The sequence below is a fragment of the Cytobacillus sp. MT66 genome (assembly GCF_058792595.1).
Map to the genome: position 1 here is coordinate 1 of NZ_JBXAFB010000001.1, position 49,439 is coordinate 49,439.

A 49,439-nucleotide genomic window follows, 5' to 3' on the forward strand; every position below is an offset into this window, starting at 1 on the left:
CTGTTTGTGTTATCTACATTATGGGGGGAGAGGTCTATTTTCATTCCTGGGTTGTGAGCGAAAGATCATGAATGTTTTTTATTGAAACATATCAAAGTCAAATTATAAATATCTCCCCGCACTAAGGTAAATAATAACTTCGAATCAACAAGAAAAACCATGAAGGGATGTACGGTTCGAATGACGAAAATTGGAATATTAGTGGGCAGTTTGCGTAAAGAGTCTTTGTCAAGAAAGCTGGCAGCAAGTGTCAAGCAGTTTTTTCCAGAAGGCTATCAGGCAGAATTCATAGAAATTGGGAAGCTGCCTTTATATAATCAAGATTTAGATGATGAAAATAATGTTCCGGAAGAATATACAGTCTTCCGAAATAAAATTAAGGAAATGGACGGGATTTTTTTTGTCACGCCAGAATATAATCGTTCCATTCCAGCCGTTTTAAAAAATGCCTTAGACGTTGCTTCCCGGCCATATGGAGATAGCGCATGGAATGGGAAACCGGCAGCTATTATCAGCCAATCTCCAGGCGGTTTGGGTGGATTCGGCGCAAACCACCACTTACGACAAGTGCTCACATGCTTAAATATGCCAATTGTTCAGCAGCCTGAAGTTTACCTCGGAAACATTCAAAATGTTATGGATGATCATGGGAATCTAAAAAATGAAGGAACAGCGAAATTTTTACAATCCCTTATCGATACGTTTGTCGATTTAATTCGGAGATATCAAGCTTAAGTAAAATATGACGAGATGCCTGCAGAGGATTGCAAGCATCTTTTTTTATGGAGATAGGCAAATAGGTGGAGAAATTATGATTTCTGATTTCTGTATAGCCTTCATCATGGATATATTTACTTATTTTTCCATAAAAGGAAGGTTTTATTGCGTTAATTGAAGAAATAGCTATCCACAAAAGTGTGAAGTGAGGTTGATTGAATGAAGAGGATGATCGTATTTACTCTATGTTTATTAATAATTTCAGGATGCAGTAATAGCACTCAATCCACGATACATGCTGAAAAGGAGATTCACAGCCATGATGAGGAAACGGTAGATCCAAGTACCACTAAGGACTACAGCGATTTTGATGCAGTCAAAGATGCCGCAATAAAGGAAGCTGAATTCGCAGAGGATCTTACTGAAGAGGAATTAGCTTTTGCCCAAAAAATTCGGCCGCTCCATTTTGATTTAAAAACCATGATTCTTCGTATGTCTGGTACAGGGGTTTTATTTTTAACCGGGGAAACTGATGAAGCAGCTGTAAAAAATATAATTTCTGAAGCCGATGAAAAACTTTCTTTCGTGGAATCTGAGCTGAGTAAAATCGAGCCTCCTAAATCGATGGAGTATGTGATGTTAGCGTACAACGAGGCTTTACCTAAATATCAGCAGTCCATACAGCTGTTCAGCCAGTATTTCGAAACCAATAAAAAAGAGTACTTAACCCAATATAGCGAGCTAACCAACAAAGCAAACGCAGATATAAAAAAAGTGATTTTTGACATGTGGAGTGATGAGTTAAGTCCTCCAAATTAATCTGAAGGTTAGGGGAAAAAATAGATAAAAAACGAAAAAGGAGGTAAAAGGATTGGACCTAACCGAAACTTTAAACAATCAAGGAGGAGAATGATGAAGAGAATTACCATGGTTATTACACTTGCATTAACCTTACTGCTGGGAAGTGCAGTATCAGCGTCTGCCGCAAAAAAAGAGAATTATAGTATTAAATTGTTAGAATATGGCGGGATTGAAGGTTATCCAAAGTCTGGACTGGTCTATGGAGCACACAACCAGGGTACTACCTATCTGCCTTTCTTCTATAATTTAATTCAAAGCAAAGATCAGAATATTCTTTTTGATATTGGTTTCCGAGATGATCAAGAAGATAAACAAAAAGATTGGGTGAAACTATTTAACGTTTCCAAATCTACAATGGAAGGGCCAGAAGAAATCCTAAATAAAGTGAATTTAACACCAAATGATATTGATAAAATTATTTTAAGCCACCTGCATTATGACCACGCGGGAAATATTGATAAATTTCCAAACGCACAATTTTACGTTCAAAAAGAGGAGTTAGACGGCTGGGTTACTTCTTTATCCCTGCCTGATAAGGTTCGAGAATGGGTATGGCTTGCAACAGATATCGATCATATTAACGATTTATTACTAGCTTCTTCAGAAAAAAGGGTGACACTTGTTAAAGATGATAACTTTGAGGTGGCAAAAGGGATAAAGGTTCATGCAGCTAAAGGCCATACGTTTGGTACGCAAGCATTAACGGTTGAAACAAAAAAGGGTATGTATGCACTGGCCCAAGATGTTGTGTATACCTATGAAAATGCAACAGATTATAAACCGCTTGGCCTTGGTTTGGATAACCTTGAACAGCTTAATTCCATTCATAAAGTAAACAATCTTGTTAATGGAGATATTAACCGAATCATTCCTGGACACGATATCGCTGTATTTGATAAATACCCGACTAAAAAGGTTGGCAAAAACAGAATTGTAACTATTGTAGATTAAGCTGAAGAGCTGGAGACTTTTGTTTCCAGTTCTTTTTATTTCTCTGCGAAAATGGTGTCATTTTTAGCAGAAAAAAAATGATTGTTTAATATTATCAAAAATGATAATATTACATTAAATGATAACGGAAGGGGTAAATTTCCTAATTGATTAAAATAGAAACGGTTCTCCATCCTGTTCGTTTTCGTATCATTCAAAAGTTTATTGATGGGCAGAGTAAAACAGCGAAAATGCTGGGTAAAGAACTAAAAGATATTCCGCAGGCTACTTTATACAGACAGCTAGATACTCTTGTAAAAGCAGATGTTTTAGTGGTTACCGAAGAAAACCAAATTCGCGGAACGGTGGAAAAGGTTTATACCTTAAATATTTCAGCTGCCAGCATGTCTAACAAAGATATAAAGGGACTTTCTAAGGAAGAACATCTCCAATATTTCTTAGTTTTTACTGCACAGCTTATGCAGAACTTTGAAGCCTATCTTCAAAGCGGAGAGGTTGATTTTCAGAGAGATGGGGTCGGTTACAGACAAACAGCCCTTCATCTTACTGATGAAGAATTTATGGGTTTTATAAAAGATATGGCGAAGGTGTATGAAAAATATGCCAAAAATTCCCCTTCACCAGATCGGAACAAAAGAATGATTTCCAATATTATCATTCCTGAGAGGGAAAGGGGAACAGAACATGAATAATAGCCAAGAAATAACAGTTCAATCGGCTTTTCCATTGAGCGGCACATTAACAATTCCTAGTGAGGCAAGGACCGCTCACCCTGCAGTGTTAATCATTTCAGGGTCTGGTAAAGGGGACCGAGATGGGAATTTAAAGAATTTGCAGATGAATATGTACAAAGATTTAGCAGAATTTTTAACGGCCAAGGGGTTTGTTACTTTTCGCTATGATAAGCGAGGAACCTACCAAAGCGGCGGTAACTTTTTAGAGGCAGGTTTAAATGATTTAATTGAAGATGCAGCAGCATGTGTGAAGTTCTTACAATCTCATCCATCGGTTAACAGTGACCAAGTACTTATTTTAGGGCATAGTGAAGGTGCACTTATTGCACCAGCTGTATGCAAAAAAGTACCAGTTTCCGGCTTGATTTTACTGGCTGGAGGTGCCAAATCATCAAAAGAGCTGTCAGATTGGCAAAAAGCGATGGCCTATGTTGAAATGGATCACGCAAAAGGGTTCAAAGGCTGGTTATTTAGAGTGCTAAATGCTACTGAAAAAGCAAAGAAGCAAGACAAAAAAATCTTTGAAAAAATTGTTGCCACTGAACAATCTGTCATGAGAGTGCAGGGGATAAAAATCAATGCCAAATATTTAAGAGAGACGATGGCTTACAATACAGCTGATTATTTACAAGAGGTGGAATGTCCTGTCTTAGCGATTACTGGGGATAAAGATGTCCAGGTCCCGCCAGAGGATGTTAAGCTGATCGCCGAATTGGTCCGTGGAGAGGCAGAGTGGCATATTATCCCTCAGATGAATCATCTTATGCGGAAATATGAAGGCAATCATACCATGCTTGGTCTTATGAAGGAATATAAAACCCTGGCAGATCAGCCGCTTGATCAGGATATGCTTGATAAAATAGAGGAATGGCTGGAGAAATATTATAAATAGATACTGCTGTAACTCTTAAATAAAAAAATATAAGGAAGCTGCTTAAAATGCAGGTTCCTTATATTTTTTTGCTTGGTTTTAATATTAGGTGCTTGCCTAAGAAAAGATGCAATTAGCCAGGAGACGATAGCTGTACTGGGTATGAGCTCGAAAGGCAGGATCATTGGCAAAAAGGGTGAATACCGTATCGTTTACTTGATGGGTAAAGGCAAGAATTTGGCTCTTTGCTTTTTCATGACCAGGCCACCATCCTGATACGAAGAAATCATTATCCGAGCTAAAGGTGGCTAATACATCAGCACCCGCAGGTACAGAAGTAATCCAGGATCCTGATGTTACATAAAAAAGCTCGTTCGACGAATAGCCAGAGGTCAGAAGATGGCTATTGAGTTTTGCTTTTACTAATCCTTCGTGGTCATTCTTTGTGTAATCATAATGATATCCTGGTAATAGCCCGCTTTTTTTAACTGCACTTAGTGCAGATAATCCAATCCCCACATATCTTTTTCCAGATAAATTGGTTTCATTTAAGCTGCTGCTGTCACTGATGATCACATCTGCTTCCTTTTGCTTGACCATGTCAAAGCCAAGCTCTTTTATGACATATTTCAAAAAATCAGATCCTGAAACCGCTACTTTTGGCCGCTTAAGCTTGGCTGTTTTTACAAGAATAGCATCGTCTAAAGGCTTTGCCTGGATAAAGTAGTTTTTGCTAAATGTCTGCAAATCCTCCGTTCGGACAATAAAGTCGCCTCTGTTTACTCCACCTTTAGTTTCAGTGGCCTTCTCTACAGTTACCCCCTTTTTCAGAAGTTCATTAACGATTTTGATGGTGTCATTATTGGTATTGGACAATACTTGAAGCCGGGTATTTGCGGTAATCTTTCCTGCTGGTGTCGCTGCTGTCTTGACTTTGATGACATTTTTACCAATGGCACGATCTTCACGAATTTCAAGTACGGTAAAACCTCTTAGATCCGGGAAATTAACAACAATGGAATCGTACATCTTTTTCCAGTCTGAAATATTATCACCTTTATATAGCATTGCGTTTGCCACACCACGTTTTGCCTGTTTCATTGGAATCAAAAATGTTCCTTTAGAATAAATAGTTCCGTTTACTTTTATTTTTTTCGTAGTTTTTAAAACCTTAACACCATTTCGAAGCAGATATTGCACCATTTTATAGGCTTCCAGTTTATTTTTTTGTGCAGTGCCGATCGGGATCAAATAGTAATCGGGAAAGAAATTCTTATAGCCTTTTCGTATGCGCCCAATGGATTTTCCTGAAGAATTGACAAGATATTTGTCTACTGCATCGTTGTCCTCGCCGGTTACGCCACGCTGAAAAATTTCAAGCTGTTTTTTATATAATTGATCTTTATTTTTTTTAATAAAATGGACAGCCCCTAGTCCAACGCCCACCATCGCGTTAAAGCCATCCTGACTTAGTGCAGGAATTTCAATAGTATGGCCGAGCGAACCGTGCAGCATGGCATACATAGGGGTATAGCCGACTGACATATCGTCCCAGCCGCCTTCGTAATCGAGAGCTGGAATAGTGTATGATTTAAAGCCGGAGTTGCCTAAGCCTGCTTGGCCCATTGCATGGGCCTGTCTAATCATATTTTCGTATAGTAAATCGTATTCATAATTTGGATTGTGAGGGGGAGTTGCTGGTTCGATTAAAAAGCCGTTAATGTAACCATGCATATCCAAGAAGGAAAGGGGCGTCCACTTGGCAATTTCCTCAGTGACAAGGATGGATTCGGGCTGAGTTTGAAAATGGTTGTCACGGTTTAGGTCAATGCCATTTGCGTTTCTTCTAGTGTTTTTTACTCTTCCGTCAGGATTATTTGTAAACATGAAGAGGAGAATGATATCATCAAGGATTTCGTTCACATTAAGGTCTATAATTTCTTTTTGTCCATTTTGCCGAATGTTTTGAAAGGTAATCTTATCCATGAGGGCAAATTTTTTCAATAACTCAACTTGTGCGTCAGGACCTTCCACTTCATCGGGATGAATATTATTAAACCAAATAGGGACTTTATATTTGCCCATATGTCCATTTTTTAACTTCTCTAAAAGACTTCCAGGCTGCTCTAACGCAATTGGAAGTGTTTCATTTAAATATTTTTCTACAGCGGTTTCATCTTTTGCCAAAATAACAAAATGAAGGTCTCTTCCCTGAACAGATTTTCCAAGACTTTTGTATTTAAGATAACGGTTATTTCTTCGCTTTGCTTGCTTAAAGATTTCATCTATTTCGGGTTTTAGCTGATGATAGAAAAGGAACTCATCATAGACATTTAGTTTGACTGTTGCAGAGGCCTTTGTTTTTGATTCTGGGTCAACCAATGCTAGTTCATAATTTCCGATAAACTTTTGATATTGCGAGCGAATCGTTCTGTTGGCAAGGCTTTCTCTGTTAAACAAAAGATCAAATTTTAAGACTGCCTTGATGGTTGTAGTTCCTTTAATTAAATGGGGTTTCTCGATAATTGTAATAAAAGGGTCACCATCAAAATTGGATTGGCCTGTCCACTTTTTCCATGCAGAAAGGCGCTTCCCGCCAAACTGAAACTCCAGCTTGTTTATGTCCACATTCTTCCCAAGATCCGCTTCAACCTCAACTATTCTTGCTTCAGTCAAAGACAATAAATTCTTGCTAACCTTTAGACTCACCATATTACATTCATCCCTGCATAATATCCTTTCATAAAATATCTCCTAACCATAAAATCATATTATTCAAACATTATATTCAACAATAAACAAGGAAGTGACTTTACCAATTTAAAGCAGCGGGGGTCAGTCCCCCGCTGCTTTAACGCATTAACCCATTGGGGGTCAGGCCCCCATTGCTGTGAAGCGCTAAATTGAATAAACCTAAATAATTTTATGTCTGTTAGGGGATATTACCGTGGACCGACTTTTTTATTATGGAGGGCTGTACAGATGGAGGATAAGACAAAATTACGTTTGACAGCCGCAGAGATGTCGAGTCTTTGGACACAGTACATAAATGATACATTGGCGGTTTGTGTGTGCAGCTATTTTTTAGAAACGGCAACTGATGAAGAAGTGCGCCCTATTATTAAAGGTACGCTTGAAGTGGCTAAGAAGAATGTTTCCTTTTTACAGGAGCTATTTAAAAATGAAGAATTTCCGGTCCCGCATGGGTTTACGGAGCAAGATGTAAACCAAAGAGGAGCCAAGCTTTTTTCAGATCCGTTTATGTTAATGTATTTAAGGCGGATGGCTATCATTGTCATGTTTGGCAGCAGTCAGGCTATAGGGCTAGCGACACGTCCTGATGTAGCTGAGTTTCATAGGAATGTATTAGACAAGGCGGTTGAGCTGCAAGGCAAAACACGCGATTTATTGTTAAAACAAGGGTTGTATGTAAAACCGCCTAGTATCACTGCTCCTGATCAGGTGGATTTTGTTGAGAAACAGAATTTTTTAGCCGGATTTTTTGGGAAAAAGCGCTCAGTGACATCGGTTGAAATTACCCATTTATTTTTAAACACTCAAACAAATGTAATTGGAAAAGCATTAATAATGGGGTTTGCTCAAACTGCACAACATGAGGACGTAAAACAATTTCCTAGCAAAGGAATTGATCTTTCCCAAAAATATATAGAAACCTTTAGTCAATATTTACTAAAAGAAAATCTGCCTGTCCCGATGACATGGGATGGTTTAGTCTTGGATACAGCAGACCATATTTTTTCAGATAAGCTTATGATGTATCATGTCTCAGCGATGAATGCCGCTGGGATTGGAAATTTTGCGATGGCATTAGCGGCAAGTACGCGCAGAGATTTAGGTGCTAAATATGCCTCATTTATCCCAGAAATCACCATGTATCCCTGAAGAGGGAGCTAAAATAATGATCAAACATGGCTGGATGGAGGAGCCTCCACAGGCTGATGACCGTGAACAATTGAAAAAAAATTAGACCATTATATCCATAGACTATAAAGAAAAGACCCGGTGAGAACCAGGGTCTTATTTTTTATGATGTACTTCTTAAAAAATCTGCTGTATATCTTAGCTCGATCGGCCATTTTAGCTAAACACAAAACTGCCAATAACAAACAAAGCTGCTGCAATGACGCCACCAATAGCAGATACTTTTAATTTATATTGGGCATAGTCTATCAAGTCCAGGTCAAGAATTGAGGCAGTTGTGATCGTGGTGTCTCCTAGCGGTGAGGTTAACGCTCCAAAAGCACCGCTTGCAAAAACAGCACCTACAGTTAACGGAATGGAAGCTCCAGTTGAAACAGCTAAGGAAATGCCTAATGGCATGAATAACCCCCAAGTTCCCCATGATGAACCAATGAAATAACCGACAACCGATCCAATGACAAAAATGGCTGCAGGGGTAAGAAAAGCCGGTAAAAAGCTGCCAAGGGTTGAACTGACAAAAGCTGAGAAGCCAAGATCTTCGGCAGCTAATGTTAATGACCAAATAAGAATTAACAGGCTGATTGCTTCCATCATTTGATTTCCGCCATCATAAAAATGGAACAGCACCTCGTTTAATTTTTCATTTCTAATCAAATAGAAAATAAACGTAATAATAAGGGTCACAAACACAGCGAGAAGCATCACAAAAGTAGCATCTGCCATAGAAAAAGCTTCAAATAGCGTTGTAGCCCCTTTTGCTATGCCATCCTGCCATAAAAGAAATAATGATGAGCCCAGCAGCAAGAAAACGGGTACAATTAAATGCCATGGCTGTGCTTTAACTAAGGATAATTCGATTTGAATGCCAATCCTGTGCAATTCAAAGTGTTCGGGATTTTGTTCTTCACCAGTGCTTTGACGAACTTTGTCTCTAGGAGACCAAAAGGTTTGAATTAGTCCAATTAAAAGCATAATAATGGCATAAAAATTAAATAAAATACTTAATAGAAAGACTTCATACGCTGATATGCCTAGGTTCAGTCCGCTGATTCCTCCCTCGACTAATGACACCATGAACCCAACAAAGGCTGTTGCCACAGGGAGCAGAACAATGACTGATTCTGTTGAGATATCAAGTGTCATGCCGACCTTTTCTCTGGACAAATTCATTTTTTTGATGAGAGACTTGATGATAGGGCCGATCATCATAATCCGGAACATCGGCATCATGAAAGTAAAGGGGAGTGTGAGCCAAATGAGGCCCAGCAGGCCCCGTTCTGTGGTAATCCTTTCTCCTGCCCATTCAGAAAACCCCTTAATTCCGCCGGAAACATTCATCATTCCGACAAGCCCGCCAAATACATAAAGAAACGCGATAATTTTCATATTAGTTGGATTCGCTAAAGTAGTGACAATATATGTGACTGCCTGCTGTGTACCCTCAAGTAAGCTTGCAGTGACCAGAATAGACCCCACAAGAATCCCAACAACCAGCCCAGGCAAGATATTCTTCAGCCAAATCGACATTCCAATTACAATTAAAAACGGAATTAGTGAAAGCCAAACATACTCCAAAATACAATCCTCCTGCAACGCGTTAAACCACCGGGGGCCTGACCCCCGTTGCGTTAACGCTTTAAACCACCGGGGGACAGGCCCCCGGTGCGTTAATGCTTTAAATTGTTGGGGGACAGGCCCCCATTGCGTTAATGCTTTAAACTGCCGGGGTAAAGCCCCCATGTGTGAAAGTGTTAGTGATTTAATTTAGTTTTCCCTGGGAGGGAGGGCATTATTACTTCTTATCTAAAAACGGACCTATTGACATAATTGGTTTTGGGTTATACAATTATCTTGAATTCGAGATAATTTACTTCAAAGTAATGTTTAGCAAACTTCAAAAGAAAACATTAAGCATCAGTAAAATAAACAACAAATGTTAAAGGAGTGAACGGGATGGAACTTTTGGGATTGCATCATGTGTCTATATTGACAGGCAAAGCTGAAAAAAATTATGAATTCTATACAAAAATTTTAGGGATGAGATTGGTAAAGAAAACAGTGAATCAGGATAATACCGAATCCTATCATCTTTTTTATGCTGATGCAAAAGGAACTCCTGGGACAGACGTGACATTCTTTGATATTCCTCATCTTGCACGGACACACAGGGGAACTTCAGATATTTCCGCTGTTTCATTAAGGGTTAAGACTTCAGACTCCTTGTTGTTTTGGAAAGAACGTTTTGAACAATATAGAGTTGAACACGATGAAATTATAAAAAGAGCACACCGTGATACACTTGCTTTCAGAGACTTTGAGGGGACTCGCATCATTCTAGCAGCTGACAACAATGAAAAGGGAGTTCGAGCAGGTGTACCTTGGCAAAGGGAAGACATTCCGCTTGAACATGCCATTATTGGCTTAGGCCCAGTGACGCTCACAGTCGGAATCGCTGAACCAACGATTGGCGTTTTAACAGAGGTGATGGGATTTCGCCATGTTGGTTCCTATCCATCCCTTGAAGGAAATGCTCCAGACATATTGGTTTATGCCACAGGAGAAGGCGGCAGCGGAGCGGAGGTTCATATTGAAACAAGACCTGATTTGCCAAAGGTTCGCTTAGGACGCGGCGGAGTTCATCATGTTGCCTTCCGCGTCCCGACCGAAGAAGAATATATTCAATGGGCAGAGCGGCTCAAGGAATATCGCTTGCCGAATTCAGGGAAAGTAGAAAGATATTATTTTAAGGCGTTATATTTCAGAGAACCCAATGGAATATTATTTGAACTATCAACCGATGAACCTGGGTTCTCCGCAGATGAACCACTCGAAAAAATGGGTGAGAGACTGGCACTCCCACCATTTTTAGAACCAAAGCGAAAAGAGATCGAGGCAAAATTAAGACCATTAGAATTACAATAAGCAGGAGGGCATAAAATGAACCATTTAAAAGGATTACACCATGTAACAGCTATAACAAGCAGCGCGGAAAAAAACTATGAATTTTTCACTTATGTGTTAGGCATGCGTTTAGTGAAAAAAACGGTCAACCAGGATGATATCCAAACCTACCATTTATTCTTTGCTGATGATAAAGGCAGTGCCGGTACAGACATGACCTTTTTCGACTTTCCCGGCATTCCAAAAGGGCTGCATGGGACAAACGAGATTTCCAAGACATCCTTCCGTGTACCGAGTGATGCCGCTCTAGATTATTGGGTAAAACGTTTTGATCGCCTTGAAGTCAAACACACCGGTATTAAAGAGCAATTTGGCAAGAAAACCCTTTCCTTCGTTGATTTTGATGATCAGCAATACCAGTTGATTTCAGATGAAATCAATAAAGGGGTAGAATCTGGTACACCTTGGCAAAAGGGGCCAATTCCATTGGAATATGCGATTACGGGTCTTGGACCAATTTTTGTCCGGATTGCGAATTTCGATTATTTTAAAGAAATGATGGAAAAAGTCCTATTATTTAAAGAAACAGCACATGAAGGATCATTTCATTTATTTGAAGTGGGAGAGGGAGGAAACGGGGCCTCAGTTATCGTCGAATATAATGCTATTCTTCCTGAAGCCCGCCAAGGTTTTGGCACCGTTCACCATGCAGCGTTCCGTGTAGAGAATCGGACCGTATTAGAAGAGTGGATTAGTCGCATGGCTAGCTTTGGTTTCCAAACATCCGGCTACGTAAACCGCCACTTTTTCGAGTCATTATACGCAAGAGTTGCACCGCAGATTTTATTCGAATTTGCTACTGACGGTCCTGGCTTTATGGGGGATGAACCATATGAAACACTGGGAGAAAAATTATCTCTTCCGCCATTTTTAGAGCCAAAACGAGCTGAAATTGAAAAATTAGTCCGTCCAATCGATACAGTAAGAAGTACCAAGACATTTATTAAAGAGTAATATTTAAAAAAAAACGGTGGTTCCTATAGCAGGAATCATCGTTTTTTTACGCCCAAATAGATATAAAAAGCTTTCGCATAATGAAAATATTTCCAGACTCACCCATTCCTTTTTTCGCTTTCTTTAGGAATCTTCATATAAGCATTCAAAGTAGGAAAAAGTAAATAGAGCATAGGAATTTTATCATATGAGGTGATTGGATGGATCCGTATGTAGAAGTCAGAAATGTCTCGAAAATTTTTGGGAAATCGCCAAAAGCAGCCATTGAATTACTAAAGAAAGGTAAATCAAAGAAAGAAATCCTTAAAGAAACCGGGCAAACGGTTGGTGTGAATAATGTGAACTTCAAAATTTATCCCGGTGAAATTTTCGTCATTATGGGTTTATCCGGAAGCGGGAAATCCACCTTAATCCGAATGTTCAATAGACTAATTGATCCTACGCTAGGAGAAATTTTGATAAAAGATGAAGACATTGTCAAAATGAATGCTGCCAGGCTGAGAGAAATTAGGCAAAAAAGAATCAGTATGGTTTTTCAGAATTTCGCTTTGTTTCCACATCGAACCATAGTAGAAAACACGGAATATGGTCTTGAAATCAAAAAGGTTCCTCCAGATGAACGAAGGGAAAAAGCTATGAGGGCGCTTGAGGTTGTCGGTTTAAAAGGGTACGAGCATCAGCTTCCATCCCAATTAAGCGGCGGAATGCAGCAAAGGGTTGGCCTTGCCCGAGCTCTTGCAAGCGATACCGATATTATCCTGATGGATGAAGCTTTCAGTGCGCTTGATCCATTAATTAGGAAAGATATGCAGGATGAATTAATTGAAATTCAAGAGCAATACAAGAAAACGATTATTTTTATTACACATGATTTAGATGAAGCATTACGAATTGGCGATCGCATTGCCCTTATGAAAGACGGCAGTGTGATTCAGCTTGGTACACCTGAAGAAATCATGATGAAGCCAGCCAATAAATTTGTTGAGAAGTTTGTGGAGGATGTTGATTTATCAAAAGTTTTAACCGCTTCACATGTAATGAAACGAGCCGAAAAGATCGGTATAGACCGTGGTCCAAGGGTTGCCCTAGAAATAATGCGTAAGCAGGGGTATTCCAGCATATTCATTGTCGACCGTAAGAAAAAGCTTTTGGGGGCATTGACTGCTGAACAGGCAAAAAAGGCTATCGATCAAAATCAATCGATATCTGAAGTCATGACAACCGACATTCCAACAGTTTCAGAAGATACATTAATTGCTGATTTAATGGATGAGATGGCAACTTCTAGCCTGCCAATTTCTGTTATTGATGAAGAAAACCGATTAAAAGGGATTGTGATTCGCGGAGCTGTTGTTGGTGCGCTGGCAGGAAATAAAGATTCTCTGAATGATTTGGAGAGTGATGAATAACATGAATATGCCTAAAATTCCATTAGGAGAATGGGTAGACTCTCTGGTGCAATGGGTAACTGTTGCGTTTGCTGGTTTTTTTACACTTCTAACAAACTCGATTGAAGGCCTGTTAAACATTATCGTTGATGTGTTAAGCGTAGGCCCTCCGATAGTCTTAATAATTTTCCTGGCTCTATTAGTAACCTATACAAGCAGATGGCCATTAGGGATTTTTACCTTAGTCAGCCTGCTGTTAATTGATAATCTTGGCTATTGGGAATCAAGTATTCAAACATTAGCAATCGTTTTATTATCTGGATTAATTACCATTATCATCGGAATTCCAATTGGAATATGGTGTGCCAAGCGAAAAACGGTACAAAATATTGTCACACCTATCTTAGACTTTATGCAGACAATGCCTGCCTTTGTGTATTTAATTCCATCGATTTTATTTTTTGGTATAGGCGTTGTGCCAGGAATAATTGCTTCGTTTATCTTTGCAATTGCTCCTACCATTCGTATGACCAATCTGGGGATTCAAGAGGTACCGAAAGACCTCATTGAAGCAGCGGATGCTTTTGGATCATCCAGCAGCCAGAAATTGTTCAAGGTCCAACTGCCTTTAGCCATGCCAACGATTATGGCTGGGGTAAACCAAAGTATTATGCTTGCCCTTTCAATGGTTGTTACAGCTTCATTAGTTGGGGCACCTGGACTTGGAGCAGATGTGTATCGAGCTGTCAGTCAAATTGATGTCGGAAAAGGCTTTGAAGCTGGACTATCCATTGTTTTTATAGCCATTATACTTGATCGGATTACACAAAACTTGCGAAATCCAGCATATAAACATGTATTAAAACCTAGATTAGCTTTTTCTATATTAGCTGTACTTGTTATTGGCACGGCCATTGCGCTAGCTATTCTAAAAGGTAACACAACTCCTGCACCCGAAGATGAAAACAGCATTGGGGCTCAAACAGATTATGAAATTATTGGTATTGAACCCGGTGCAGGCTTAATGGCGCTAACGAGTAAGGCAATGGAAGATTACGGATTAGATCAATGGAATCTATTTGAAGGGTCTTCAGCTGCTATGGTTGCGGAGTTAAAGAAATCCTATGATGCAGAGAAACCGATTATTGTAACAGGCTGGTCGCCGCACTGGATGTTCGCTTCCTACAAATTAAAATATCTTGATGATCCGAAAGGCTCATTCGGCGGTGCTGAAGATATTCATACACTTGTCAGAAAAGGCCTTGACAAGGATGCTCCTGGTGCTTATACGATTCTTGATCAATTCTCATGGGAGCCGAGTGATTTGGAAGCTGTCATGGTTGACATTACAGGTGGCTTGAAAGCAGGTGAAGCAGCCGAAAAATGGATTAAGGCCAATTCTGATAAAGTGGCGAAGTGGACGAACGGTGCCCAAGCGGCAAATGGTGAAAGCATCAATCTTGTCTTTGTTGCCTGGGATACTGAAATAGCTAGTACAAATGTGATTGGTAAGGTTCTTGAGCAACATGGCTATAATGTGACATTAACTCAAGTTGAAGTTGGACCTATGTTTGCTGGTGTTGCTAACGGCAGCTCCGATGCGATGGTTGGAGCTTGGCTCCCAACAACCCATGCAGAATACTTTAATACGTATAAGAATGACTTAGTCGACCTTGGTAAAAATCTTCACGGAACAAAGAATGGTTTGGTAGTACCGGAATATGTCGATATTGATTCCATTGAAGATTTGCAATAAATAAAGAATATTTAAGGGGTAGTGATATGATTTGGTATCGCTGCCCTTTTTTTACGTTAAAGCCAATATTAAAAATGCAATATCACTTCCGTATAAACAATTCGCAAATCCGCAAAAATTGCAATTTTACTTTAGAATGAGAATTGCAATTTTTAAAAGGATTACGAGAATTGTATTATAATAGAAATAAAATTAAAAATATTCATCATTCATTGTCTAAAGCATTGAATCATGAAATAAGATTGACTAATAGTTCGTTAAAGGAGGAATAAGAGTGAAGGAAGTCTTGCTTGCTCCCGGTAATATAGGAAATCTTGCATTGAAGAACAGAGTCATAATGGGTTCGATGCATATGGGAATTGAGAAACTGAATGATGGGGAAAGAATTGCCCGCTTCTATGCAGAACGCGCTAGAGGGGAGGTTGGGCTGATTGTCACAGGAGGTGCTCCGATAAGTCCAGAGGGAGCGAGTGATACGCACTCCATTCATATTTACAATCCAGAACATGAAGATCACTTTCGAAAAATCACCACTGAAGTACATAAAGCTGGGGGAAAAGTAGCGCTGCAGCTGTTTCATGCTGGACGCTATGCTCGAGAAGATAAGACAGGAATGAAACCTGTGGCACCATCGGCGGTACCTACGCGGATTAGCCCGACTTTAGCCGAAGAATTGGATGAGAAAAATATTTTAAGAATTATTGAGGCTTTTGGTGCAGGCGCCAAAAAAGCCCGTGAATACGGGTTTGATGCGGTTGAAATTATGGGGTCAGAAGGATATCTCCTTAATCAATTTCTTTCCCCAGTAACAAACTTGCGTCAAGATGACTGGGGCGGAACATTCGAGAAACGTCTGCGTTTTCCTCTCGAAGTGATTAAATCTGTTAAAAAACACGCCGGCCAGGACTATCCGGTGATTTTTCGAATGTCCGGAATGGATTTAATGCCTGAAAGTTCAACCTTAGATGAGGTCGTAATCCTTGCACAAAAACTGGAACAGCATGGAGCAGATGCCTTAAATATTGGGATTGGCTGGCATGAATCACAAATTCCAACCGTTCAGTCGTGTGTACCGCACGCAAGCTTTGCATCACTTAGCTCAGAAATCAAACATGCCGTATCGGTTCCTCTAATCGTGAGTAATCGGATCAATGAACCTAGTCAGGCGAATCAACTTTTGGCTAACGGGGTTGCGGATTTTATCCAAATGGCACGTCCCTTTCTTGCGGATGCAAATTTTGTCCAGAAGGTAATGGAAGACCGTTCTGATTTCATTAATACATGTATCGGCTGCAACCAATCCTGTCTGGATAAATATTTTAGCGGTCTGCCATCCTCTTGTCTGGTGAATCCGATAGCTGGCAGGGAAGAATTACTAAAGATTGAGCAGTCTAAACGAGCCCTTCATGTGGCTGTTGTCGGCGGCGGACCTGCAGGAATGGAGGCAAGCCGTGTTTTAGCCCTGCGAGGTCATCAGGTAACCTTGTTTGAAAAAGCAAGCCGTATTGGCGGGCAATTCCGCTGGGCATCTAGAGTACCTGGGAAAGCTGATTATGCGCAAACGGTTAGATATTTTGAAAACGAGTTACAAAGACTAGGTGTTAGTATTCAGTTAAATTCACCTCCAGTTGCGGAAGAGCTGGCAGCATTTGATGCTGTTGTGTTGGCATCTGGGGTTTTGCCAAGTGAGGTATCGATTCCAGGAAGTGATTTACCACATGTCTTCGATTATACTGACTATTTTGAGGAACGGAAAATTGTAGGCAGACAGGTAGCGATTATTGGTGCAGGAGGAATCGCAGTCGATGTTGCTCATCGCCTGACAGAAAACATTATTAGCCCGGAAGCCATCCTTTTCCTCATCTCTGAAGGAATTATGGATGCCAAGGATGTTTTAGAAAAAACAAAGCCGAAGCGCAAGGTTCATCTGATGCGCCGCGGCAAGCGACTTGCTGAATATGTAGGGAAAACGAGACGCTGGATCTCTCTAAAAGAAATGAAAAAACGTCAGGTGGCCATCCATACTGAGATTGAATATGATTCTATTACCGAGGACGGCGTCTGTATTATTGAAAACGGAGAAAAAGTTCTTATCCCTGCAGACACAGTTATCCTTGCCGCCGGTCAAAAACCAAATGATTCTTTGCAGAATACTCTGGTTAAATTTGGATTTGTTCTATGTGAACTTCCATCCGTGGATTCTTTTTACAAAGGTGAAGGGGAACTTGGAAGATATAAAGTAGGGGAAAATGTTGAAAAGCCGCTGTTTGTCATCGGTGGTGCGCAAGACATAAAAGAGTTAGATGCAGAACGGGCGATACTTCAGGGGACGATCGCCGGGAGATTATTAGATTAATTTTGCCTATGATTGAAAAGGAGAATATATATGAAAAATATTCTAGTATTAGGCGGAACAAGGTTTTTTGGCCGAAAATTAGTTGAGTTGTTAATTGAAGACGGCCATCATGTATCAATTATGACACGCGGACAATCGGGTAATCCTTTCGGTGATAAGGTAGAACATCTAATAACGGATCGTACAAATAAAGAAGAACTCGCCAAAAAAGTAGAGGGCCGAAATTTCGATATTGTCTATGATAATATTTGTTATTCTCCAAACGAAGCGCATGAGTTTTGTGAAATATTCAATGGGAAAATTGGCAAGCTTGTTTTCACCTCGAGCCTTTCCGTGTATGCAGCTGACTGCCGTGCAAAAAGAGAAGCTGATTTCGACCCCTATTCTTATGATGTTCTAATGGGCAATAGTAACGATTTTTCCTATGGGGAAGGAAAGCGGCAAGCGGAAGCTGTTTTCTTTAAATATGCAGAATTCCCTGTTGTAGCAGTTCGATTTCCCATCGTTATGGGAGAGGATGATTATACAAGAAGGCTGCATTTTCATGTTGAACGAGTTAGCAATGGGGAGCCAATTGGCTTTTTAAACATGAAAGCGGAAATGTCTTTTATTCAGGCTGAAGAGGCCGCAGAATTTTTGAAATGGGCTGGAATGTCTGAAGTGGAGGGTCCAATAAATGCCACAGCACATGGTGAAATTTCCTTAGCCAATTTAATCAAATTAATTGAAGAAGCTGTTGGAAAAAAGGCTAAAATCGCTCTTATTGGAAATGATGAAATCCGTTCACCATATGCCATTCCGGATTCCTGGTTCATGACAAATGAAAAGGGTGCAAAAAGGGGATTCCAATTCTCTTATTTACATGATTGGCTTAAACCGTTGATTGAAGCGATGGCTAACAAGTTAAAGTAGAGTAGATTGTATGCAGGGAATATCAGGAGAAAATAGGACGGTAAACCAAGACCCGTCCTATATTTATCTTCATACACATGCTTCAAATTCATACATGATATTATTGATGATGGTTTGCACTGGCAGAATTTCCTTTATTTCATGTACCCTTGCTCCGGCAAAAACTAGACCATTTTCACAGTCTCCGTTCATAGAGGTAATTAGAGAATCAAGTGTACAGAATCGATAGGAGCAATCTTTAAGGCAATCGATACACTTTTTAATTTTGACTTTTTTATCACCTGAAATGAGGTCAGTAAAATGGTTTTTAATCGCGCGCCCGTGTAGACCGACCGTTGTTTTGACTAAAATTGTATCCTCCTGGTGAGCTTGGACGTATTTTTCTTTAAATGTGAGCGGTGCATCACACTCAACACTTGCAACAAATCTAGTTCCCATCTGGACACCAGAAGCGCCTATTTTTAAAGCTCGGGCAAGATCTTCTCCAGTCATAATCCCTCCGGCAGCTATGACAGGAATTTTCACCGCCGCAACGACTTCCGGCAGTATCTCGAATAATGGTCTGTCGGTGCCCAGGTGTCCACCAGCTTCATGTCCCTCCACTACAACTGCAGAAGCTCCAAGTCGTTCTGAAATTTTTGCTAGTCTCGCTGAAGATACAATCGAGATAACAGGAATTCCAGCCTCTTTGCCCCAAGCATACATATCTCTTGAAATCCCAGCACCAGAAATGATGAAATCAACCTTCTCCTCAAGGGCAGCTTTCATTTTTTCAGCAAAATCATTCATCGCAAAAAGGACATTTACGCCAATATATCCTGTATCTTTAATCGTTTCTTTAGCTTTTCTTATATGGAATTTCATCTCCTCGACAGTAATCCCCGTACCAGAGATAATTCCAATCCCTCCTGCATTTGCAACAGCGGAAGCTAGCCCGCTTAAAGAAATACCTACACCCATACCACCTTGAACGATTGGAAACTTTGGCATCATATGCCCAATTTTTAACTGTGGAAAACTCAAAGAAGAACCCCATTTCATTAGTATACTTTGAAATTTCTAAATACTAATTCATTCTATCAATAGGATTCACTCCTAAAAGTGAGCTAACTAACACCTGGTCCTAATAGTTCATAATATTTTTGGTGGTGTCACAAAATGTTCAAATTTACGTTACCGCATCACCGCAATGGGGGCCTGACCCCCATTGCGGTGATGCGGTAAATCACTGGGGGACAGGCCCCCAATGCTTTAAAGCGGTATAGGAATGGTTTGGTTGTATGTTTTCATGTAGTGCATGCCTTTTATGGTGATAAATTCGGGCAGCACTGATGTATCAAATAAAAGGGTTCGCTGCTTATAGAAAGTGCCATTTTTATTCATTTTAGTCTGATTGACTGTCGTTTTTAATGGGGTTTTTACACCATTTGTGTTACTGATGGAAACGCCGTCAAGCATGACATCAACATCTGTTGCAATTGTCACCTTGACACCCTCAGATGTTGCGGTAACATCCTTGATTATCAATTCTTTAGTGTCTCCTAAAGTGATAGGCTCTGCTCCAGCAGTGGCTATGTTTATTTTTTCATCAAGCGTCTTATAGCCAGCAAATTGCTTCACCGCAATTTCTAAAGATTCCAAATTACTTGGCAGGGCATCAAACCGCAAATCAAATGTTCTGCCTTTCAGCGAGGAACTATGACCGCCGCCCAGCATTTGAACAGGTTTTCCATCTGCAAGAAGTTCAATGCCATCTAATGCACTTGAAACGCGATCAAAGTTATCAGCATTGATTGTGCCTTCTACCACTGTTTCGGTTGGGGTGGCAGTAATAGAGCGAAAGTTAATTTTCCCTTTATCAACCTCGGCTGTTTTTCTAATGGATTGCTTGATCCCAGTCTGCAGCGCTTCATCCGGATGATAGGGGAAAGTAACTTCTCCTTCTTTTATTTCATTATTAGGAAGCTGCTCACTATAATGCAGAGTTAATTTTTTTGAAAAAGGGCTGACGGAATCAAAGGACATGACGCCTTTTATTTCTGTTTGCAGATCATTTACCCTTTCTGTGCCGCCCCCGGCAATGGAATTAGTGAAAAAGCCCGTTAATCTCCTTGGTGAAAATTCCCCGTCAATTCCATCAGAATTTTTTAGAGTGTAATAAAGAACGAGCTGATTTTCATCCGTTATTACTCCATCAATGATAAGAAAGGTTCCGTTCGATAGTGCAGTCTTTTTCCCAACCAGTTGCCCCATCCCTTTTTCATTTAAATCATTTAATGTACCTGTAACTAAATCGTCGAACCCTAGTAATTTCTTTCCGTAAAAAGCAAACGCATCATATTGATAACCTGCAAAAAAGACGAGTAACACCGCTGCTGCGGTAAGGTTCCAAATAAGTTTTCTTGGCTTATGCTTCTGTTTTGCCGGCTTTAGGGCTTCTCGCATGCGAGCTTCGAAATTTTCCGGTGCAGTAATTTGATCAAAACGCTGTTTTTCCTCGGCTAATCGTTTTTCAATATTATTCACCATGTTCACCTCCATAATAGTCCCTCAGCTTCTTTAGTCCTTGAAAAATTCTTGATTTGACAGTCCCAATCGATACATTTGTCATTTCGGCAATGGTTTGATAATCGAAATCATGAAAGTATTTTAACTGCAATGCTTCTTTTTGATGTTCATTGACCTTAGACAACATTTCGGTAATATCCAGCTGATGATCGGTCCTAATATGAGGATTATGGTGATCCTGTTCGTTGATTTGCTCCTGTTCCATATACTGAAAATCGCTTGATTTTCGCAGAATGGTTTTACAGCGATTGACTAAAATGGTTTTGCTCCAGCTGTAAAAAGCTTTTTCATTTTTAAGCTGATGGATATTCTCGTACAGCTTTACAATCATATCCTCTACAGCATCCATGGCATCGTGGGAATTTCCCATATAAGTGAATGCCAGCCGGTAGTAGGCATCTTTTTCCACAAGAATCAATTTTAGAAGAGCATTTTTATTTCCTTTTTTTGCTTTTTTAACCAAACGAACAACATTCATGGCCACACCTCTTTCAATGATAAGACTCACAGGGGTGTATAAAAGTTCATTCAATCGGACGAAAGAGGTTAATCTTTATTAAAAAATGAAGTAAATTGAGCAATTTGAGTTCCTGTACATTAACTTTTCAACCACAGGCATATCCGCAGGTGCCCATTTAAGTGAATCGAGTTTTTCCTTATTCATCTAAATCATCTTCGCGTGCTCAATGGAAGTGGGGGAGCCAGAAATGATTTTGCATTTAATCGAAATCAACTGTACAATAAAAGTATTGCATTTATAGTGCCTCCTGAACATTAGTTTACATAATATTATTATGGTTTTTCGGTGATAAATATAGGTCCATTTTAATAAAAGAAATTATGGGTGTCATCTTTTACCGTTTTTATTAATGAAACCATGGAGATACTAAAAAAAGACAAAAACAGCAAAGGAGCTAGGATGATATGGCAGAACAGAGTGCTGTAAAAGAAGAGCGCAAAATAAAAAAAGCAGAGGTTGGCGATGAAATCTTAATCACTGGCGGTGTAGAAAAGGGTAAAACAGGCAAGGTGAACGTCGTAAGAGATAATTCAGTTATTGTTGAAATAGGCTACAATTCAAAAAAAGAGGAACCTATTCTGACAGTGGTCAACCATCAGCGATATAAAATTAAGAAGTAACACATAGAATAATCCACCTTAATTCAGGTGGATTATTTTCGCATATGGAGGCTTTTTACAATGAAATGGATGATTAATTTACTATTTGTGGTACTGCTTCTTGCCATAACCTTTTTTGGACTAGGACCTGTACTTCTCGCAGACGGAACAGTGCAGGAACGATTGTTCACCTTGGTTGTTGTTATTCTCTTGTATCTTGTTGTAATTATGCTGTATATAAGGTGGAGGAAATGAATTGCAGCTGGTATATAATGGATTGTTTTTTTCAGTTCTTTTACCCCCACTGAATATTATTGTATTCTATGTTAAAATAAAAAAGTTAATTGGAAGGGAGGGTTTTCTGCCATGCGATTACATAAAAAAGCTTTTTATTTTCTTTTATCTGTAACAGCTGCAGTTATGATTTTATCAGGATGCGGAACACAGGAGAAAGAATCCAATACAGCAGGTGGCACAGACAGTGAAAAAACAGGGTACCCCGCCGATGTGAAGGAACGTCCAATTGTGACGATAACCATGGAAAATGGGAAAAATATCGTTCTTGAACTATTTCCGGAAGCGGCCCCTAATACGGTAGCTAACTTTATTTCTTTAATTGAAGATGGCTTTTATGATGGGCTGACATTCCATCGGGTAATCCCTGATTTTATGATTCAGGGCGGAGATCCAGAAGGAAACGGCTCAGGAGGTCCTGGATACGCGATTAAAGGTGAATTTCAGTCAAACGGCTTTAAAGCAAATACAGTGAAACACGATCGCGGTGTCATTTCCATGGCACGGACAAACGAACCGAATTCAGCTGGTTCACAATTCTTCATCATGGTTGCAGAAGCGCCTCATCTAGACGGAGATTATGCGGGATTTGGAAAAGTAATTGAAGGTATGGAAACGGTTGATGAAATTGTCTCGGTTGAACGTGACGGAATGGACAAGCCATTGCAAGATCAGAAAATGAAAACGGTCACCGTTGATACGAAGGGCTATGACTATCCAAAGCCAGAGGTTGAATAAAAATTAGCGCCTAACTGTCTAGGTGCTTTTTTATGGAAAAAATTGATATAAAACGAAGGGTGTAAAAATGGCAAAAATTGAAATGGTAAACACGAAAGAAGAAACAACAAAAGATGATTATTTTGAAAAATGGACTCAAAAGACTTTTAAAGAGATTTCTCTGCCAATGAGCCTTCAGGATATACTATCGGCACTAACGAAAACGGAACTCGATGACATCCGTAAACAGCTTCAGGTAAAAAACGCGAGTGGATTAAAAAAAGCAGATTTGGCAGACTTGCTTACAGAAGAAATCCCTCATTTCATAAATAATATTATTCATACATTTGATGAAGATCGCTATCATTTGCTAACACAATTAATCAGGAATAATGGTGTACTTCCGCTGCCGTTCTTAGAAATGAATCAAATAGAATATTTAAGAACTACCGGATTCATTTTCACCGGAATGTATAAAAAGGAAAAAGTGCTTGTTATTCCGCAAGATCTTCTTCCTAAATTGGAACAGTATGAAAATAACAGTGAAATTCTTCCTATTATTAAACGAAATACAGAATGGGTTAAACTAACCCACGGAATGTTATATTATTATGGCTCTCTACGCAGTGATGAACTATTTGAGCTGCTTGAGAAGTATACGATTATTCCAGATAGAACTGAATTTTATTCGATTATAATCGAAGCAGTTAAATACTATGAAAATATGATGATTGATCAAGAAGTTTTTTCAGATATCGATGCAGAAGATCCGGATGAGATTAAAAAAGAGCATGAGATGCGCGCCGAACTTGAGTTTTATCCATTTACTAAAAAACAATTGCTCGCGGCTGGAGATATTGATTTTATTGATAAGAATACAAGCTTTTTAAAATTTGTTACCTTTCTTACAAATACCTACGATCTTACTAGAGAGGAAGCAGAAGATCTTACAGAAGAGTGTGCTTACCTGACAAGAATGGGCGCCCCGCATAAAGAGGTGTTTGATACAATCAGCCGAAATATTATTTTTGATACCTTTGATGATGTGAAAGTGGCGATGGATCACACGGTGGAGCTATTAAATAATACTCCGCAGCGTATGTTAAAAGGCCACTGTCCATCAGGGCTATCTGCCAAAAGAAAAAGCGCTGCAAATGTTATTGACTTTCATGCAAAAAAGAAAGTTGGCAGAAATGATCCATGTCTATGCGGAAGCGGCAAAAAATATAAAAAGTGCTGCGGGAAATAGGTCCTTATAGAAAAAAACTTCCTAGAAGCTAGGAAGTTTTTTTCTATTTTATGTAAATGATACTAATGAAATCTGTTAGAATGAGAGAAAAAGGAGTTTTCTGAAAGAGTTGAGCTAGGAGCACAAATTAAAGGTCATAGTTTAACAGTTATTTCATAAAGAAAAAGGTGATTTTTCGTTGTTTTTTCTGCTATTGTCTGTTTTAATTATTTGTTTGATCGTTGGGATTTCCTTCATTATAAGCGGGAAAACCCTAATTGGCGTGATAGCAATTATATTGGGAGTACTCATATTATTATTTATAATTTACTACTATAGATATAGGAAAAAAGGCAAAAATAAATGGGATTGTACACCTGATTGTGATTGCCCGGATACAGATTGTGATTGTGGACCGGATTGTAATTGGCCTTGAAAAACTAACTGCCATTGTCCCTTGTCATCGAAGAAAGGACCGATCCGTTACGATTTATGGCCGTTCACTCCCGTTATGTGCAAGATGTACTGGAATCCTTGTTGGTTACCTGTTATTTCCTTTTTTGCTGATTTTCATGCTATATTTACCGATTTGGCTTGGAATCCTGCTTAATATCCCAATGGCAGCTGATGGCTGGACGCAGAAAATGCATTTCCGTGAAAGCAACAATATTCTTAGAATGACAACAGGAATACTTTGCGGATTTGGTCAGAGTATTTTGATTGTAAGCATCAGCCATTGGATTATTACTCTCATCTCTTAAAGAAACTCCAAAGCAATGCTTTGGAGTTTCACACTTCCATATCCAATTCCGCCAAAACACTAAACAAAGAAAATAGGTGACACATGTTTAGACGCATAGGCAAAAGGGTTTTGACTTTTATCCTTTTATTAATCGTGTTTATTTATCTAAATAACTCTTCCATCTTTATCAGCAGTGATCAAAAAAAGCCATTCCTGTTAGCGCATCGCGGAGTCGCGCAAACTTTTCCGATGGAGGGTATTACTGGGGATACCTGTACAGCGGAAAAAATTTTCAAGCCGCAGCACACTTATATAGAAAATACCATTCCCTCCATGGAGGCAGCCTTTAAGGCAGGGGCAGATATTGTTGAATTGGACGTACAGCCGACTCTCGATGGAGAATTTGCCGTTTTCCACGATTGGACATTGGATTGCAGAACGAATGGCACAGGAGTTACAAGAGAACACACAATGGAGGAATTAAAACTACTAGATATAGGCTATGGCTACACAGCCGATAGCGGGAAAACTTATCCATTGCGAGGTAAGGGTGCTGGACTCATGCCAACACTTAATGAGGTGTTGGAGCATTTCCCAGAACAGTCTTTGTTAATACATATTAAAAGCAATGATCCGTTAGAAGGAGAAAAACTTGCGGATTATCTATCCATGCAGGGAGATAGCAGGCCCAGAAACTTAAGTGTGTACGGCGGTAATGAGCCAATCGCGTCATTAAAAGAAAACTTGCCAGAAATGCGGGTGATGTCAGTAGAAACAATGAAAAGCTGTTTGATTCCTTATTTAACGGTCGGCTGGACAGGATATGTGCCATCTTCATGCGAAAATACACAATTGCATATTCCGGAAAAATATGCACCATTTCTCTGGGGCTTCCCAGGCAGGTTTGTTGATCGTATGGAGAAGGCCAATACAAAAGTCATCCTTGTGGCTGGGGATGGAGGCTGGTCAGAGGGATTCGATGATCAGCAAGACCTGCAGCGCATTTCTAAAAAGTATGATGGAGGTATTTGGACAAATAGGATTGATCTCATTGGTCAAATGGTAAAAGAAGAATAATCTTTTTTGTGTCGAATATATGAACTTCAGCGTGGCCGGCAAAAAACATTGTATAATGTAATAGATTATAAAAGGGAACAAGGTGGTGAAATCATAATGAAGTTAAAAGGATTTCTGGCCATATCAATGCTTTCGATTGCGTTAGCGGGCTGTGGACAAGCTGACTCTAATGATGAGGCGTCTGTAATAGATAATGACAATGTAAATGTAAAAGAACTAGTTAAAGATTACAGTGTTGGTAATGTAACGGATGAAAGTGCTTCCATTACTTCACAGGAGCTAATCGTTAAAAAAGCAGATGGAAACGAGTTAACCTATGACCTTTCTGACGAAGACTTTTTTGTTTCAATTGCTCCTTACGTTGACCAAACTCATCCTTGAACGAATCATAGCTTGACAGGTTGTCAAGGTGAATTAGCTGAAGAAGAGTTTGATGTTTACATCGAAGATACGGATGGCAATGTTGTTTTGGATGAAAAAGTGAAATCTCAGGCAAATGGATTTTTTGACTTATGGCTTCCGCGCGATAAAACCTATCAAATAAAGGTTAAGCACGGAGATAAAGTATCAGAATCAGAAATTTCTACTTTTGATAATGATGCAACCTGCATTACAACCATGAAATTAACTTAAAGCACCAAGCTGAAATACCCCTTAAATGTAAGCACGATCCTAACATTTAAGGGGTATTTTTATATCCTAAATTTGAATAAAAGGTCAGTATAGCAGTCCCCCTAGGTCTATATTTTAGGCGGACTACTTATAATTACATAGAGATATCTTTATTTTTTGCAATCGAGTGGTTTTCGTTAATGTGATTAAACAGATTAATCACAAATAAGAGGACACCTGCAACTACCAAAAGCGAACCAATAATCGTTCCAATTGTCATAGCCGTATTTCCAGTTAATATCTGCATAAATAAGGACCCTTGCATGACTGGAAGACCTATATTATGAAGCCAAAAGTGAGCGCCAGCTAACTTCGTTTGGCCAGCCCTTGGATAGACGGAGTAAATAAGTCCGAAAATTGCCATTGAAACCCAGCCCAAAAGATTTAAATGGGCATGAACAGAAGTAAAGGAAAAATTATGTATAATTCCCATCACAAGACCTAAAATGACCGCTATAAAAAAATAAACCCCAGCAATCTTTATAAAACGAGCACCCATTTATTCAAACTCCTTTCTGTATGATTTGTAAAAATAGGATATTTTACCCATTTAATAATAAAACAAAATAACTAATGTGTATATAATTTTTTGCAATTTTCGTGCTTTTATAAGGGCTTTTTTCTCTTGAAATACGATATAATAAACGTCTGCACCAATAGGTTATTTTTAACACATCTATTCATATATTTTTAAAACCCTGCTTAAAAAAGGTCGTGTTCGTATGAGGATCGGTTACAATATTCGGGCTGATGAAAGTTATCAGGAAGCGGAGCAAAGAGCAAGGCAATACTTTAGGCAGCTTATTGAGCAGCTTAAACAGCAATCCTTTGTGTCATCCTTGACAAAAGATCTGCATGAGTGGAAGAAAGCCCATACTCTTCACCATTCCATCTTTTCTTTATTATCCCGGGATAATAAGAAACCTCCTTCTCACAGTTTTTATCGTTATATAAATTGGCTTAATCGCACAGGCAAATTGGAGGATTATCTCGATCGAAGCATTTCCTATATTTTTATGAGGGATTTAGGCAAAGCATTGGATTCTCCGGATACTCAGAGAAGAATTCAGCGGACAGCTGCCAGTTTGAAAAATTATTTAACGCAAACTGCATCAGCTAAAAAAGGGGAGGCATCGCACCTATTCAGCTTTTCAAATCTATACCGAATGGCGCAAAACAATCACATTGAATCGGCCATGATCTGGCTTTTTGGTAAATTAAAGACCGTGTCTGCTCATATACCGGATGGAATGAATGCTGAACATGCCCAAAGAAAACTGATAAAAATTATTGCAGGTATTTTAATGCATGAGATCGAAATGATGGGTGAGGAAATATTACCTGAAGAAAGAATGCGAAGGCTAGATAGAGCAATCAGACTTGGCTATGCATACGGGCTTACTTATCCATTTATCGATGATCTGCTTGATGCCAATGTGCTGTCTGCCAAGGAAAAAGAACAATATTCTAATATCATCCGAACAACTCTTGTTACTGGAAAGGTAAAGGAAATAGGCTTATGGCAGGGAGCCAATCAAGAGCTCGTCACTTATGTTCATACAGAACTGCGCGAAGCCTTTCAATATATTAAACAGCATCAGCCGCAGGAAAAATTAACAGCCTTCTTGGAGGAATCCTATATATTTTTTCATTCACAGGAGCTGGACCGCTTAAAAGATCTTGCGAATGATACCTATTCAAATGAGGATCTTTATGTTCCTATCATTCTAAAATCCTTTTCGTCCCGGTCGATTGTCCGCTCAATTATTAATTCTCCAGAGGATAAAGGTGCAGAGGACCGGACGTTTTATTATGGAATCTACAATCAGCTCGCTGATGATATGGCAGATATATTTGAAGACTTAAGAAATGGTGCTGTTACACCATACACATACTACTTAAAATATCATGAGAAACGCCCCGATCTAATCAATCCTTTTGAAATGTATTGGACGGTTATTCATTATTTAATTCATCATGTCTATCATTCGGATGCAAAAACGTGTGCTTTAATTTTGGATCGGGCCATTAATGGACTGAAACGTTTTAAAGAACGGGCTGGAAACAAGAAATATAAGGATTTTATAAAGTTGTTCGCCTTGGAAAATGCACACTTCCATCAGCTTCTTCAAAACACTGCAGCAAAAGCTGATCATATTGATTTCTTCGATAAACTCCTGCGGGATCAAATGATTAGTTCTATTAAAAAGGAACGGGAAGATCAGGAAGAGTTTTCACATATGGTTAAATCCTTGAGAAATGAAATTAACGGATTTTTAACCATTTCTCAAAAGGACAACAGCCCTTTAAAAGATTTAATTACTGGTGCTGCAAATTATAGCCTGGATGGTTCAGGAAAACGTTTAAGGCCGATTGTCGCATGGGTGATGGGGGTTCATGAGTTTGGAATGGATAAAAATGCTGTCATCCCGCTATTAAAATCTCTAGAATACATGCATACGGCTTCACTTATTTTCGACGACCTCCCATCACAGGACGATGCCAGCGTCCGTCGCGGGCGTCCAACCGTGCATATGGCCTATAACACGGCGATTGCTGAATTAACTGGACTTTTTCTTACACAAAAAGCGATTGAGGAACAAACATTTCTTGATCAATTTGAGGAAAAAAGCGTACTCAGGCTTGTGCAATATTCCGCGCAAACCATCATGGCGATGTGTAAAGGACAGGCAATGGATCTCGATTCGAGAAATGATCCTTTAACACTCGATCAATTACATTCAATGTCCTTCTATAAAACGGGCATCGCCTTTGAAGCCTCAATAGTGATGCCTGCGATTCTAGCCAATAAAGAGGAGAAGCAAATCAATCGTTTGAAAACCTTTGCCTATCATGCGGGCATTGCTTTTCAGATAAAAGATGACTTGCTTGATGTGGAAGGAGACATAGCGCTAACAGGCAAACCTGTTGGGATAGATGCTGAAAACAATAAATCAACTTATGTTTCCATCCTCGGTTTGGAGGAAGCGAAAAAAGCGATGTGGGAGCACTATTGCCTTGGAATGGAGGCACTGCAGGACATCCCAAGCAAGACAGCATTTCTAAAAGTGTTATTAACCTATATGGTCAATCGTGACCGCTAGAAAAGAAAGGTTTGGTTGAAATGAGGAATAATAATTGTGAAGTCATACCGATTATCGTTGAACACGAATCTTCATTAAAAAGTGTCAATTTTTATTTATTTCAAAAAGGAAAGTCACTGGTCTTGATTGATGCTGGTTATAATACAGACCAATGCTGGAATGCCCTTGTGGAAACGCTGCAGAGAAGGGGGTTAGCTGTTCATGATCTCACGGCTATTCTATTAACCCATCACCATATTGACCATATCGGCCTGGTCAACAGAATTATACGGCTAAATCCCGTTCCGGTATATGCTCATCCGCTGTCTATCCCTCGCTTAAAAAGAGATGAGGCCTTTTTGAATATGAGAATCGCGTTTTTTTCCGAGCTTTACAAGGAAATGGGCTGCGGTGAACAGGGGGAAAAGCAAGCATCCTATTTGAGAGAGTCAATGGAGAAAAAGCGTCACAACAAGATTAACTCTGAAATTACGAGTATAGAAGAGAACATTATGCTTGATTTTGAAGTTATTCATGTACCCGGCCATGCGCCGGATCAGGTGGCATTTTATGACAAAGACTGCAAATGGCTCTTTGCTGGAGATCTGTTAATCGAGCATATTTCCAGTAATGCTTTAGTCGAACCCGATGAAAGCGGCCGACGAATGATGACGCTAAAGGATCACTATCAATCTATTAAAAAAGGTTCGGAATTACATGCAGACCTTGTCTTTTCAGGACACGGAAAAATAATAGATGATCCAGAACGGGTATTTAGGATGCGGCTTCAGGGAATTGAAAGAAAAGGCCAGCGGTTTCTTGATTTAATTGCCGGCGGCGTACCGATTGCAGCTGATATCGCTCAGACTTATTATAAAGACACCTATCTCAAGCAATTTTCTCTAGTCATGTCTGAAGTGATTGGACACTTGGATTATCTGGAATATCAAGGGAAAATTCAAAAAACGCTTATTGATGGAATATGGCATTATTCTCCTGTTAAGGATACAAACTAACGTTGGGTGAATGGTATGGATAGCAGACTCAAATGGAATACGAAATATATCGAACGGATTAAACAAGTGAGTGAGCCTCCAGTCAATCCTAGACTACAGCAGTTGACGAATTATTTTTCCGGCGGTAAGGCACTTGATATTGCCTGCGGTCTCGGGGGAAACAGTGTATATCTTGCACGGAAAAACTATCAGGTGACGGCAATTGATATTTCGGATGTTGCTATTAATTTTTTAAATCAATACTCGCTGAGAAATAATCTTTCTATTGATGCACGGGTGGGTGACCTGACTATAAGTGCCTCGCAAGATCAAAATTTTGATTTGGTCGTCATGACCTATTATTTAGACCGTTCATTATTTTCTGTTATAAAGGATTTTTTAAAAAAGGGCGGCTATTTTTTCATGGAAACGTACAGCCAGCATCAAAAAAATGGTATTTCTGATCATTATAAGCTGCGCACTAATGAATTGTTAGACGAGTTTGCCCATTGGGACATTCTTTACTTTGAGGAAAAGGAACGGGAAGGAAGGCAGACGATCTTTTGCCGAAAGCTATAAATGAGGGATATTCTTGAAAGAACATATTCTGCAGATCATCAAACAAGTTGAAATTGAATACGGGGTAAAGGTTCTTTTTGCCTGTGAAGCAGGAAGCCGTGCGTGGGGGATTGCCTCAAAGGATAGTGATTACGATGTGCGGTTCATATATGTGCATCGGAAAAATTGGTATTTATCCATTGATCAAAAAAGAGATGTGATTGAAATTCCGAATAGGGATCCAGTATCCATACCTGTAAATGAGAAGCTGGATCTTAGCGGATGGGAGCTGACAAAAGCACTTCGATTATTTCGAAAGTCAAACCCGTCCCTTTTGGAATGGCTCCATTCCAGTATGGTTTATGCTGAATATTTTTCTGCTGTCGAGCGAATGCGTCAGCTTGAAAAAAAGGTATTTTCACCTGATACCTGTTTACATCATTATTTTAATATGGCAAAAGGCAATTTCCGCGACTGTGTAAAAAGTTCAGCAGTGAATGTTAAAAAATACATAAATGTCATCCGGCCGTTATTAGCCGCGAAATGGATTGAACAGCATCATAACTTTCCTGAAGTGGAACTGCAGAGCTTGACCGAGCAGCTTCTGGCTGATGGGAATATTAAAGACACTATTAAGACTCTAATTGAGCTTAAAAAAAATTATCGTAAAGTCGAGTTAGATTTGGAAATTCTGCATTCATTTTTCCAACAGGAATTAAGTCATATTGAATCTTCTGAGAAAAAATCTAATAAAAACATGTACGATTCAACCGAGGAGCTAAACAAGCTTTTTAGAGATACGCTGGCAGAGGTATGGGAAAGGAGTATGGAATGAAGGAAATTGAATTAATAACTTATTTATTCGAGACAAATCGAAATAAAGACAATGCTTTGCCGATGCAAAAATATATGAAAAACCACTTTCCTTTTCTTGGGATCAAAATGCCTTTAAGACGGGAGCTCTTGAGCAGATTTTTTACAGAAACCAGTATTCTAAAGAACTCATTTAACGTAGAATTCGTTGAGAAACTTTGGGAAAAAGCTGAAAGAGAATACCAATATGCCGCACTTGACTACATGAAAAAATGCCTGAAGAAAATAAATATTGATCATCTTCCATTTATGGAAGAGCTGATCATCACCAAATCCTGGTGGGATTCGGTTGATGTCATTGCCCCGCATATGATTGGAAAAATCGCAAAAGAAACTCCATCGGTGATTGCAGAAACCATAGATGACTGGTCAGCGGGAGATCACCTTTGGCTTAGGAGATCCGCTATTCTTTTTCAACTAAAATATAAAAGTGAAACAGACGAAAATCTATTATACAAATACATCCTTGCAAACGCAGACAGCAAAGAATTCTTCATCCAAAAAGCCATTGGCTGGGCACTTAGAGAATACTCAAAGACCAACCCAGAGTCAGTAAAGAATTTCATCGAAAATCACACCCTGGCGAAACTAAGCGTGAGAGAGGGAAGTAAATACATATAAGCATTAGCGCATTACAGCATTGGGGGCCTGTCCCCCAATGCTGTAACGCTTTAAACCGATGGGGGACTAACCCCCATTGGTTTAAAGCGTTAATTATTCTCCGCCATCCTTCCAAGTGGTCCATCCTCATTGATAATATCCTGAATTTCATATACGGAGATTGGAAACATTGGGAAACCAAAAGCATATGGGGTAATTTCATAAAGCTGAAAGTAGATGACCAGGGATTTGTCGGCAATGTAGAAGTCCTGGTCCGGCTTGATTTTGGAAAAGCTATTCAAAATAGGCACATCCCGCAAAACAATCTGTTTGCTGATCAGATCCGAAAGCTTTTCTACGTAGCTGCTCCCCGGTTTAAACAAGTTTTTCAATTCACATTGCTTTCTCTTTTTTAAATCAAAGGTTAAGGATTTAATATAGGTCATTCCGTGTGCAGCATGATAGTGGTAGGCATAATTGGAAAGAGAGAGGCTTAGCACGTCACGCTGATTATTTTTGATTTCAAATGAACCGATCATTTCCACCACATTTGTCGGCATATTCCCAGCCTGCACGTCTATTAGTCCCTGTGTTTCCTTAACAATCGACTGGTTGATCATTTCTTGCAGTTGTTGATTTTTCATATGGGTCACAACTGGATAATATACAATCTTATCCTTTCCGCTGTTAATTTTCCTTGTCTCAATATGAAGCGGCAAAGAAACAGGCATTATATTCACCCTTTAGTTTTTCCCTATCTTATTCATCAATCAGGAGTTGGTGTAACCGTCGTACTTATCTTTGGTTATTTGTCCTTAGATTTGTGTGAAAAAGTAAGTTCGTAAGTCCTAGGAACTATCGCTTCATTTGTACGTAAATATGGGTAGAAATAACATTTTTGGGGTGAAAAGGAGAAAAGATGAAAAAATATGCCATGATTTGTCTGACTGTTCTGTCCCTTTTACTGTCCGCTTGTGGAAATGAGGAAAAGACAGCTGGTGAAAAAGAAGCGCCTAAGACGCCGGCAACGGAAGAAAAGGCAGAAAAGGATGGATCGTCAGCAGAAAAAGAGGTTAAAAATGAACAAAAGGAAGCCACAAAAGCTGATATTCCTCCTGCAGCTGTACATAATGTCCATGATATCGTGAGGGAAAAAGGGAAATACGACATTGATGAAATTAACAAAAATGATACCGCAAAAAATCAATTGATGGAGGAAATAAAGGCTTTTCCAAATAACCTAACCGGGGAAAAGGCCTACAATCTGCTGATTCCGTTAGTGGCTGCCGATATCGAAGAACCTGCAAGGCTGTTTGAAGAAGTGGATCCTGTCATTAAATTTGACTCTTCTACACCTGATAGCACAATAGAACTTCCGGAAACAGAGACTGTCAATGTTGCCATTTTACTAGATGCCAGCGGAAGCATGAAGGCCAATGTAAGCGGGGGCCAGAAAATGAAGCTGGCAAAAGAAGCCATCAAAAGCTATGCCTCCGATCTTCCAGAAGGATCAAATGTCATGCTCCGTGTATATGGCCATAAAGGTTCTGGAAGCAATTCCGATAAAGAGCTGTCATGCAAAAGCCATGAGGTTGTCTATCCGCTGGGAGCTTATGATGATGGCAAATTTGACGCTGCGCTGAATAAGTTTCAGCCTTCTGGCTGGACACCGCTGGCGGGAGCTATTGAGGAAGCACGGAAAGATCTGGAAGGTCAAAAAGGTGAACATATCCGTAATGTTGTTTATGTTGTGAGCGACGGGATTGAAACATGCGATGGCAATCCGGTTGAAGCAGCAAAAGCTCTGAATTCATCAGATATTAAAGCTGAAGTGAACATTATTGGATTTGATGTGGATAATGAGGGCCAGGCCCAGCTAAAAGCTGTTGCCGAAGCAGGCGGTGGTGTCTACAAAACAGTATATACAGAGAGCGATTTAAAGGATTATTTAAAGAAAGAACACACCCGCCTTTACTGGGAGTGGCTAGCATGGGGCAACGACCGTTATTTCGATGTTCTCGGTCAAAGCAACGATATTTATTTTGATATGCTTGGCTATAAAAATGACATCTATTTTGCCTCTCTTGGTGAAAAGAATCTTCTAAACTCACTCAGGTATGATTTAAACGAATTAGGAAAATTCAAAGACAATGCAGCAGCCGATGAGTACAGAAATCTTGTAAGCACACGCCATGACAGCGTAAAGGAATACTTTAACCAGGAATTTGACCGAAAAAATAACATCCGCAAAGAACTTAAAGAACGATATGAAAACTTCATTAGGGAGAAGAAAGAAGAAAACAAAGAGAAACACTCTTGAAAACTATGAATCTAATAAATGAACGGTCACTGCAAATGTTGGTGACCGTTTTTTTTGTGTGGATTAAGGAGAATTGATTGCAGTTTATTTTGAATGTTAGTTCCCGATTTATGGTCGGAATGTAAATTTGCGTCACTAACATTAAATGTTAGTTCCCATTTCACAGGCACCTAAAAAATTTGCGTCACTAACATCCCATAAGAGAACTCCCACTCAAAAACATTGCGTATCCACCCAAACAAAAGCATCATTTCCCACATTCTCACGCTTTAAAAATTATTTATTAAAATAGACCTATATTAACATTTATGAACATATAGTTTGTTATAAATGAACAAAAGAACAGAAGATTTCTCTTTTAATCCTTAAAAGGAGTGTTTATATATGAAATCAATCATCGCCATACCCATGGGGGACGCTGCCGGAATAGGGCCGGAGATTGTTGTAAGCGCACTCAATAACCGGAAAATTCATGAAATTTGTTCTCCTGTGGTTATTGGAAACACAGCGGTAATAAACCAGGCAAAAGAGATTCTAAATATCGATCTGAAAATAATTGAAATTAATGATCTGGAACAGGCCAAATATGAATATGGCACAATAAATGTCGTTTCACTCCCAAATATCAAAACTAAACAGCTTAAAAAGGGTGTTGTTCAAGCACAGTGCGGTCAGGCTGCTTATGACTATATCAAGAAAAGTGTTGAATTAGCGGCGGCAGGAAAGGTTCAAGCAATTGCAACAACGCCAATTAATAAAGAATCCTTAAGAGCAGCCGGTGTGCCACATATTGGTCATACAGAAATATTGGCCGATTTGACAGACACAGCTAATCCTTTAACGATGTTTGAAGTTCGAAATATGAGGATTTTCTTTTTCACGAGACATCTTTCCTTAAAGGATGCCATCGGTGAAATTACGAAGAATAAAATTGCCGATCATTTGCAGATGTGTGATCAGGCATTAAAAAGCATTGGCATAAAACACGGGAAAATTGCCGTTGCCGCTCTGAATCCGCATGGCGGGGAAGGCGGAATGTTTGGAATAGAAGAAATGAAGGAGATTAAACCTGGTATTGAAATGGCACGTCAAAATGGAATTGATATTGCAGGGGTTATCCCTGCAGACTCGGTATTCCACCAGGCATTGCAAGGAAAATACGATGCGGTGCTATCCTTATACCATGATCAGGGACATATCGCTGCGAAAATGACTGATTTTGAAAAAACGATTTCAATTACACTTGGTCTTCCTTTCATTCGAACATCTGTTGACCATGGGACTGCCTTTGACATCGCTGGGAAAGGCATTGCCAGCAGTGTAAGTATGGAAGAATGTATTATTCTGGCGGCAAAATATGCGAAGCATTATTCGCCATATTCATTGAATCGGTAATAAATTCGCGCTTAAATAACTGAAAATTTAGAAATATAATAAGGGGCGTTTTCAAATGGAAAAAAGATACAGCGGGAAGGCCTGGAATGACCACTTTCTTCCGAGGCTGACCACAAAGGAAATGTCGCAATTGCCTAAAGATGATGCCATGGTCGTTCTGCCAATTGGCGCAACAGAACAGCATGGCGCCCATTTGCCTGTTTTTACAGATACCATTCTTGCTGAGACTGTCATTGCAAAGACATTCGAATACTTACCAGAAAAATCAAATATATGGACATTGCCCGTTCTTCCTTTTAGTAAAAGCAACGAACATAGTAATTGGAGCGGGACCATTACCTTATCATTTCAGACCATGCAAAATGTTCTCATGGATATTGCCAAAAGCTTAAACAGAAGCGGGTTTAACCGTCTGGTTATTTTTAACACGCATGGCGGAAACGGTGATCTGATAAAAATGATGGCTAGAGAAATCAGACTGGAAACAGGTATGCAGGTTTTTTATTTATTTATAGGTGCGCTGCCCTTAGATCCAGACTTGTATAGTGAGCGGGAAATAAAATATGGAATACATGGAGGTGATTTTGAAACATCGATGCTGCTGCATTCCTATCCAGAATGGGTTCACATGGAATTGGCAGACTCAGATTTTTCTAGTTCCATTGAAAACGCCGCCTATTTAAAGTACCAGCAAGGCAATGTTTCGTGGATTATCGATGATATTTCAGCTTCCGGAATATGCGGTGATGCAAGAAATGCCAAACCGGAAAAAGGTGAGGCAACTTACCTTCAGCAAGCCCAACTAATGGCAAAAATGTTAATGGAAATGAGTTCATTTACATTTCATGCCGATCAGCAGTCAGGTCTTGCCATGAAGAAAATGAACATGGAAGGAGTGAGGAAATGACAGTTTTAAACAATTCGATTGCTACTGGCAGTATAGATTCCCATGAAAATGAAGAACAGCATGTGATCACGATTGAAAATGTTAATAAAATTTACCAAAGCTCAACCATTGCCCTTCAAGATGTCAGCTTGCAAATAAAAAACAGGGAATTCATTTCATTCGTTGGTCCATCAGGGTGCGGGAAATCAACCTTATTAAGAATGATTGCTGGATTGGGAGATCCAACATCAGGTGATATCAACGTCCTAGGGACAACACCTGAAATTGCCCGGCAAAAAAATGGCGAAGTGGCCTTTGTCTTTCAGGAAGCCACATTGCTTCCGTGGAGAAGCGTTTTGCAAAATGTTGTCTTACCCTTGGAATTAAATGGAGTTCCAAAGAAGACACAAAGAGAAGAAGGTCTAAGAGTTCTTGAGCTAGTTGGGTTAAAGGATCATATCAATGCACTGCCCAACCAGCTTTCAGGCGGCATGAGAATGAGGGTATCCATTGCAAGAGCCTTAATAGCCAAACCAAAACTACTGCTGATGGATGAACCGTTTGGCGCACTCGATGAAATCACAAGGCAAAATTTACAAAAAGAGCTTTTGAATATATGGAAAAAAGCAGAGCTTACCGTCCTATTTGTCACACATAATGTCTTCGAATCTGTGTTCCTCTCTAATCGAATTGCTGTTATGACACCAAGACCTGGAAAAATTGCTGCTATGATCGATGTTCCTTTGCCATACCCGCGCGAAGAGGATCTAAGAAGTTCGCAGCCATTTAGTGAATTGGTAGCCACCGTATCAGAAAATTTAAAGCATTAATGTCTTCATGATTATTTCTAGATAAGGAGGAACTTTAGTGACCAAAAGTATATCTCAATCATTGTTAAACCTTTTCGATGAGAGCCAGGTCATCACAAACTCATCAGCTGTTGAACGTCTGTCAAAAGATTATTATTGGTATTCACCAGTTTTAAAGGAATTGTTAGAAGACAAGAAGGCGGATGTGGTAGTCATGCCAAAAGATGAGAAAGAAATCATTCAAGTCCTTTCAATGGCTGTTCAGGAACAAATACCTGTAACCGTTCGGGGTGCGGGCACGGGCAACTATGGGCAGATCATCCCTATAAAAGGCGGAATACTGATTGATATTACCAATATGAATCAAATTATAGACATTCAAGAAGGTTCAGCGAGGGTGCAGCCTGGTGTCAGATTAGGACTTCTGGAACGAAGGTTAAGAGAGGAAAATCAAGAGCTTTGTATTTACCCAAGCACTTATATGAAATCTACTGCATCCGGATTTGTCTGCGGGGGCTCTGGGGGAATTGGCTCCATTACATGGGGAAATCTTTGGGATGGTAATGTTAAAGAGCTAAGAGTCGTCACCATGGACAGCAACCCGCGTGTCATAAAGGTAACCGGTGATGATCTGATTAACTATATTCATAGTTACGGGACAACAGGGATTATTACGGAAATTGTTTTTAGAATTACAAAAAAAATCGAATGGCAGCAATTGATTGTTTCATTTGACGACTTATCAGACTCTTTGCTTTTTGCAAAAACATTGGGGGAAAATACGCAAATTAAAAAACGTTCAATATCCACTTGTGAATGGCCTATCCCATCCTATTTTAAACCATTAGAAAAAGTAATAAAGCCTGAAAAACATATTGTATTTTTAGAAATTGATGAAAGTTCGTATGAAGATTTACAGGAGATGGCCGGTCAATTTAATGGTGAAATTACCCATTGTATTCCAGCTGCTAGCTACCATAAAGGGATTTCTTTATCAGATTTCACTTGGAACCATACAACGCTATGGGCGCTGAAAGTGAATGAAAATATGACGTATCTGCAGGGAAGCTTTGAATTAGACCGGTTTCTTGAACAAATCAGCCTCATTAAAGACCGTTTCGGAGATGAATTTTACACACATTTTGATTGGTTTAGAAGCAAAGGCGAGCTCATCCCTCAATCCATTCCACTGGTGAGATACACAACAAAGGACCGATTAAACGAAATGATAGAATTCTGTGAATCCATTGGGGTGAAAATTTTCAACCCGCATACACCTTTACTGGAAGAAGGCGGATGGGAAGCACATATTGATAATGTTCTGCGGAAAAAACAGGAGAACGATCCCCACGGATTATTAAATCCAGGAAAGATTGGTTTTGACTTTAAATTCGAATAAATAATGTACTAAGGAGGCTCACTTGAATGGAGGCAGAACTAGAAAATAAGACGAACTCGGCAAAAAGCAGGGCCGGCAGCAAAAAGGGTGTTACATCAATTAGAAAAAACAATAAATTTTTCGATGTTTACTTAATGCCCATTGGCGCGTTTGTTGTGTTTGTAGCCGTGTGGCAGTTTGGTGTTCAGATAGCAGGTGCTCCGCATTATATTCTGCCAAAGCCAAGTGATATCGCAGCTGCTGCAATTGAGAACTCTTCTAATTTAATGATGTCAGTATTTCGAACGATTTCTGCGGCGCTATTAGGGTTTATCTTGAGTGTAGTGGTTGGTGTGACAGGGGCAATTATTATGGCTAGCTCAAAAGTTGTTCAAAAAAGTTTCTATCCATATGCCATTTTATTACAAACCGTTCCTATCGTCGCGATCGCTCCTATCATTGTCATTTGGTTTGGCTCGGGGCTGAATGCAATTGTGGTAATCGCATTTATCATTGGATTCTTCCCGATGCTTTCTAATACACTAGTAGGCTTAAACTCTACTGATCACAATATGCTTAACTTATTCCAATTATATGGGGCTTCGAAGTGGCAGACAATGTTTAAGCTTCGCCTGCCGGCAGCACTTCCATACATTATGGCTGGTTTGAAAATTTCTTGTACTTTGGCCATTGTTGGGGCGATTGTCGGAGAATACGTAGCAGGAATTGGCGGCGGCCAGGGAGGTCTTGGCTATGCTATTACGGTTGCAGCAGCAAGATTGCAGACACCATATTTATTTGCCCTTGGCCTTGCTTCCTCCTTATTAGGAATTTTATTCTTCCTTATCATTAACGCTTTTTCAAGATGGGTTCTCAGTTCTTGGCATGAATCAGAAATGAAAATAGAAAATTAATTAAAAGGGGTATGAGAGATGAAAAAATTATCATTTTCTCGTTCAAAAATTGGGTTAATCGCCTGCATGCTATTCCTTTCAGTATTTTTAGCAGCATGTAATTCGGAAGATTCTGGTTCAACTTCGAGCGGAAATGAAGCTAAAACAACAAAAGTGAAAGCTGTCATGAACTGGTATGCTCAGCCTGCACATGGCGGATTATACGCGGCCTTAGATCAAGGATTTTATAAAGAAGCTGGGTTAGATGCAACTATTGATCAGGGCGGCCCGCAGGTTTCTCCAACTCAGATTGTTGCATCAGGCAAGGCTCAATTTGGCATCTCTCACGCTGATGAACTTTTAATTGCCAAAGAGGAAGGGCTGCCTTTAGTGGCTATTGCTACATCATTTCAAACGACACAGCAAGCTTTTGCTTTTCATAAAGGGCAGGATGTAAAAGATATTCCTGATTTGAATGGCAGAACTGTCTATGTGACTCCGGGAGCAGGTTATTGGGAATTTCTTAAAAATAAATACGATCTTAGTAATGTAACAGAAATGGCACATACAGGCAGCTTAGTTAATTTTATAGCTGATGAACAATCTGTAGCGCAAATCTATGCTGCCTCTGAACCTTTTGTCCTGGAAAAAGAAGGAGTAGACATTGATATGCTCTATCTAAAGGATACAGGCTACTCCCCATATTCCAATTTAATTTTCACTACAGAAAAATACCTGAAGGAAAATCCGGAGGCAGTAAAAGCATTTGTTGAAGCAACGATAAAGGGATGGAACTATTATCTTGAAAATCCGAATGATGTAAACGAATACCTGAAAGAAGTAAATCCTGATTTAGATGTTGAATTGATGGCAAAAGAAGCGGAAGCACAAAAGGAATATATCTTAGAAGGCGATGGTACATCCAAGGGCGTCGGTTTTATGAAAAAGGAGAATTGGGAAGCGATGAAAAAGATCTTGGTAGATTTAGATCTTATCAGTGATGACATCAATGTTGGAGAAGTATTCACTACAGAATTTTTACCATATTAACCATGCAAAAAGGCAAAAGGGCACAGTCCTTCTGCCTTTTTCTTAAAATGATTTAACAAAGGCAGGGGTGGTGCGGTTGTTCGAATTAATCAATGCAAGACTTCCTTTAATTTCTGATATGAAATATTTCAGCTTGAAAGTTAGTGACGGAAAAATCGTCGACCTTAAGGAGCAGTATTCTTATATTTACGATGGAAATGCTTATCCAATAGATCGGGAATTTCCTATTAACAGTCAAAATGAAATAAAGCTGAATGTAAATGGAAGGGCTGTTCTGCCAGGCCTTGTTGACTCACATATGCATATGGATAAAGCTTTTTCATTGGCGTTTGCACCAAATCAATCAGGTACATTGCAGGAGGCTGTGAATAGTTATTTAACTGCATTTCCTAACTTCACCTATGAAAATATTAAAAATAGGATCATGCGTACAGCATTGCAAGCATTGTCTTTTGGCACCACTGTTATTCGAACACATATTGATTTTGATACAAGAGTGGATATAAAGATCATGTTTCGAGCATTGCAGGCGGCATTGGAAGTTAAGGAAAGGCTAAAAGATTATATTTATATACAAATTGTTCTCATGTGCCCATTCTATGAATTAAATCAAAAGGATTTAGAGTTTCTTGATATGGCAGCAGCAATGGGCGTTGACGGAATTGGAGGAGCTTCCCATCTCGGAAAAGCGCCTGAGGAAAATATTAAGCAAATCTTTCAGATAGCGATCAAACATAATAAATTCATTGATCTGCATACGGATGAAAGTGATGATCCGAACGTCAAAACGATTAAATTGATTATCCAAGAGACAGGAAAAAATGGTTATCAAGGGAAGGTAACGGTCGGGCATCTTTGTTCTTTATCCGCTATGAATGAGCGGGAGGCATCGGAAATTATAGAAGATATAGGGAAGGCAAAGATTTCTGTTATTACATTGCCGGCAGCAAATATGTACTTGCAGGGTCGGGGGGACCGGGGTCTAGTCAGAAGAGGGGTAACTAGAATCAGAGAGCTGTCTGATGCTGGAGTTCAAATCGCTGTTGCTTCTGATAATATTAATGATCCTTTCCATCCATTTGGAAGAGGGGATTTAGTGATGATTGGCCTGTTAGCAGGCTATGCCGCCCATTTTGGAAGTCCGGAAGATCTGTATAAGCTATTGCTGATGATGACGGCCATTCCTGCCAATATTGTCGGGATGGAATCCTATGGAATAAAAGAGGGCCACAATGCCAGCTTCGTCATTTTAGATGCAAATTCCATTGAACAGATTTTTACAAATATCCCTGATAAAAGGTGGGTTTACCATAATAACCATTGGACTATTCGAACCGACGGAAAGCCTGTTTTTCAAAATAAAGAATTAAATGTCCTATGGCATACAGTCGATATAAAGCTGTAAACGGGGGTGATACTTTGTATGATTTTGTTCTAAAAAACGTGAGGCATTATGAGACAAATAAAACCATTGCTATCGCTGTCAAGGATGGAATAATTACAGCAATAACGGAAGGTATGGCAAATTTGCCGGCATTGTCAGAAGAGGATGGACAAAACGACTTAGTTATGCCGCCGTTTGTAGAATCACACACACATTTAGATACCGTTTTTACAGCTGGAGATCCGAAATGGAACAAAAGCGGAACGATTGGTGAAGGGATCAGCATTTGGGGTGCCAGGAAAAAATACTTAACGAAAAAAGATGTTAAAGATCGAGTTTATCGTGCATTGCATTTGCTCATTGTTCAAGGTGTCCTTTATGTGCGGGCCCATGTAGATATCTCCGATCCAAATTTAACAGCATTACAGGCGGCAGTAGAGGCAAGGGAAGAAATGAAGAAATATCTCCACCTGCAAATTGTCGCTTTTCCCCAGGAAGGTATCGTGTCATGCCCTGGCAATAAAGAAAGACTTGAAGAAGCCATTCGCTTAGGAGCTGATATAGTTGGAGCCATCCCTCATTTGGAAAGAACAAAAGAGTGTGGAGTTGAATCACTTAACATTTGTTTTACACTTGCCAAAAAATATGATTGTCCTATTCATATTTTTTGTGATGAAGTTGATGACCCGGAGTCCAAGTTTCTTGAAATTGTCGCTTTAAAAACCATTGAGACTGGTATGCAAGGGCGAGTAAGTGCAAGCCATGCAAACGCGTTTTCCCTCTATGATGCTGACTATACTGATAAGCTTTTCTCCTTATTAAAAAAGGCACAGATAAATGTAATCGCCTGTCCGCTGATCAGCAGCTGCAGCCAGGGAAGGTCTAATAGCTATCCGAAATTTAGGGGAATAACAAGAGTAAAAGAATTATATGAAGCAGGAATTAATGTTTCAATTGCCCATGACGATATTCTGACGCCTTTTTATCCGCTTGGTACAGGAAACATCCTGCAGGCGGCCCACATGGCCGTCCATGTTTGCCATATGTCTGGCAGAAACGAAATAGAGGAAATTGTTAATATGGTAACAAAAAGGCCTGCAAAAGCCCTGCAAATAGATAATGAATACGGTCTTGAAGAGGGGAAGCCAGCTAACTTTATTACCTTGCCTGTATTAAATAAAACAGAGGCCATCCGGCTTCAGCCGACCCCGGCATTAGTCATAAAAAATGGGAGAATCATAGCGTCTACACCAAGAACCGAGAGCAGACTATATATCGGTCAAACTCATTACCGTATAAATAGGTCATACAAGCAGCAAAAGATTGCAGAGAGGAACCAGTTTAATCCATGATACCGATAGAGCGCAGACAAAAAATATTATATCAGGTTAATTCAACAGGAAAAATTGAGATTGATGAAATGGCCGTGAAGTTAAAGGTATCTGCAATGACCATCAGGCGTGATCTTTCAGCCCTTGAAAAGGAAGGAATGCTTGTTCGTACTCATGGCGGTGCTGTCTCTTTAAATGCATTAACAACTGAAACACCTTATATCAATAAAATGACACATCAAGTGAAAGAAAAGCAATATATTGCCCAAGAGGCGATAAAACTCATCCCTGAAGGGGCAAGTGTTTTTTTGGATTCAGGGACGACAACCTTGGAAATTGCCCGTTTGCTTAAAAATCGAAATGATCTGCAGATCGTATCGAATGATTTAAATATTTTACAGACTTTACTCCATTCACCGTCCACTATTATTGCGACGGGCGGAAATCTTCAGGGCGGGCTTGGCGTTTTCTACGGACCGCATGCGGAGGAATTACTTCGTTCCATTAATATTGACATTCTTTTCCTCGGGGCTCATGCAGTGGATCTGGAAAAAGGAATTAGTGCTCCAACAATGGAAAAAGCCATGTTAAAAAAATTAATGATTAAAACCGCCAAAAAAACATGGGTCGTTTGTGATTCAAGTAAGTTTGACAAGTATTCATTTGCTCATGTGTGCGATCTTGCTGAGGTAGACGGCCTTATTACTGATTGTTCTAACCTCACAGACAGGATCAAAAGATATATGCAGAAAGTAAAAATCACACAGGCAAATGTGCAATAAAGGGGTGATGCGTTTGAAGGTAGCTGTGATTGCCGATGATTTAACAGGAGCAAATGCTGCCGGTATACTTTTTACAACAAGAGGCTTTTCAACAGCAACCATTCTTAATGACAGCGAGGACATGGCAAATTCAAATTACGATGTTATTTGTGTAAATGCAAATACAAGATATTCTCCCCAAAAAAAAGCTAACAATCGCATCAAACATTTAACCAGTATATTGCTGAAAAATCAGCCGGAAATCATATGCAAACGGATTGACAGCACTGTTCGAGGAAATATTGGCACGGAAATTGATGCTGTACTTGACAGTATTGGTCATGATGCAGCAGCGATTGTTGTGCCATCTTTTCCATCCTCTGGAAGAACCATGGTAGGTGGTTATCTGCTCGTAAATGGAGTTCCCGTACAAGAGACGGAAGTGGCAAAAGATCCTATCCTGCCATTAAAACAATCCTATGTTCCGGATATTATCGAAAAGCAAAGCATCAGACAGATTAGTTTGATAGATATTGGAACTATATTACTAGGGAAAGAGAAATTATTGGCAGTGTTGGATCAGCATATTCAAAGCGGCGCAAAAATAATAGTTATTGATGCTGTCACAAATGATCATATAGAGGTAATTGCTGATGCAATGGCAAATCTTCCTTTTTCATTCGTACCCGTCGATCCCGGCCCGCTATCTGCTGCATATGCTTATAAAAAGATTAAAAACACTATAAAGGAACCACAAATAATTTTATCTATAGGCAGCTGTACCTCACTGTCTAGATTACAATTAATGTATTTCATAAAAGAATCCAACGTTCATCCAATCTATGTTTCTCCATATGATCTCGCAATCAATGAAAAATTTAGGAGAGCCGAAATATCCCGTGCTATTTTAGAAGGAAGCAACGGGTCAAGAAAGGATCAACCCCTGGTTGTTTCGACCTTAGCTCCAGATCAAGATATCATACAGCTAAGTGAAATTGCCAAACTTCAAAACGTTACAGAGGAAGAGGTTTCTAAGTCTATTACTGAAGGCCTGGCTGAAATCACAATGAAAATTATTGAACAAAATCCATTGCGGTTTTCTGGGGTTTTTTCCAGCGGAGGGGATGTTACTGCTTCCTTATGCCGTATATCAGGTGTTCATGGGATTGAGCTTATTGATGAAGTCGTCCCTCTTGTTGCTTACGGAAAATTAACCGGCGGAATATTAAATGGGATGCATATTGTTACAAAAGGCGGATTAATAGGCAAAGAAAGGACAATATTCCATTGTGTTGAGGTTTTAAAAAGTAAAATTCATCAGGAGAAATTAAGTATCTCGCATTCTTAAAAAGGCCGGTCCATACTGGTCTTTTTTACGTCATAAGAAACAATTTTTTCTATAAATTTGTCTAAATTGTATATATATTTGAAAAATTAGTTTTATAATGGGAATATGACAGAGGTAAAATCAGACAGAAAAGGGGATTTCATTTGGCAATCATCATTACTATGCTTATTTTAGGAATGCTTCTAGGATTTGTTGGCGCAGGCGGGGCTGGATTTATTATTGCAATTTTAACGTTGATGTTTCATGTCCCGATACATACGGCGCTGGGTACATCATTGGCGGCGATGGCTTTTACTTGTATTTCAGGGGTGGTGAGTCATTACCGTGAAGGAAATGTTGCGCTAAAAGCGGGAGTAGTTGTAGGGGTATCCGGTGCTTTTGGCGCATATGGCGGTTCATTGATCGCCGCAATTATTCCGACGGACCAATTGCATTGGTTCACAGGAGGCATGCTAATTTTTTGTTCTCTATTACTCGTATATCGTCTGTTTTTAATGAAACAGCCAAGTGCGGTTTACGAAGCCGCTGCCGCTTCAGAGCATAATTACGGATTTTGGATCAGAGCCATCACACTTGGATTGCTTTCCGGCCTGATGGCAGGTTCTTTCGGCATAGGAGCTGCACCATTTATTCAGCTGGGACTCATGGTTATTTTAGGGCTGTCTGTCCGGCATTCAGTCGGAACGGCGATGGTGGTTATGCTGCCAATTGCGATTGGCGGTGCGCTGGGATTTAATACGGGCGGATATTTAGATATCGTTCTACTATTACAAATTTTAGCAGGAACCATGACAGGTGCTTATATTGGAGCTAAATTTACTAATTTTGCCCCAAAAGCTGTTTTGAAAACAGCAATGATTGGGACGCCTGCTTTCGCCGGACTGATTCTAGTATTGGGATAAGGGTCCCAAATTTTTTTAAAGGATGAATGGGAAAGCAGCTAAGAAAAGAGGGTTATTCATTTGGGAATTGTTTTATCGATGTTATTGTTAGGACTGCTTTTAGGATTTATTGGAGGGACTGGCGGAGGTTTTATCATTGCTATCTTAACACTTGGTTTTAATATTCCAATACATACTGCATTGGGCACCTCTCTAGCTTCCATGGCTTTTACCTGTTTATCAGGAATCGTGAGCCATTACCGCGAAGGAAATGTTGTCTTAAAGGCAGGAATAATAGTCGGACTATTTGGCGCAGCAGGTGCTTATGGCGGTTCATTGGTTGCAGCGATCATCCCGAAGAACCTTCTTCATTGGTTTACCGGCGGGACGCTGATCTTTTTTACCTTCCTGCTTATATACCGACTGTATCTCTGGAAGGAATCTTCATCTGCAAAGGAAGCCGCTGCGGGAGCAGAAAATAATACCTTGTTCTATGTCAAAGCCGTTGTGTTAGGAATTGTTTCTGGAATATTATCAGGAGCATTCGGAGTTGGAGCGGGACCATTTATTCAGTTTGGCTTGATCGTCTTTTTAGGGCTTTCCATTCGTCACTCAGTAGGAACAGCGATGGTCGTCATGCTGCCTGTTGCCATTGGCGGGGGATTGGGTTTTAACACGGGGGGTTATTTAGATATTGTTCTTCTGTTACAAATCCTCGCTGGAACCATGACAGGCAGCTATATTGGTGCCAAATTTACAAAATTTGCTCCAAAAATTGTCTTAAAAACGGCAATGGTCATAACGCCTGCGGTAGCTGGCATGATTCTCTTAATGGGCTAATGTGGTGCATTTTATACATTCATCGAATACAATAAAAATAGCATCTAAGATTAGGAGTGTAGCGGTATGGATATTTTCACAGCAATACAAACAAGGAGAAGCATCGGCCTAGTCAAACCGGATCCTGTACCAAAAGAAATGATTGAAAAAATTCTTGAAGCTGGAACTTGGGCACCATCGCATTATCGGACAGAGCCTTGGCGGTTTTTTGTTCTCACAGGCGAGGCAAGAAATGAGCTGGGAAAAGCGATGCGCGCCTATTCAGAAAAATCGCTGGAAGATCCCGAAAGCGAAGAATCTCAGCCGAAACTTGAAAAACAGGAAAAGAAACCTCTGCGTGCACCGGTCATCATTGCAGTGGCCGTAGAGCCGGCAATTAATGAAAAAGTCCACGTCCAGGAAGAATACGCAGCAGTAAGTGCTGCTGTGCAAAACATGCTTTTGTCAGCACATGCCCTGGGATTAGGTGCGATTTGGCGAACAGGCAAGGTTTGCTATTCTGACGAAGTCAAGCAGCTATTCGGACTCTCCGATCAAGCCAACATGGCTGGATTCATTTATTTGGGTTATCCAGATATGAAAAAAGAGCCCATTGCTAAGAGAAAAGACATTGCTGAAGTCACAAAATGGTTTGACACTTCAGCTGATTTTGAATAATGTTTTGAGAGGATCTTATAATGAAGATCCTCTTTATTATTTTTTATATTAATCATCCTCAAAATAATCTCTAAAATCCTCTTCATTCGTTTGCTTTCCATTTTCCAGGTAAGGATTATTCTCGGTCGAGTCTTTAGGGTCTAAATTTGTTTTTATAACCAGAGTTGGACTAGAGCTTCTTTGCTCGGCAATGATTCGGTCATTTAATTTGTCAAAATCAGGCATCTCCTTGTTTCCTGGCTGATTTGGCTCTGTCATAACACACCTCCTAGATTTAGGGTGCAATGAAGAATGACAATTTATGTATGGCCTTTAGACTTCTTTTTTTAATTTAAAGCCTAGTTTGTCCCAAGGTATGGTAACTTTGGACACTATCAAGCGATTTTCTACTGAAGCGGTTCGAAGTAAAGGTAACTTTAGACAAAGTTAAGAAGTGATCGGCCGGTGCTGTCTAAAGACAAGGTAACTTTAGACAGCAGCAAAGCATACTCAGCCGGAACAGTCCGAAGACGGCACAACTTTAGACAGGTGCAGAGAACTTCTAGCCGGAGCAGTCCGAAGGCGGTACAACTTTAGA

At 39.7% G+C, this 49,439-nt stretch carries 46 protein-coding genes; 38 read left to right on the forward strand and 8 right to left on the reverse strand.

All coding sequences use genetic code 11. From position 1 onward, the window contains the following. Nucleotides 1-180: 180 nt before the first annotated feature. The 5 genes from AC1Q59_RS00005 to AC1Q59_RS00025 all read left to right on the forward strand — a co-directional run bounded on the left by AC1Q59_RS00005 (nucleotide 181) and on the right by AC1Q59_RS00025 (nucleotide 4,155). Complete coding sequence (locus AC1Q59_RS00005) at nucleotides 181-735, forward strand: NADPH-dependent FMN reductase (RefSeq protein WP_492363710.1); 555 nt, start codon at nucleotides 181-183, stop codon at nucleotides 733-735. 201 nt (nucleotides 736-936) lie between these two features. Next, a complete protein-coding gene (locus tag AC1Q59_RS00010; RefSeq protein ID WP_492363711.1) occupies nucleotides 937-1,536 on the forward strand; it encodes a hypothetical protein in 600 nt (199 codons plus the stop codon). 90 nt (nucleotides 1,537-1,626) lie between these two features. Next, entirely contained in the window at nucleotides 1,627-2,529 is a 903-nt protein-coding gene (locus AC1Q59_RS00015) for an N-acyl homoserine lactonase family protein (RefSeq protein WP_492363712.1), read from the forward strand. 146 nt (nucleotides 2,530-2,675) lie between these two features. After that, nucleotides 2,676-3,221 (forward strand): helix-turn-helix domain-containing protein, encoded by a 546-nt coding sequence (locus tag AC1Q59_RS00020; RefSeq protein WP_492363713.1) that lies wholly within the window; start codon nucleotides 2,676-2,678, stop codon nucleotides 3,219-3,221. Next, on the forward strand, nucleotides 3,214-4,155 hold the full coding sequence (locus tag AC1Q59_RS00025; RefSeq protein ID WP_492363714.1) for an alpha/beta hydrolase family protein: 942 nt from the start codon (nucleotides 3,214-3,216) through the stop codon (nucleotides 4,153-4,155). Before AC1Q59_RS00020 ends, AC1Q59_RS00025 begins: the two co-directional genes overlap by 8 nt. Before the next feature lie 96 nt (nucleotides 4,156-4,251). Here the strand turns inward: AC1Q59_RS00025 and AC1Q59_RS00030 are convergent, their stop codons facing one another. Further along, nucleotides 4,252-6,846 (reverse strand): M14 family metallopeptidase, encoded by a 2,595-nt coding sequence (locus tag AC1Q59_RS00030; protein ID WP_492363715.1) that lies wholly within the window; start codon nucleotides 6,844-6,846, stop codon nucleotides 4,252-4,254. A 270-nt stretch (nucleotides 6,847-7,116) separates the two neighbouring features. On the opposite strand from AC1Q59_RS00030, the gene AC1Q59_RS00035 reads away from it, so the two are divergent. Further along, the gene (locus tag AC1Q59_RS00035; protein WP_492363716.1) at nucleotides 7,117-8,037 is read left to right on the forward strand and encodes a DUF3231 family protein; all 921 of its coding nucleotides are present in this window, start codon (nucleotides 7,117-7,119) and stop codon (nucleotides 8,035-8,037) included. 195 nt (nucleotides 8,038-8,232) lie between these two features. On the opposite strand, the gene AC1Q59_RS00040 is transcribed toward AC1Q59_RS00035, so the two are convergent. Further along, entirely contained in the window at nucleotides 8,233-9,651 is a 1,419-nt protein-coding gene (locus AC1Q59_RS00040; RefSeq protein ID WP_492363717.1) for a Na+/H+ antiporter NhaC family protein, read from the reverse strand. A gap of 378 nt (nucleotides 9,652-10,029) precedes the next feature. On the opposite strand from AC1Q59_RS00040, the gene AC1Q59_RS00045 reads away from it, so the two are divergent. From AC1Q59_RS00045 to AC1Q59_RS00070, 6 genes are all read left to right on the forward strand, one after another. After that, entirely contained in the window at nucleotides 10,030-10,998 is a 969-nt protein-coding gene (locus AC1Q59_RS00045) for a ring-cleaving dioxygenase (protein WP_492363718.1), read from the forward strand. A 15-nt stretch (nucleotides 10,999-11,013) separates the two neighbouring features. Next, nucleotides 11,014-11,991, forward strand: a complete 978-nt coding sequence (locus AC1Q59_RS00050; RefSeq protein ID WP_492363719.1) for a ring-cleaving dioxygenase — start codon at nucleotides 11,014-11,016, stop codon at nucleotides 11,989-11,991. Between the two features lie 200 nt (nucleotides 11,992-12,191). Then, a complete protein-coding gene (locus AC1Q59_RS00055) occupies nucleotides 12,192-13,400 on the forward strand; it encodes a quaternary amine ABC transporter ATP-binding protein (RefSeq protein WP_492363720.1) in 1,209 nt (402 codons plus the stop codon). Nucleotide 13,401: 1 nt separating this feature from the next. Then, nucleotides 13,402-15,135, forward strand: a complete 1,734-nt coding sequence (locus AC1Q59_RS00060; protein ID WP_492363721.1) for a glycine betaine ABC transporter substrate-binding protein — start codon at nucleotides 13,402-13,404, stop codon at nucleotides 15,133-15,135. Nucleotides 15,136-15,409: 274 nt separating this feature from the next. Beyond that, a complete protein-coding gene (locus AC1Q59_RS00065) occupies nucleotides 15,410-17,491 on the forward strand; it encodes an oxidoreductase (RefSeq protein ID WP_492363722.1) in 2,082 nt (693 codons plus the stop codon). 30 nt (nucleotides 17,492-17,521) lie between these two features. Continuing rightward, a complete protein-coding gene (locus tag AC1Q59_RS00070; protein ID WP_492363723.1) occupies nucleotides 17,522-18,403 on the forward strand; it encodes an NAD-dependent epimerase/dehydratase family protein in 882 nt (293 codons plus the stop codon). 69 nt (nucleotides 18,404-18,472) lie between these two features. On the opposite strand, the gene AC1Q59_RS00075 is transcribed toward AC1Q59_RS00070, so the two are convergent. From AC1Q59_RS00075 to AC1Q59_RS00085, 3 genes are all read right to left on the reverse strand, one after another. Beyond that, a complete protein-coding gene (locus AC1Q59_RS00075) occupies nucleotides 18,473-19,444 on the reverse strand; it encodes an NAD(P)H-dependent flavin oxidoreductase (RefSeq protein WP_492363724.1) in 972 nt (323 codons plus the stop codon). Nucleotides 19,445-19,654: 210 nt separating this feature from the next. Further along, nucleotides 19,655-20,932 (reverse strand): DUF4179 domain-containing protein, encoded by a 1,278-nt coding sequence (locus tag AC1Q59_RS00080; RefSeq protein WP_492363725.1) that lies wholly within the window; start codon nucleotides 20,930-20,932, stop codon nucleotides 19,655-19,657. Continuing rightward, complete coding sequence (locus tag AC1Q59_RS00085; RefSeq protein ID WP_492363726.1) at nucleotides 20,922-21,449, reverse strand: sigma-70 family RNA polymerase sigma factor; 528 nt, start codon at nucleotides 21,447-21,449, stop codon at nucleotides 20,922-20,924. The genes AC1Q59_RS00080 and AC1Q59_RS00085 overlap by 11 nt, the downstream gene beginning before the upstream one ends. A gap of 446 nt (nucleotides 21,450-21,895) precedes the next feature. Between AC1Q59_RS00085 and AC1Q59_RS00090 the strand changes: the two genes are divergently transcribed. The 7 genes from AC1Q59_RS00090 to AC1Q59_RS00120 all read left to right on the forward strand — a co-directional run bounded on the left by AC1Q59_RS00090 (nucleotide 21,896) and on the right by AC1Q59_RS00120 (nucleotide 26,781). Next, the gene (locus AC1Q59_RS00090; protein WP_492363727.1) at nucleotides 21,896-22,111 is read left to right on the forward strand and encodes a DUF2187 family protein; all 216 of its coding nucleotides are present in this window, start codon (nucleotides 21,896-21,898) and stop codon (nucleotides 22,109-22,111) included. 60 nt (nucleotides 22,112-22,171) lie between these two features. After that, nucleotides 22,172-22,345: a DUF6954 family protein gene (locus AC1Q59_RS00095; RefSeq protein ID WP_492363728.1), complete on the forward strand. Its 174-nt coding sequence runs from the start codon at nucleotides 22,172-22,174 to the stop codon at nucleotides 22,343-22,345. A gap of 111 nt (nucleotides 22,346-22,456) precedes the next feature. Beyond that, nucleotides 22,457-23,122 carry a peptidylprolyl isomerase gene (locus AC1Q59_RS00100; protein ID WP_492363729.1) on the forward strand — a complete coding sequence of 222 codons (666 nt, stop codon included), beginning with the start codon at nucleotides 22,457-22,459 and terminating at the stop codon, nucleotides 23,120-23,122. Between the two features lie 67 nt (nucleotides 23,123-23,189). Further along, on the forward strand, nucleotides 23,190-24,350 hold the full coding sequence (locus AC1Q59_RS00105; protein ID WP_492363730.1) for an SEC-C metal-binding domain-containing protein: 1,161 nt from the start codon (nucleotides 23,190-23,192) through the stop codon (nucleotides 24,348-24,350). 362 nt (nucleotides 24,351-24,712) lie between these two features. Beyond that, nucleotides 24,713-25,090: a DUF2085 domain-containing protein gene (locus AC1Q59_RS00110; protein ID WP_492363731.1), complete on the forward strand. Its 378-nt coding sequence runs from the start codon at nucleotides 24,713-24,715 to the stop codon at nucleotides 25,088-25,090. Between the two features lie 83 nt (nucleotides 25,091-25,173). Continuing rightward, nucleotides 25,174-26,148 carry a glycerophosphodiester phosphodiesterase family protein gene (locus AC1Q59_RS00115; RefSeq protein WP_492363732.1) on the forward strand — a complete coding sequence of 325 codons (975 nt, stop codon included), beginning with the start codon at nucleotides 25,174-25,176 and terminating at the stop codon, nucleotides 26,146-26,148. A gap of 96 nt (nucleotides 26,149-26,244) precedes the next feature. Further along, on the forward strand, nucleotides 26,245-26,781 hold the full coding sequence (locus AC1Q59_RS00120; protein ID WP_492363733.1) for a CueP family metal-binding protein: 537 nt from the start codon (nucleotides 26,245-26,247) through the stop codon (nucleotides 26,779-26,781). Nucleotides 26,782-26,914: 133 nt separating this feature from the next. Here the strand turns inward: AC1Q59_RS00120 and AC1Q59_RS00125 are convergent, their stop codons facing one another. After that, the gene (locus AC1Q59_RS00125) at nucleotides 26,915-27,319 is read right to left on the reverse strand and encodes a cytochrome-c oxidase (RefSeq protein ID WP_492363734.1); all 405 of its coding nucleotides are present in this window, start codon (nucleotides 27,317-27,319) and stop codon (nucleotides 26,915-26,917) included. A 223-nt stretch (nucleotides 27,320-27,542) separates the two neighbouring features. Here AC1Q59_RS00125 and AC1Q59_RS00130 point away from each other — a divergent pair, with 223 nt between their 5' ends. The 5 genes from AC1Q59_RS00130 to AC1Q59_RS00150 are packed head-to-tail and all read left to right on the forward strand — an operon-like array spanning nucleotide 27,543 to nucleotide 32,950. Next, on the forward strand, nucleotides 27,543-29,924 hold the full coding sequence (locus AC1Q59_RS00130) for a polyprenyl synthetase family protein (protein ID WP_492363735.1): 2,382 nt from the start codon (nucleotides 27,543-27,545) through the stop codon (nucleotides 29,922-29,924). A gap of 20 nt (nucleotides 29,925-29,944) precedes the next feature. Beyond that, nucleotides 29,945-30,919 carry an MBL fold metallo-hydrolase gene (locus tag AC1Q59_RS00135; protein ID WP_492363736.1) on the forward strand — a complete coding sequence of 325 codons (975 nt, stop codon included), beginning with the start codon at nucleotides 29,945-29,947 and terminating at the stop codon, nucleotides 30,917-30,919. A gap of 15 nt (nucleotides 30,920-30,934) precedes the next feature. Beyond that, nucleotides 30,935-31,477: a class I SAM-dependent methyltransferase gene (locus AC1Q59_RS00140; protein WP_492363737.1), complete on the forward strand. Its 543-nt coding sequence runs from the start codon at nucleotides 30,935-30,937 to the stop codon at nucleotides 31,475-31,477. A gap of 13 nt (nucleotides 31,478-31,490) precedes the next feature. After that, the gene (locus AC1Q59_RS00145; protein WP_492363738.1) at nucleotides 31,491-32,291 is read left to right on the forward strand and encodes a nucleotidyltransferase domain-containing protein; all 801 of its coding nucleotides are present in this window, start codon (nucleotides 31,491-31,493) and stop codon (nucleotides 32,289-32,291) included. Further along, nucleotides 32,288-32,950 (forward strand): DNA alkylation repair protein, encoded by a 663-nt coding sequence (locus AC1Q59_RS00150; protein ID WP_492363739.1) that lies wholly within the window; start codon nucleotides 32,288-32,290, stop codon nucleotides 32,948-32,950. Before AC1Q59_RS00145 ends, AC1Q59_RS00150 begins: the two co-directional genes overlap by 4 nt. Before the next feature lie 89 nt (nucleotides 32,951-33,039). Here AC1Q59_RS00150 and AC1Q59_RS00155 read toward each other — a convergent pair whose 3' ends face one another. Next, the gene (locus AC1Q59_RS00155) at nucleotides 33,040-33,660 is read right to left on the reverse strand and encodes a DUF3298 and DUF4163 domain-containing protein (RefSeq protein ID WP_492363740.1); all 621 of its coding nucleotides are present in this window, start codon (nucleotides 33,658-33,660) and stop codon (nucleotides 33,040-33,042) included. A 188-nt stretch (nucleotides 33,661-33,848) separates the two neighbouring features. On the opposite strand from AC1Q59_RS00155, the gene AC1Q59_RS00160 reads away from it, so the two are divergent. The 14 genes from AC1Q59_RS00160 to AC1Q59_RS00225 all read left to right on the forward strand — a co-directional run bounded on the left by AC1Q59_RS00160 (nucleotide 33,849) and on the right by AC1Q59_RS00225 (nucleotide 48,862). Continuing rightward, nucleotides 33,849-35,249: a VWA domain-containing protein gene (locus AC1Q59_RS00160; protein ID WP_492363741.1), complete on the forward strand. Its 1,401-nt coding sequence runs from the start codon at nucleotides 33,849-33,851 to the stop codon at nucleotides 35,247-35,249. Between the two features lie 384 nt (nucleotides 35,250-35,633). After that, nucleotides 35,634-36,644 carry a 4-hydroxythreonine-4-phosphate dehydrogenase PdxA gene (gene pdxA / locus AC1Q59_RS00165; protein ID WP_492363742.1) on the forward strand — a complete coding sequence of 337 codons (1,011 nt, stop codon included), beginning with the start codon at nucleotides 35,634-35,636 and terminating at the stop codon, nucleotides 36,642-36,644. A gap of 55 nt (nucleotides 36,645-36,699) precedes the next feature. Continuing rightward, on the forward strand, nucleotides 36,700-37,551 hold the full coding sequence (locus tag AC1Q59_RS00170) for a creatininase family protein (RefSeq protein WP_492363743.1): 852 nt from the start codon (nucleotides 36,700-36,702) through the stop codon (nucleotides 37,549-37,551). Then, a complete protein-coding gene (locus AC1Q59_RS00175) occupies nucleotides 37,548-38,360 on the forward strand; it encodes an ABC transporter ATP-binding protein (protein WP_492363744.1) in 813 nt (270 codons plus the stop codon). The genes AC1Q59_RS00170 and AC1Q59_RS00175 overlap by 4 nt, the downstream gene beginning before the upstream one ends. Before the next feature lie 37 nt (nucleotides 38,361-38,397). After that, nucleotides 38,398-39,738 carry an FAD-binding oxidoreductase gene (locus AC1Q59_RS00180; RefSeq protein ID WP_492363745.1) on the forward strand — a complete coding sequence of 447 codons (1,341 nt, stop codon included), beginning with the start codon at nucleotides 38,398-38,400 and terminating at the stop codon, nucleotides 39,736-39,738. Between the two features lie 134 nt (nucleotides 39,739-39,872). Then, nucleotides 39,873-40,631, forward strand: a complete 759-nt coding sequence (locus AC1Q59_RS00185) for an ABC transporter permease (protein WP_492364312.1) — start codon at nucleotides 39,873-39,875, stop codon at nucleotides 40,629-40,631. An 18-nt stretch (nucleotides 40,632-40,649) separates the two neighbouring features. Continuing rightward, nucleotides 40,650-41,660 carry an ABC transporter substrate-binding protein gene (locus AC1Q59_RS00190; protein WP_492363746.1) on the forward strand — a complete coding sequence of 337 codons (1,011 nt, stop codon included), beginning with the start codon at nucleotides 40,650-40,652 and terminating at the stop codon, nucleotides 41,658-41,660. Nucleotides 41,661-41,736: 76 nt separating this feature from the next. After that, entirely contained in the window at nucleotides 41,737-43,065 is a 1,329-nt protein-coding gene (locus AC1Q59_RS00195) for an amidohydrolase family protein (RefSeq protein WP_492363747.1), read from the forward strand. Between the two features lie 14 nt (nucleotides 43,066-43,079). Continuing rightward, entirely contained in the window at nucleotides 43,080-44,396 is a 1,317-nt protein-coding gene (codA, locus tag AC1Q59_RS00200) for a cytosine deaminase (protein ID WP_492363748.1), read from the forward strand. Continuing rightward, nucleotides 44,393-45,157, forward strand: a complete 765-nt coding sequence (locus tag AC1Q59_RS00205) for a DeoR/GlpR family DNA-binding transcription regulator (RefSeq protein ID WP_492363749.1) — start codon at nucleotides 44,393-44,395, stop codon at nucleotides 45,155-45,157. Before codA ends, AC1Q59_RS00205 begins: the two co-directional genes overlap by 4 nt. A gap of 13 nt (nucleotides 45,158-45,170) precedes the next feature. Next, nucleotides 45,171-46,484, forward strand: coding sequence for a four-carbon acid sugar kinase family protein (locus AC1Q59_RS00210; protein ID WP_492363750.1), 1,314 nt, complete (start codon nucleotides 45,171-45,173; stop codon nucleotides 46,482-46,484). Between the two features lie 143 nt (nucleotides 46,485-46,627). Further along, nucleotides 46,628-47,386, forward strand: coding sequence for a sulfite exporter TauE/SafE family protein (locus AC1Q59_RS00215; protein ID WP_492363751.1), 759 nt, complete (start codon nucleotides 46,628-46,630; stop codon nucleotides 47,384-47,386). A 60-nt stretch (nucleotides 47,387-47,446) separates the two neighbouring features. Further along, the gene (locus tag AC1Q59_RS00220) at nucleotides 47,447-48,205 is read left to right on the forward strand and encodes a sulfite exporter TauE/SafE family protein (protein ID WP_492363752.1); all 759 of its coding nucleotides are present in this window, start codon (nucleotides 47,447-47,449) and stop codon (nucleotides 48,203-48,205) included. A gap of 66 nt (nucleotides 48,206-48,271) precedes the next feature. After that, the gene (locus AC1Q59_RS00225; protein WP_492363753.1) at nucleotides 48,272-48,862 is read left to right on the forward strand and encodes a nitroreductase family protein; all 591 of its coding nucleotides are present in this window, start codon (nucleotides 48,272-48,274) and stop codon (nucleotides 48,860-48,862) included. Between the two features lie 48 nt (nucleotides 48,863-48,910). Here the strand turns inward: AC1Q59_RS00225 and AC1Q59_RS00230 are convergent, their stop codons facing one another. Beyond that, a complete protein-coding gene (locus AC1Q59_RS00230) occupies nucleotides 48,911-49,120 on the reverse strand; it encodes a hypothetical protein (protein WP_492363754.1) in 210 nt (69 codons plus the stop codon). Nucleotides 49,121-49,439 lie beyond the last annotated feature (319 nt).

Bases quoted from the DNA above. Each gene is read 5' to 3' on its own strand.
- AC1Q59_RS00095 (WP_492363728.1), top strand. From the start codon at position 22,172: ATGAAATGGATGATTAATTTACTATTTGTGGTACTGCTTCTTGCCATA.
- AC1Q59_RS00075 (WP_492363724.1), bottom strand. From the start codon at position 19,444: ATGAAATGGGGTTCTTCTTTGAGTTTTCCACAGTTAAAAATTGGGCAT.
- AC1Q59_RS00170 (WP_492363743.1), top strand. From the start codon at position 36,700: ATGGAAAAAAGATACAGCGGGAAGGCCTGGAATGACCACTTTCTTCCG.
- AC1Q59_RS00055 (WP_492363720.1), top strand. From the start codon at position 12,192: ATGGATCCGTATGTAGAAGTCAGAAATGTCTCGAAAATTTTTGGGAAA.
- AC1Q59_RS00135 (WP_492363736.1), top strand. From the start codon at position 29,945: ATGAGGAATAATAATTGTGAAGTCATACCGATTATCGTTGAACACGAA.
- AC1Q59_RS00085 (WP_492363726.1), bottom strand. From the start codon at position 21,449: ATGAATGTTGTTCGTTTGGTTAAAAAAGCAAAAAAAGGAAATAAAAAT.
- AC1Q59_RS00025 (WP_492363714.1), top strand. From the start codon at position 3,214: ATGAATAATAGCCAAGAAATAACAGTTCAATCGGCTTTTCCATTGAGC.
- AC1Q59_RS00230 (WP_492363754.1), bottom strand. From the start codon at position 49,120: ATGACAGAGCCAAATCAGCCAGGAAACAAGGAGATGCCTGATTTTGAC.
- pdxA (WP_492363742.1), top strand. From the start codon at position 35,634: ATGAAATCAATCATCGCCATACCCATGGGGGACGCTGCCGGAATAGGG.
- AC1Q59_RS00155 (WP_492363740.1), bottom strand. From the start codon at position 33,660: ATGCCTGTTTCTTTGCCGCTTCATATTGAGACAAGGAAAATTAACAGC.
- AC1Q59_RS00035 (WP_492363716.1), top strand. From the start codon at position 7,117: ATGGAGGATAAGACAAAATTACGTTTGACAGCCGCAGAGATGTCGAGT.
- AC1Q59_RS00005 (WP_492363710.1), top strand. From the start codon at position 181: ATGACGAAAATTGGAATATTAGTGGGCAGTTTGCGTAAAGAGTCTTTG.
- AC1Q59_RS00105 (WP_492363730.1), top strand. From the start codon at position 23,190: ATGGCAAAAATTGAAATGGTAAACACGAAAGAAGAAACAACAAAAGAT.
- AC1Q59_RS00015 (WP_492363712.1), top strand. From the start codon at position 1,627: ATGATGAAGAGAATTACCATGGTTATTACACTTGCATTAACCTTACTG.
- AC1Q59_RS00130 (WP_492363735.1), top strand. From the start codon at position 27,543: ATGAGGATCGGTTACAATATTCGGGCTGATGAAAGTTATCAGGAAGCG.
- AC1Q59_RS00175 (WP_492363744.1), top strand. From the start codon at position 37,548: ATGACAGTTTTAAACAATTCGATTGCTACTGGCAGTATAGATTCCCAT.
- AC1Q59_RS00125 (WP_492363734.1), bottom strand. From the start codon at position 27,319: ATGGGTGCTCGTTTTATAAAGATTGCTGGGGTTTATTTTTTTATAGCG.
- AC1Q59_RS00050 (WP_492363719.1), top strand. From the start codon at position 11,014: ATGAACCATTTAAAAGGATTACACCATGTAACAGCTATAACAAGCAGC.
- AC1Q59_RS00100 (WP_492363729.1), top strand. From the start codon at position 22,457: ATGCGATTACATAAAAAAGCTTTTTATTTTCTTTTATCTGTAACAGCT.
- AC1Q59_RS00045 (WP_492363718.1), top strand. From the start codon at position 10,030: ATGGAACTTTTGGGATTGCATCATGTGTCTATATTGACAGGCAAAGCT.
- AC1Q59_RS00070 (WP_492363723.1), top strand. From the start codon at position 17,522: ATGAAAAATATTCTAGTATTAGGCGGAACAAGGTTTTTTGGCCGAAAA.
- AC1Q59_RS00190 (WP_492363746.1), top strand. From the start codon at position 40,650: ATGAAAAAATTATCATTTTCTCGTTCAAAAATTGGGTTAATCGCCTGC.
- AC1Q59_RS00185 (WP_492364312.1), top strand. From the start codon at position 39,873: ATGCCCATTGGCGCGTTTGTTGTGTTTGTAGCCGTGTGGCAGTTTGGT.
- AC1Q59_RS00090 (WP_492363727.1), top strand. From the start codon at position 21,896: ATGGCAGAACAGAGTGCTGTAAAAGAAGAGCGCAAAATAAAAAAAGCA.
- AC1Q59_RS00080 (WP_492363725.1), bottom strand. From the start codon at position 20,932: ATGGTGAATAATATTGAAAAACGATTAGCCGAGGAAAAACAGCGTTTT.
- AC1Q59_RS00030 (WP_492363715.1), bottom strand. From the start codon at position 6,846: ATGGTGAGTCTAAAGGTTAGCAAGAATTTATTGTCTTTGACTGAAGCA.
- AC1Q59_RS00010 (WP_492363711.1), top strand. From the start codon at position 937: ATGAAGAGGATGATCGTATTTACTCTATGTTTATTAATAATTTCAGGA.
- AC1Q59_RS00160 (WP_492363741.1), top strand. From the start codon at position 33,849: ATGAAAAAATATGCCATGATTTGTCTGACTGTTCTGTCCCTTTTACTG.
- AC1Q59_RS00140 (WP_492363737.1), top strand. From the start codon at position 30,935: ATGGATAGCAGACTCAAATGGAATACGAAATATATCGAACGGATTAAA.
- AC1Q59_RS00205 (WP_492363749.1), top strand. From the start codon at position 44,393: ATGATACCGATAGAGCGCAGACAAAAAATATTATATCAGGTTAATTCA.
- AC1Q59_RS00150 (WP_492363739.1), top strand. From the start codon at position 32,288: ATGAAGGAAATTGAATTAATAACTTATTTATTCGAGACAAATCGAAAT.
- AC1Q59_RS00225 (WP_492363753.1), top strand. From the start codon at position 48,272: ATGGATATTTTCACAGCAATACAAACAAGGAGAAGCATCGGCCTAGTC.
- AC1Q59_RS00060 (WP_492363721.1), top strand. From the start codon at position 13,402: ATGAATATGCCTAAAATTCCATTAGGAGAATGGGTAGACTCTCTGGTG.
- AC1Q59_RS00115 (WP_492363732.1), top strand. From the start codon at position 25,174: ATGTTTAGACGCATAGGCAAAAGGGTTTTGACTTTTATCCTTTTATTA.